This is a genomic window from Bradyrhizobium sp. BRP23, assembly GCF_020194135.1.
GTDB classification, from domain to species: domain Bacteria; phylum Pseudomonadota; class Alphaproteobacteria; order Rhizobiales; family Xanthobacteraceae; genus Bradyrhizobium; species Bradyrhizobium yuanmingense.
The window spans coordinates 627,010-683,112 of sequence record NZ_JADYVW010000001.1 but is presented as its reverse complement, the minus strand read 5'-3'; the positions used below and the strand labels follow the sequence as shown (position 1 = coordinate 683,112).

Below are 56,103 nucleotides of genomic sequence, written 5' to 3'. Positions count from 1 at the left end.
GAGGCCTTGGCCGATCCGCAGCTTGCGCACCGCCAGGCACTCTCCGAGGTGCGGGACGAGGGCGGCTCGTTCCAGGTGCTCAACCTGCCGTTTCGGATGTCGGGGGCTGACACGGCGCCGGCCAAGACCGTGTCCGTGCTCGGGGAGCACACCGACGCGTTGCGCCAGGAGATCGGCCTTGCGGACGGTACGGCAATTCCGCCAGGCAAAACGGCCGCGACATCCTGAGTCTCATCGCCGCCACATGCGGCGTTCGAACTCTCGTTCGTTCCTCTTGCCGAGGCGGGCATTTGTCGCCAAGCTCGCCTCCGAGTCATTCACGATCCGAAACATCGGACGAGGGATCCCGGGAGGAACCATGACGAACGCGGCGGCCTTGGCACGCAGGCGCGTGCCTATTTTCCTCGTTGCGGCATTTGCACTGGCTACGCCAGCGCAGGCGCAGAAATCGGGCGGCAGCATCACCGTCGGTCAGGAGCTGGAGATCGCAGGCTTCGATCCGCTCAAGGTCGGCGTCTACGACACCTCGACCTTCACCGCTGCCGCCGCGATCTTCGACACGCTGACGACGCTGAATGACAAGGGCGAGGCCGCGCCGAAGCTCGCGGTGTCCTGGAGCCATTCCGAGGACTACAAGACCTGGACCTTCAAGCTCCGCGAAGGCGTCAAATTCCACGACGGCACGCCGTTCAATGCGCAGGCCTTCAAGGAGAATTTCGACCGGCAGAAGGACCCCGCCAACAAGTGCCGCTGCGCCTTCTACATCACCAACGTCAAGGAGGTGCTGGCGCCGGACGAATACACAATCGTCTATAATCTCACCGATCCTTCCGTGAACCTGCCGGCGACGATCACCATCCAGAGCCAGAACAACGTCATCCATTCGCCGACCGCCTGGAAGACCAAGGGCGACGATTACAACCGCAATCCCGTCGGCACCGGCCCGTACATCCTGAAATCATGGACCGCCGGCGACCGCATGGTGCTGGAGAAGAACCCGAACTACTGGGACAAGGGTCGCCCGTATCTCGACCGCATCGTCCTGAAGCCGCTGCCCGACGCGCAGTCGCGCTTTGCCTCGCTGCAATCGGGCGAGGCCGACATCATCTGGGATGACGAGAACGACGCCGACAACATCATGAGGGCGCAGAAGGACCCCAAGCTCACCGTGCACACCTACAAGGGCTCGGGCGCGCAGGTCTACGCCTTCAACACCAAGGTGGCGCCGTTCGATGACGTGAGGGTGCGGCAGGCCCTGGTGATGGCGATCGACCGTCCCAAGATGTCGCAAGCGATCAGCAACGGCCTGAGCCGGCCCGCGAGCAATCCTTACGGCGACGGCTCCTGGGTCAAGTGCAAGGACGACGGGGCGCTGCCGTTCGACGTTGAGAAGGCCAAGGCGCTGATCAAGGAGTACGGCAAGCCGGTCGAGTTCAAGATGCTGGTGACGGCGACGCCGCGCGGCCGCATGGTCGGCCAAGTGCTGCAGCAATTCTGGAAGCGCGTCGGCGCCAACATGGAGATCGAGCAGGTCGACCAGGCCACGATTCCGACGCGCGCCTTCACCCGGCAGTTCCAGCTGACGCCGTGGCGCATCGTCGATCTCGCCGATCCCGATCCGCAGATGTACGCGAATTTCCGCAGCGGCAGCCCGCTGGCGCTCGCCGGATACGCGAACCCCGAGCTCGACAAGCTTCTGGACCATGCGCGCGTCACCGCCGACATCGGCCAGCGCACCGAGGATTATTGCGCCATCAGCCGTCTGATCAACAAGGAGGCGATCTGGTTCTGGACCTTCCAGAATACCTATTACGCGCTGTCCAGCGCCAAGCTGAAGGGCTTTCCGAAGATCTACAACGGCGTGATCGACGTCTCGACCACCTGGCTGGAATGACCGCGCGATGCTGAACTTCGTCGCGCGGCGGCTGCTTGCCATGCTGCCGGTCCTGCTCGCCGTCTCGTTGCTGACGTTCCTGATCGCCTCGCTGCTGCCGGGCGATCTCGCGCTCGTCATCCTGGGCGATCAGGCAACGCCGGAGAACGTCGCGGCGCTGCGCCGCGACATGGGACTCGACCAGCCGCTGTGGTGGCGTTACCTGAGCTGGCTCGGCCACGTGGTGCAGGGCGATCTCGGCCGCTCGTTTCGCACCGGGCAGACGGTGCTGCAGGCGGTGGCCGAGCGCATCCCGGTCTCGCTGCAGCTGATGCTGATGGCCGAGTTCATCGGGCTCCTGATCGGTGTTCCCGTTGCGATCGCCTGTGCCGCGCGCGCCGGCGGTGCGTTCGACCGCTTCATGACCGGCAGCGCTTTCGCGATGCTGTCGATGCCGTCGTTCCTGACTGCGATCCTGCTGATCTATCTGTTCGCGGTCGAGCTGCGCTGGCTGCCGGCGACCGGCTATGTGCCGTTCACCGAGGCGCCGCTGGCCAATTTGCGCTTCTTCGTGCTGCCGGCGCTGACGCTGGCGCTGGCGGAATGGCCGGGCATCATGCGGGTGCTGCGCTCCGACATGATCGCGACGTTGCAGGAGGACTATATCGCGCTGGCGAAAGCAAAGGGTCTCAAGCCATCGCGCATCCTGTTGGTGCATGCGCTAAAGCCTTCTTCGCTGACCCTGGTGACGGTGACGGGCATCAATATCGGTCGCCTGCTCGGCGGCACGCTGATCGTGGAAACGATCTTCGCGCTGCCCGGCATCGGCCGGCTGCTGGTCGGGGCGATCTACACCCGGGACCTCGTCATTCTCCAGGGCGTGGTGCTGCTGGTCGCCTGCGGCTTCGTCATCGTCAACTTCATCGTCGACATGCTCTATGCCGTGCTCGACCCCAGGATCCGCCATGGCCACGCTTGAGCTGTCGATCCAGGACGAGGAGGTAGCTGCGCCGGTCGGCCGCAAGCCCAAGCTCGGCCTGTTGTTCTGGATCGCAAGCGCCTGGGTTGCGATCATCCTTTCGCTAGCGATCCTGGCGCCGGTGCTGCCGCTGCAGAACCCGACCGATATGGACATGCTGGAACGGCGCGCCGCCTTCTCCGGGGAACATTGGCTCGGCACCGACGGGCTCGGCCGCGACGAGCTCGCCCGGCTGATCTTTGGTGCGCGGGTGTCGCTAACGGTCGGGCTGATCGCGCCCATGATCGGCCTCGTCATCGGCGGCGCGCTCGGCCTGCTGGCCGGCTATTTCCGCGGCCGGTTCGAGACGCTGGTGGTCGGCAGCATGGATGTGTTGCTCGCCTTTCCGCCGCTGATCTTCGCGCTCGCGGTGGTCGCCTATCTCGGGCAGTCGGTCCCCAACCTCACTATTGTCCTCGGCGTGCTCGGCATTCCCGCTTTCATGCGCGTGGCGCGCGCGGCGACGCTGACGCTGGCGCGGCGCGAGTTCGTGATCGCTGCCGAGGCGTTAGGGGCTAGCCATGCGCGCATCCTGCTGCGCGAGCTGCTGCCGAACGTCATCCTGCCGCTGCTCGCCTTCTTCCTGCTCGGCGTCGCGGTCACCATCGTGGTCGAGGGCGCGCTGTCCTTCCTCGGCCTCGGCGTGCCGCCGCCGATGCCGAGCTGGGGCAGCATGATCGGGGAGGGACGTGACAGTCTGGACGTCGCGCCGCGCCTCGCCTTTCTGCCGGCGGCAGCACTGTTTGCGACGGTGCTGGCGTTCAACCTCGTCGGCGACACCTTGCGGGCTCTCACCGACCCACGTCAGGGGGCACTGTGACCGCGCCGCTCCTGGCCATCGAGGATGTCGCGGTCGAGCTGCCGACCCCGCGCGGAAACCTGCGCGCGGTCGATCACGTCGACCTTTCGCTGCAGGCCGGCCGCACGCTCGGAATCGTCGGTGAATCCGGTTGCGGCAAGACCATGCTCTCGCGCGCCGTGCTGCAGCTGCTGCCGAAGAAGGCGAAGCTGACGGGCCGGGTGATGTTCGACGGCGAGGATCTGGTGCGGCTCGAGCCTGAAAGCCTGCGGCGGCTGCGCGGGCGCGACCTCGCGGTCGTATTCCAGGACCCCATGACCTCGCTCAACCCTGTGCTCACCATCGGCACGCAGCTGATGGAGACGATCCAGGAGCACCTCGAGCTTGACGCTCCCGCCGCGAAGGCCCGCAGCATCGAGCTGCTCGCCGCCGTCGGCATTCCCGCCCCGGAGCAGCGGCTCGCGCAATATCCGCATCAATGCTCCGGCGGCATGCGCCAGCGCATCGCGATTGCGATCGCACTGTCCTGCGAGCCGAAGCTCCTGATCGCGGACGAGCCGACCACCGCGCTCGACGTCACCATCCAGGCGCAGATCCTCGATCTGCTCGCGCGCGAGCAGCGCCGCCGCCACATGGCGATGATCATCATCACCCACGATCTCGGCGTCGTCGCCGGCCGGGCCGACGAGGTCGCGGTGATGTATGCCGGCCGGGTGGTGGAGCGCGCGCCGACGCAAGCCTTGTTCAAGCGCATGCACATGCCCTACACCGAGGCACTGCTGGCGGCGATCCCGAAGCTCGATACCGCGCCGCATACGCCGCTGCCGGCGATCTCGGGCCGTCCACCCGATCCGACGCGCCCGCTGAAGGGCTGCTCCTTCGCGCCGCGCTGCAGTTATGCCGGCGGGCGCTGTCAGGAGGCCAAACCGGTCCTGACCAGCGCAGAGGTGTCGGGACATCTCTATGCCTGCTTCCATCCGATCCGGATGACGGAGGGGATCGAGGCATGATGCAGCTTGCCGCGCGCCCCGCGCCGCTTCTCAACGTCGACAATCTCGTGGTCGAATACGGCCTCGGCAACAAGATTGTTCATGCCGTTTCCGGTGTCAGCCTCCAGGTCGCGCGCGGCGAGACGCTTGGGCTGGTCGGCGAATCCGGCTGCGGCAAGTCGACGCTCGGGCGCGCGGTGCTGCAACTGCGCCGCGCCAAGTCCGGCCGCGTGATGTTCGACGGCGAGGACCTCACCGCGATGGAGGGCGAGGCGCTGCGCCGGATGCGCCGCCGCGTGCAGCTGATCTTCCAGGATCCGATTGCTTCGCTCAATCCGCGCCGGCGCATCGGCGACATCGTCGCCGAGCCGCTGATCATCGCCGGGATCAAGGATGCCGCCGAGCGCAAACGGCGCGTTCACGAGGTGCTCTCCGCGGTCGGGCTCGACCCCGATCTCGTGGCGACCCGCCTGCCGCACGAATTCTCCGGCGGCCAGTGCCAGCGCATCTGTATCGCGCGCTCGCTGGTGCTCAACCCGGAGTTCATCGTCTGCGACGAGCCGGTGTCGGCCCTCGACGTCTCCATTCGCGCGCAGATCCTCAACCTGCTGGAGGAGATGAAGGCGCGCTTCGGTCTGACGCTGCTGTTCATCGCGCACGACCTCGCGGTGGTCAAAGCGGTCAGCGACCGCGTCGCGGTGATGTATCTCGGCCGGCTCTGCGAGGTCGCCCCCTCCGAGCAATTGTTCGCGCGGCCTGCGCATCCCTACACCGCGCTGCTGTTGCAGGCGATCCCGGTGCCGGATCCGGACGTGCGACCCGCCGAAAGTGTGGCGGCCGGCGAGCCGCCATCGCCGATTGCGCCGCCGTCCGGTTGCCGCTTCCGCACCCGCTGCCCGCGCGCGGATCAGCGTTGCAGCGCGGAGATACCGGAGTTGCGCCAGGTCGCACCCGGCCAGTTCGCGGCTTGCCATCATCCGCTGGCCTGAACTAAGACCGGTTTGTCTGGTCGCGCCGACCATGGCATGGTGGCGCGACAACAAGAAGCATGCGGGAGGACGCCGATGAAGAGTTTCAAGGTTGCCGATTTCAAGGCGCCGCTGCAGGAGGTCGACGAGGCGACGCCGCAGCCCTCGGGCACGCAGGTGCTGATCAAGGTGAAGGCCGCCGGCGTCTGCCACAGCGACCTCCACATCTGGGAAGGCGGCTACGATCTCGGCCATGGCCGCAAGCCGCTCTCGTTGAAGGACCGCGGCATCAACCTGCCGCTGACCATGGGCCACGAGACGGTCGGCGAAGTCCTCGCCTTCGGCCCCGACGTGAAGCCGACCGACCAGGGCGACCTGAAGGTCGGCGATGTCGGGCTGGTCTATCCCTGGATCGGCTGCGGCAAATGTGCAACGTGCCTCGCCGGTGACGAGAACATGTGCCTGACGCCGCGCTCGCTCGGGGTCTATTGCGACGGCGGCTATTCCGATCACATGCTGGTGCCGCATCCGCGCTACCTGCTCAATCTGAAGGGCCTCGATCCCGCGACGACCGCGCCCTATGCCTGCTCGGGCGTCACCACCTACAGCGCGCTGAAGAAGGTCGAGCAGCATTTCGACACGCCGATCGTGATGTTCGGCGCCGGCGGCCTCGGCCTGATGGCGTTGTCGCTGCTCAAGGCGATGGGCGGCAAGGGCGCGATCATGGTCGATATCGACGCGAGGAAGCGCGAGGCGGCGGAGAAGGCCGGTGCGCTTGCGACCGTCGATCCCAAGGCCCCTGACGCGCTGGAGCAGCTTGCCAAGAAGGCGGGCGGCCCTATCCGCGCCGTGATCGACCTCGTCGGCAACGCTGCTACGACGCAGCTCGGCTTCGACTGCCTGACCAAGGGCGGTAAGCTCGTCCTTGTCGGCCTGTTCGGCGGCGGCGCGACCTGGGCGTTGCCGCTGATTCCGATCAAGGCGGTGACGATCCAGGGCAGCTATGTCGGAAACTTGCGCGAGACGCAGGAGCTGCTCGACCTGGTGCGGTCGAAGAAGGTGCCGCCGATCCCGGTGACGCCGCAACCGCTCGCCAAGGCCAACGACGCGCTGCTGCAATTGCAGCAGGGCGCGGTGGTCGGGCGTACGGTGCTGACGCCGTAACGAATGCTCTCTCCCTCGTCATTGCGAGGAGCGAAGCGACGAAGCAATCCAGAATGTCTCCGTGGATGCAGTTCTGGATTGCTTCGCTTCGCTCGCAATGACGACCTGGTTGACACCTCCCTTGAGGCCTTAAATGTCCGCAAACAACGCCTTCCACATTGCCGTGCTCGCCGGTGACGGCATCGGCCCTGAAGTCATGGCGCCGGCGCTGGAGGTGCTGCGCAAGGTCGGCGAGAAGTCCGGCCTCGGCTTCCGCTTCACCGAGGCGCCGGCCGGCGCCAACCATTATCTCGCGACCGGCAAGTCGATGCCGGATAGCACCATCAAGCTCTGCGAGGAGGCGGACGCGATCCTGCTCGGAGCCTGCGGCCTGCCGTCGGTGCGCTACCCCGACAACACCGAGATCGCGCCGCAGATCGAGCTGCGCTTCATCTTCGATCTCTATGCCGGCGTGCGCCCGGCGCGCCTCATTCCGGGCGTGCCGAGCCCGATCGTCGGCGCGGACCAGCGCGGCATCGATCTCGTCGTGATCCGCGAGTCCACCGAAGGCCTGTTCGCCTCGATGGGCAAGGGCATCGTCACCCACGAGGACGCGCGCGAGACCATGGTGATCACGCGCAAAACCTCCGAGCGTTTGTTCGAGTTCTCGTTTCGCCTTGCCGAGCGGCGCAAGGCGCGCGGCAAGCCGGGCGCGCTCACCTGCGTCGATAAGGCGAACGTATTCAAGGCGTTCGCGTTCTTCCGCGGCATCTTCGACGAGATCGAGAAGAAGCATCCTGACGTGAAGACCGACCGGCTCTATGTCGATGCCTGCTCGGCGATGCTGGTCAAGCGTCCCTGGGATTTCGACGTGATGGTGATGGAGAACATGTTCGGCGACATCGTCTCCGACATCACCGCGAGCCTGATCGGCGGCCTCGGCATGGCGCCGTCCGCCGACATCGGTGACAAATACGCGGTGTTCCAGCCGTGCCACGGCACGGCGCCTGACATCATGGGGCAGGGCAAGGCCAACCCCACCGGCATGATCCTGTCCGCCGCGATGATGCTGGATTGGCTCGCCGACAAGCACGGCATCGAGAGCGCTGCGGAAGCCGGCGAGACGATCGAGCGTGCGGTGGACCAGGTCTATGCCGGCGGCATCAAGCCGATGGAATTCGGCGGCGGCAATGGCACGGCTGACATCACGAAAGCGGTGCTGGGAGCGCTGTAGGGGCTGTGCTCCTGGCCTCTCTCCACGACGAAATTACTTCCCCCTAAACTGCGGCTTCCGCTTTTCCATGAAGGCCTGCCGGCCCTCGCGGAAATCCACGCTGTCCATGCAGGCATTGCCGATCACCTTGATCGCCTCCATGTCGCGCCGGCTCTCGTCCTTCAGCACCTGCGCGATTGTGATCTTGGCCGCCTTGATCGCGAGCGGGGCGTTCTGCGCGATCGTCTCGGCCATCGCCATGGTCTCGCCCCAGAGCTCGCCTTGCGGAAACACGCGCTCGACGAGGCCGATGCGCAGCGCCTCGGCGGAATCGATGCGCATGCCCGTATACATCAGCAGCCGCGCCCAGGACGGCCCGACCAGCGACACCAGATGCCGCAGGCCGTCATAGCCATAGGCGATGCCGAGCTTGGCGGCGGGAATGCCGAACTGGCTTTCATGCGAGGCGAGGCGGATGTCGGCGAGCATGGCGACCTGCATGCCGCCGCCGAGGCAATAGCCGTCGATGCAGGCGATGGTCGGCTTGGGATAATCGGCGAGCAGCGCGCGCTGGGCGGCGCTGCGCTTGGCGTATTGCTCGGATGCCGCCGCATTGTGCCTCACCTTCTCGAACTGGCTGATGTCGGCACCCGAGACGAACGCCTTGCCGCCGGCGCCGCGCAGGATCACGACGCGCACCGTGTCGTCGTCGCGCAAGGCCGTCAACGCCTCGCCAAATCCCTCCCACATCTCCAGCGACATCGCGTTGCGCTTGTCGGGATTGTTGAAGGTGATCACGCCGACGCCATCGGCCGTGTGCGTCAGAATCTTGCCGTCGGCGTAAGGTGTTCCGGTCGTGCTGATAACGTCTGGCATCGCGCGCTCGCTGCTCGGTGGCGAGGCGCAATGTGCGGCGCAGGCGCCGCCGCGGTCAACCGGCGCGGGAGAGCAGAGCCTGCATCCGCCTGTGCTGCGATTGCATGGCGCGCGGCGTTCGACGGAGGCGGAAAGGTCGGGGGAAGACCGCCAACAAAAAGGGGCGGCCATGCCGCCCCGAGACCGGCCGCGCGCGGTTGCGCGCAGACATCTTTCGGCCGATCTCGTGCAATCCGGCCGCGCCCCCGTGACGCGGCGGATTGAACGTCGGCCGTGAAGGCCGGACCGTCGACCGGCCTCAGCTCTCGTTCGCCGCGATCGATTCCATCAGCGAGACGAGCTGACGCTGCACCGTCTGATCCTTGATCTTGCTGTAGGCGCGCAGCAGGCGGAGGCTGAAGGCCGAATCGAGAAAGAGCAGGCTCTCGACTTCGCGGGCCTTGTTGTCGCCGTCGTAGAAGAAGGTCACGGGCACATCGAGGGCGGAGGCGATCTGCTGAAGCCGGGCCGCGCCGACGCGATTGACGCCCTTCTCGTATTTCTGCACCTGCTGGAAGCTGACGCCGAGCTTCTCGCCGAGCTCGGCCTGCGAGATCTTCATCTCGACGCGCCGCAGACGGATCCGCTTGCCAAGCTCGATGTCCGGCTTGCCCGCGCTGCGCTGCTTCATTCTTTTGGCCGCTGCTTTCATCTCTGTTTTCACCTTTGTTCTTCGGTTGAAAATCCCCCGAAGAGCTGGGTCAGGGGTTCGCCCATATACGAGTCCTTGAATTCATGCGGGTGCACGAACTCTTCCTTAAACCACGGGAAGCGGGCCGGATTGAAAGCCTCGATCAGCCAGTCAATCATGTGCCGCACGCGCGGGATACGGCCGCTACCAGGGTGGTAGGACAGCCAGATATCCAGCGGTCGGTTCAGCTCGACCTCCAGTGGAATTAATTTCCCGCCGAGCGCAATGGCGTAGCTCGGGAAGACGCCGATGCCGGCGCCATTCGCGACCGCCCAATAGTTGGCGCTCGAGACGTTGGTCTTCATGACCAGAAGGTCACGTTCGGACACGCCCGGGAAGAAGCTTTCGAAGGATTCCTTGGCGGCGAGCTGGTCGGCGAATTGCAGCACCAGACGATGCTTGATCAATTCCGCCGCCGAGCGCGGCGCGCCATGCTTTGCGATGTATTTCTCCGAGGCCCAGAACATCAGATGCATGCGGCCGAGCCGCACCAGCTTGATGTCCAGCGCCGAGGGACGGGACAGATGAATGGCGACGTCGGCCTCGTGGCGCGAGACGTCGGCCGAGCGCATCGCGCAATGCAGGTCCACCAGGATCTTCGGATAGGCCTGCTGGAATTCGACCAGGCGGGGGGCAAGCCAGAATGTGCCGAGCCCCTCGGTGACGGCGACGCGGACCTCGCCCGACAGCGCGTTGGCCATCGAATCGCTGGCGCGCAGCACGTCGAAGGTGGCTGCCTCCATGCGCTCGACGGCGGAGACCACCAGGGCGCCCTCATCGGTCAGATGGGTGCCGTGGACGTCGCGCGTGAATAACGTGGTGCCGGTCTGGCGTTCGAAATCGTCGATGCGGCGCCGCACGGCGTTGATCGACAGAGACAGGCGCTCGGCCGCCGAGCGAAAGCTTCCGCATCGGACGACTTCCAAGAATATGCGGGCGGCGTCCCAGTCGGAGAGGCCGCTGATATTTGTCTTTGGGCGTTCCTCCAGAGGAACGCCCCTTTCCGCCAAGGAGTGCATACAATTCCCTTTGGAACGCTAAACTGGCAGAATCTGGCGCAAACCACAACCACGACGGGTTGGGGAACGACGAGTTTTGAACGTCATCCTTACTACCTTAGGGCGGTATTTGGATGCTCCCATGGGCTGGGAATTCGGGCGAGGCTAATCGGCTCGAGTGAGGGGTATGACGTGAGTTCCGTTGCGAGCCGCGAGATGGCTGCGGGAGTGCCGGCGCTGACTGCAATGAACGGTCTTGCGCAGGAGTCGGTGCTCTTCGCCGTTGCTGGATCAATCGCACCGCGTCAGGCGTTCGCTCCCGGAGCATTGCTGCGGTCGCCAAAGGCGCCGCATGGCGATGCGAGCGGGAACCCGGTTCCACAGCAGAAACACACTGAAATCAGGTTCGAAGGCGCAGTCGCCTCGTGCTATCTATCGTCTTCCATGGGGGCCGAAGGGGGCGTGACAGATACGTCTCGCAGGCCGAATTAACGGAAAGAACGCCGGTGTCGCATTCAGACGAACAGTTGCAGTCGGTGCTGGAAACGCTCGAGGAGTGCCGCAGGGTTCTCAATGCCTGCAACAGCCGCGAGTCGGCCGAGATGCTGTCCATCGTCATCCTCGACGTCAGGATGAAACTGAAAGGAATCGACAGTGCCGATCTCAAGGCGCTGTGCGACGAAATGCTGCGGAGCGCTGCCAGCGAGCCGCCGCCCCCTTCCAAGCAGACGCAGGACCAGCCCCGGCGTCCGCTGCTCCGCGTGGTGAAGTAGCCGCGCCGCCCAATCTCGCTTTCCGGCGAGGTTTGTGCGCGTCCCGATGCCGCATCTGTGATCACGGAGGGCATCGGGCGGAGCCCTGGCTTTGTGCGCCTCTGTTGCGCATTCTCCGGCATGGGCTACACCAGAGCCGGTTCGGCTCCGGGCCGGGCGCGTTCCCTGCGCGCCCTGACGGGGCCTGAGATGGCTCCGATTGCATCATGCAAAATGTTTCGATTCCGGCCGCACTGATTGCCGGCCTCGTCAGCTTCCTCTCGCCTTGCGTCCTGCCTCTGGTTCCGCCCTATCTGGTTTACCTCACGGGCGCCACGATCGAGCATGTCGAGAGCGACGAGCCGGTCGCGGCCTCCAAGCGCGCGATCATGATGTCGGCGCTCCTGTTCGTGCTCGGCTTCTCCACCATCTTCGTGGCGCTCGGCGCCAGCGCTTCGCTGATCGGCGGGCTGATCCGTGCCTGGTCGGCGGAGCTGTCGATCCTCGCCGGCATCGTCATCATCATCATGGGCCTGCACTTTCTCGGCCTGACGCGGATCGGCTTTCTGATGCGGGAAGGACGCCTGCCGATCCCCAAACCGGTCGGCCTGTGGGGCGCCTATATCATGGGCCTCGCATTCGCGTTCGGCTGGACACCCTGCATCGGCCCGATCCTCGCCGCGATCCTCTCGGTCGCCGCGGCGGAAGCCACGGTGACGAGGGGCGCCGGCCTGCTCGCGGTCTATTCCGCGGGCCTCGGCATCCCATTCCTGATCGCCGCGCTGATGATCGAACAGTTCTCCGCACTGTTCGCGCGCATGAAGGGCCACCTCGTCAACGTCGAGCGCGCCATGGGCGTCCTGATGGTGCTCACCGGCATCGGCTTTCTCACCGGCGCGGTCTCGAATGTGAGCATCTGGCTGCTGGAGACGTTTCCGGTGCTGCAGACGATCGGTTAGGGCGCGCGGGGACCGGGTTTTCACGGACGAAAAAGTAGAGGAACCGTTGAAAACGGTCAGGCATGCTGCCACGGAACGACGATTCCAAACCTTTCCGGTCCCGAGGCGTTGCATCGGGGGACAATTCGCATGGTGGAGATCACGTGACCAAGACACTGCGCTTAGAACCCCTGTCGGACAACGCGGCGTTGGTTGCCTGGCAATTTTTGGGGCAGCCGTTGCAGGAGTGGCCGAGCTGGGTTCAGTCGAATTGCTCGCTGCAGAAGGATGCCGACGGAAAATTCGAGCTTCGGCACGAGCGGCGCAGCGGCACCCAGATCGTCTATCTCGGCGAGTGGCTGGTGAGAGATCTCGATGGCGGCGTGGACTTCTACACGGACGCTGAGATCTGGTCGCGGTTCGCTGCCAAGCGCTGACGCGCTGAGAGATTCAGCCGACGCGTCGATCGCGCCTTAGTCTTTCCTGCTCGAGCTTCGGACGATCAAAAGCCTGTGTGGCTGGTGGGGCAAAAAGCCTCGCGGTAGGAGCCGCCCAGAGAATGCAATCTGTAGTAATATTTCATCGTACTACACCCTGAGGGGCAATTCTTCTGAACGTATACTGAAACGAGAATTTTGGAAGCGACATCTTCGGCGCCCCTCTCCCCTAAAGCATTTGAGCAGGAGCAAGCGATGGGAACCGACGTGAATGTTCATCCCGGTCACGGCAAGGCCGGACGTCAACCGACGCGACAATTTCTGGATACGCTTTCCGGACACGACGATCCGGGCATGTTTGGCCGGATGTTTCCAACCCTGGAGCCGCTGGCTGTCGACGACGGTCCGCTGCGCGAGCTCGCCGACGCGATGAAGGATCCCGCCCCCGGCGACGCCGCGGGCAACAACCTCAACGTCCCGGCGGGTTTCACCTATCTCGGCCAATTCGTGGATCACGACATCACGCTCGATCTGACCTCCTTCGGCGAGAAGGAAGCCGATCCGACGGCGGTCACGAATTTCCGCACGCCCGCACTCGATCTCGACAGCGTCTATGGTCTCGGCCCCGACGGCAGCCGTCATCTCTACGCGCGCAATTCGGCCAGCGACAGCGGCAAGACACCGGGCCCCAAGCTGCTGATCGGCAAGACCGTCAACGTCGATGACATCACCGGCGATCATCGCAACGACCTGCCGCGCAATCCCGAGGGGTTTGCCCTGATCGGCGATCACCGCAACGACGAGAACCTGGTCGTCGCGCAAACCCACCTTGCGATGCTGAAGTTTCACAACAAGGTCTGCGATCAGCTCGCGGCGTCCGGCAAGCCGGCGGGCGAGATCTTCGAGGAAGCGCGCCGGATCGTGACCTGGCACTACCAATGGATGGTCCTGCACGATTTCGTGGAGCGGATCACCGAGAAGGGGCTCGTCGCCAAGATCCTCGAGCAGGGGCGGCGCTTCTACCGCTTCAAGAAGATCCCCTACATGCCCGTCGAGTTTTCGGGCGCCGTCTATCGTCTCGGCCACAGCATGGTGCGCCAGGTCTATAGCCACAACCGGATCTTCACGCCCGGCCCGGGCGGGATTCCTGCAACTCTCGATTTGCTGTTCAGGTTCACGGGACTTTCGGGAGGAATCATCGGAGATCTCGCGCCCAATCCGATTCAGCCGCCGCTCCCGCTTCCGGTGCTTTCGAGCAACTGGATCATCGACTGGCGGCGCTACTTTCAGGTGCTGCCGAGCAACCCTGCGGGCGTGACGCTCAATCCCTCCCGCAAGATCGACCCGTTCATCGTGCCGCAACTCCATACCCTGCCTGGTGACGGCGGCAGCCTGCCGTTCCGCAACCTCAAGCGCGGCGTGTTGCTCGGATTGCCGTCCGGGCAGGACGTCGCCAAGGCCATGAAGATCAAGAATCCGCTGACGCCGGAAGAAATCTCGAAGGGGAGCGACGGCGCCGTGGCGAAGAAGCATGGCCTGCACCAAAACACCCCGCTCTGGTACTACATCCTCAAGGAGGCGGAGCAGCGGGGCAGCGGCGAAAGGCTCGGCCCGGTCGGCGCGACCCTGCTTGCCGAGGTCTTCGTCGGCCTCGTCCATGGCGACCACCAGTCGTATCTCTGGCTCAAGGGCAAGACCTGGAAGCCGACGCTGCCGTCGCAAGTGCCGGGCGAATTCACGATGGCCGACCTGCTGCGTTTCGTCGGGGATATCAGCCCGATCGACGGCATCTCGACCGTCTAGACCAGACGCCCGCCAGCGTTGCAGACGATGGGCCGGACCGGCGCGCATGGCGCGCCGGTCTGGACGTTTGCAACAATGCTCAGGGCTTGAACACGTAGCCCGGCGTGATCGCCGCCGTCTCCGGGATCGGCGGCAGGTCGGCGAACAGCTGAGGCCGGTCTTTCATGACCTTGAGAATGTGCTTCGGCTCAATATGCGCATTGACGTCGAAGGTCGATTTGAGGATGCCGAGCCGGGTGAGCCGGTCCTGGGCGCTCCACAGCGCGCGGTAGTTGTTCGCCGACAGCCGGCGGTCCGCCTGCTGGATGTTGAACTGCATCGCGGCCTCCGCGACCTCCTGCTTCAGGCCTGGAATCCAGCGCGTCGCGACTTGTGCCGCCAGCTTCGGGTTCTTGCGCATCCATTGGTCGGCCTCAGAGACGGCGGCGAGGAATTTCTCGATCGTCTCGCCGTTGGCCTGCACCCATGGGCGCAGCGCGACGTTGAAGCCGATATAGGAGATCACGTCGCCGCCCCGAATGATCTCGACGGCGCCCGGCACGTCCTTGCCCGCGACGATCGGCCAGGGGTCCCAGCCCGAGAACGCGTCGATGCCCTTGGCGAGCAGGGCGACGGTCATGTCCGGGGGCGGGGTGTTGACCAATGTTACGTCGTCGGGTTTCAGTCCGGCCTTCTCCAGCGTCGCCAGGATGTAGAGATGGTTGATCGTGCCGAACGACGCCGCGATCTTCTTGCCCTTCAACGTCGACAGGTCGCCCTTGACGATGCCCGAGCCTTCGCGCGCGATGATCGCCATCGTGGCATCGGAGCCGGCCTTGGTGGCGTTGCCGCTGTAATTGCCCAGCGCGACGAGGTCCATGCCGCGCAGCACCGCGCCGATCATGGGTACGCCGACCTGCACGATCTCGCTCTCGCCGGCCTGCAACGCGTTCAGCGCGTCGACACCGGTGGCGTAGGGGCGTGCGATCGTGACGTCGAGCCCGTACTTCTCGAAGAAGCCGCGCTCGAGCGCGATGGGCAGGCCAATCTGGTCGATGCCAGTGACCATGCCGGCCTTGAGTTTCGTCAGGGTTTGGGCGCTTGCCGGCACCATGCCGGCGAGAAGCGCCAATCCAAGCAGCAAGAGTCGTTTCATAGTCTCAGCCTCCCTCTTTTATCGGCCCCACCGCCGTCACCCAATAGGGCCGGGCCACGGCATTGAGGTCCGTTCTTTTGACACCGCGCAGCTCGATCGAATGCTCGTCCGTGCCCGAGACGCGTCCGTATTGCTGGAAGGCGAGCACGTGGAAACGCTCCGGCGTGAACGGCAGCTCGATCTGCACGTTCACCTTTTCCGACGTGCCCGTGAGCTGCGGCGAGATCTTTCCGGGCGCTGTGATCGTCAGCCAGAGCTGAAACAGTGCCCATGCGGCCACCGCGCCGAGAACGACACGGCTCTTGGGCGAGCGAAGAACGTCGGCGGCGATGCTCATGCTGCGCGCACCATCTGCAGCACGCGCGCCGAAAGCTGCTTGAACTGGTCGTCCCGGACGAGATCGTCCCAGATGCGGGGGCGCGGAAGGTCGACCGCGACCTGGTCGAGCACGCGTCCCTTCGACAGCACGACGACGCGGTTGGCGAGAAATACCGCTTCCGCCACGTCATGGGTGATGAAGATCACCGTCGGCTTGCGCTCCTGCCAGATGCGGGTCAGTTCCTCCTGGAGCGTCATGCGCGTCTGCGCGTCGACGCTGGCGAACGGCTCGTCCATCAAGAGGACGTCGGGGTTGTTGGCGAGTGCGCGCACCACGCCGACGCGCTGCTGCATGCCCCCGGAGAGCTCGTTGGGATAGCGGTGCGCCGCATGCGAGAGCCCGGCAAGCGCGAGATATTCATGCGCGATGCGGTCGCGCTCGGCCTTCGGCACGCCGCGCATCTTCGGCCCGAAGCCGACATTGTCGAGCACGGTCTTCCAGGGAAACAGCGCGAACGACTGGAACACGACGCCGCGCTCGGGGCCGGGCCCGTGCACCGGCTTGCCGTCGAGCAGGATGTCCCCCTTCGAATAGGGAATGAAGCCGGCGATCATGTTCAGGATCGTCGTCTTGCCGCAGCCGGAGGGGCCGACCACCGAGATGAACTCGCCGGGCTCGACGTCGAGTGAGACGTCGTGGACGGCGGTGACATGCGCGCCTGCATAAGGGTCGAAATAGGTCTTGCCGAGATTGCGCAGCGAGAGCGTCTTCATGATGTCACCAGTCCCCAACGCTGGCCGGTCGCACGCTCGAGCGGGGCGAGAATCCAAGCGTCCACGATGTACCAGAGCAGTCCGAGAATGATCATGCCGAGGATGATCTCGACGGTCGACCCGGCGCGGCGCGCATCAAACATCATGAAGCCGATGCCCGACGTGCCGACGATCATCTCGACCGCGATCAGCGCGCGCCAGCCGTAGCCGAGTCCGTTGCGAAGGCCGGTGATGATGTTGGGCAGGGCGCCCGGCAGCGTCACCTCCCAGAGCACGCGCGCCCGCGAAGCCCCGAGGCTCAAGGCGGCGCGTGACAGATCGCGCGGTACCGATTCGACGCCGAGCACGGTGTTGAGCACGACGGGGAACAGCACGGTGTAGACGATGACGAAGGTCATCGTCGTCAGACCGAAGCCGAACCAGATCAGAAGGATCGGCAGCCAGGCGATGTCGCCGATGGCCTGGAAGAACAGCAGCACCGGCCAGCAGATGCGATGCGCCCAGCGGCTGGTGCCGATCAGGATGCCCAAGGGTATGCCGAGCGCCATGCCGACCGCGGCGCCGGTCGCGAGCCGGATCAGGCTGTCCTGGAGATAGTCCGGCAGGATGCCCTTGTAGGTCAGCGTGAAGAATGCGCGGATGACGTCGGCCGGGCCGGGGAAGAACGCGCGTGGAAACAGCCCGGCCTCGCTGACCGCGGTCCACAGCGCCAGCACCGGGATGAAGGGAATGATCGCGGCGATGCCCGGCCAGCGCCGGGTCAGGCGGGCATAGCCGGCCCAGATTTGCAGCAGGACGTTCATGCGCGCCTCACCATGCCCCAGCGCTCGATGGTCGCGCGTTCCAGCGGGACCAGCAGCAAACGGTCGATCAGAAGCCAGAGCACGCCGATCACGATCATGCCGAACACGATCACCTCGGTGCGGTAGAAATCGCGCGCGACGAACAGCATGTAGCCGAGCCCGACATTGGTCGCGATCATCTCCGCGGCGATCAGGCCGCGCCAGGCAAAGCCCAGGCCGGTGCGAATGCCGGTAACGATATTGGGCAGCGCGCCCGGCAGCAGTACTTCGGTCAGCAGCGCCCAGCGGCCGGCGCCGAGCGAGGCGGCAGCGTTGCGCAGCGTGTGCGGGATGGTCCTGACGCCGAGAAGCGTGTTGTAGGCGACGACGAAGAATACGGCGTTGAAGATCACGAAGACGATCGCGCCGAAACCGTAACCGAACCACAGCGTCGCGATCGGGATCCAGGCAATGCCGGCGAGCACCGAGAAGAACCGGAACAGCGGCGTGAGAAAGGCCGCGACCGTCGGGCTGACGCCCATGGCGATGCCGAGCGGCACCGCCGTGGCGATGCCGATCAGTGTCCCCAGGCCGACGCGCAAAAGGCTGGCGCCGACATGCGCGAACAACGTGCCGTCCCGGATCGAGTCAAGCGCGGCGGTGCCGACCGCGCCGACCGAGGGAAACACGCGGGGATTGACGTTGAACAGCGGGACCACGGCGGCCCAGACCGCGACCAGCGCAAGCAGCGGCGCGACGAACATTGCAGCGCCGGCCAGAGAGTTGACGCTGCGCATCAGCCGCGACGATCGGCCTTTCAGACTGCCCGTCAGCTGCATTCGACCTCCCTGACGCTCAGCTATGCCTGTACCGGCATTTCCCACTGATCATTGCTGGTATCGTAGCCGCGTCTCGCGCAATCGCATATCTGTATCGGTTGCGACCCTCCTCGCGATCCGCGCGGAGCGGGGATCCGGGCCGAGCCCCCTCATGTCACGGTGCATGGCGCTTTCTCTTGCGGTTGAGGCTCGGCTTCCTGACGGCGCGCAGGGTCGATCCATCCGCCTTGCGAGCCGCCGCGGCGATAATGGTCTTTCGGTTCGACAGCTTCGATCGGGTGTAGCCCAGCAGCCGTTCCATCGCGGCGCGCGCCTTCTCCGGGTTGCCGCTCTCGATGGCCCGCGCCGCTATGACGTGGTTCGGCAGATTGTCCTTGAACCAGCCGCCGGGGCCGCCGACGGCAACGGTGAAGACGGTGCCCAGAATGGTATCGATCGCCCCGCGAAAGCCCTGGAGGACCGGATTGTGGGTCGCGTCCAGGATGGCGAGATGGAAAGCCTTGTCGGCAGCGAGGGCGCTGGCCTGGTCCTTTGCAGTCTGCATCGCCGCCAGGGCCGTGTCGATCCGCCAGCGGTCGTTCTTTGTTGCACGCTCGGCCGCAAGCGCTGCGGCAGCGGGCTCGATGATCGAGCGCACCTCCTGGATTGCCAGCAGAAGGTCCCGATCCGGCTCGTCCTGACCGACCAGCCAGCTTAGCACGTCGCGGTCGAGCAGGCTCCATTCGTGGCGCGGCAGCACGTGCGTGCCGTGGCGCGGCCGCACGCTGACCAGACCTTTAGCGGCGAGCGTCTTGATGGCTTCGCGCACCACGCCGCGCCCGACTCCGAAGCGGGCTTCGAGCTCAGGTTCCGGCGGCAGGGCTGTCCCGACCGGAATGAGATCCTGCGCGATCTCCCGGCCGAGCGTCGTCAGCACGGCGCGAATGCGGCCGGGCTTGATCGGCTTGTCGACGGGGCTCGGGCGCGCTCTTGCCACTCGTACGTTTCTCCCGTCCGGCCTGTCGCGGCTGGTTCGTTTGTATTTGGCTGCCACGCCCCGGCAGCTGCAATCATCGGATGTTTAACATCGGATGAATGGATGAGCGCAAGCGCAATTGTCGCAGCACACCCCGTGTTGCGTTGCGATATGCGCGTGGACGGCGGATCAAAGCGTCTCCTCCAGCGTGCAGGTCACAGTGCAGACGACGCCGCGCGGCAGGGGCAAGCCCCCGTGATCCGCTGCACCTCGGCATCGAGCACCATGCGCATGCTACGCACCGTTCCCAGCAAACGGCGCGCAGCCTCGCTGCGATCCTGATGGTAGTTGTAATAGGCAAGGCCCACCGCGAAAACGATCAGCGGTAGCGTCGTTCCGGCGACAAGGAGGCGAGCCGAACGGGCAGGGTAAGCTTTGGCGAACGCAGGCGTCCCGGTTCCAGCGCGGCAGCACCGGACAATGATTTTGAAGAGACCATAGGCGCAGGAATTGTGCTGCGCCACGAATTTTCGCCGTCCGTCCAGCGCGCTCCTGATCGCCGGAGACCTCGCGCCTCCGCCGCATACCGAAGCGGCGAGTTGCAGTGCAGCAGGCGTTTACGTGCAGTCCTGCGACGAAGGGGTAGCTCCAGCCCACGCGAAATGACTTCCGTCCCGCCGAGGTTTTTCATACGCTTGCCTCTCGCAAGCCGCATAACGGCTGCGCTCACGGCCCGGCGACAGGGCCGGAGCATCAAAGGGAGGGGAGACGATGAAGCGAAGGTCATTTCTCGCTGGGATCGGTGCAACCACTGCGGCAGCTGCCATCGGCATGCCGTCGATCCTGAGGGCGCAAGCCCCGATCACACTGAACGGTGCCGTGCAGTTCAATGACGACCATGCCTTCAATCGGGCCCTGCTGCGGTTCGAGGAGCTGGTGAAGAAATATTACGGCAAGCCCGTCAACTTCACCCTGCACAGGAACTCCTCGCTCGGCCTCGAGAAGCAGTATTTCGAGTACATGTCGCAAGGCAAGGCAGTCGATTACGGCATCGTCTCGCCGGCTCACATGTCGACCTTCGCCAAGGCCGCCCCGTTCATCGATGCGCCCTTCGTGTTCAAGGGCATCGAGCACATGAACAAGGTGGTCGAAGCCAATATCCTGGCGCCAGTCGCCGACGAGGTCGCGGCCAAGGCGGACGTGGTTCTGATCGGTTATGCCGGCGGCGGCATCCGCAACATCTTCGCCAACAAGCCGCTCAAGAACCTCGCCGACCTCAAGGGCCTCAAGGTGCGCGTGCAGGGCGCGCCGATCTGGTCGAAGACCTTTGCGGCCGTTGGCATGAGCCCCACGGTGATCGCCTATAACGAAGTCTACAACGCGATCCAGAACGGGGTGATATCAGCCGGCGAGAACGAAGCGGCCGGCGTCGAGGCGATGAAGTTCTATGAAGTGGCGCCGCATCTCAACCTGACCCAGCACGCCGTGTCGATCCGGCCGATCTGCTTTTCCGTCAAGACGCTGAAGACCCTGCCGAAGGATCTGCAGGACGCGATCATGAAAGCGGGCAAGGAGGCCGGCGATTACGGCCGCCAGCTCGAGTCGAGCGAGGAGGTCGTCAAGCTCGACACGCTGGAGAAGGCCGGCAAGCTCAAGCGCGTTCCGTTCGAGGAGCGGGACGCCATGAAGAAGCTCGCCGACCCCGTGATGGCCACCTACGCCAAGGAGATCGGCGCGGAGGGCATTTTCGAGAAGATCAACGTCGTCTGAGGCCGCCCTGTCCGCCGACAGCATTCCGGGCAGGCCCCGCTTCCTGCCCGGACATGGCGGATGAGCGCCGTACGGAGCTCCAATGTCCGAAATGCACGTCCCGTCCACACCGTCGCTGTGGCGTCGCGTCACCGCGGCCTATGCGAAATTGTTGGAATTCCTGCTTGCCGCCTGCGTCGGCATCCTGGTCATCCCCGTCACATTGCAGATCGTCTCGCGCTACACGCCGTTCATTCCCTCCTACATCTGGACCGAGGAGATGGCGCGATTCCTGTTCATCTGGACGATCATGATCGGCGCCATGGTCGGCATCCGCGAGGCTCAGCATTTCGAGGTCGACGTGTGGCCCGATTTGTCGCGGCGGTCGGAGGCCGCAGTGCGGATCATCGCGCGGCTCGGCGTGCTGGCACTTGCCCTCGTGTTCGTGTCGGCCGGCATCGAATTCACACGCTTCGCCTGGAACAGGACGTCGGAGCTGGCCGATCTGCCGCTCTGGCTGATCCACGTTGCCTGGCCGGTGGCCGGCGTGACCTGGATCGTGTTTGCGGGCGAACAGATGCTCGATGAACTGCGCGTTCTGGTCGGGGCACAGCAATGAACGGCACTGTACTTTCTGCCGGACAGGCCGCCATGGTGCTGTTCGGGGTCTTCGTCGGCCTGCTGATCGTGCGCGTGCCGGTCGCCTTCGCGCTGGGCCTTGCCTGCGTGCCGATCCTTCTGATCGAGCCGCGCCTGTCGCTGATGACGCTCGCGCAGGAGACTTTCAACGCGTACAACTCGTTCATCCTGCTCGCGGTGCCGTTCTTTCTGTTGACGGCGAACCTGATGAGTATCGGCGGTATCACGGATCGCCTGGTGGCGCTGTCGCGCTCGATGGTCGGGCACTGGCCGGGGTCGCTGGCGCAGATCAACGTCGTGCTGTCGGTGTTCTTTGCCGGCATCTCCGGCTCCTCCACTGCGGATGCGGCGAGCCAATCGAAGATCTTCATCGATGCGCAGACCAAGGAGGGCTACGATCTCTCGTTCTCCATTGCCATCACGGCGGCCTCCGCGGTTCTTGCGGTCGTCATTCCGCCCTCGATCCTGATGATCGTGTGGGGCGGTCTGATCTCGACCTCGATAGCGGCGATGTATCTGGCCGGTATCGTGCCCGGGCTGCTGATCGCGGGCGCGCAGATGGCGACGGTGCACGTCTATGCGGTGCGCCGCGGCTACCCGACCTATCCGAAGTCGACCTGGGTCGACATGCGATGCGCCATCTGGCGGTCGATACCCGCGTTAATAACGCCGTTCATCATCGTCGGCGGCATTCTGCTCGGCTGGTTCACCGCGACCGAGTCCGCCTGCGTTGCCGTGCTCTATTCCGTCGTGCTCTCGGCGTTCTTCTACCGCGAGACGGGAATCCGTGAATTGTACAGAGCCTTGCTCGACACTGGGCGTCTCGCCGGCGTAGCGCTGTTCTGCGTCGGCACCGCCAGTGCGTTCGGCTGGCTGCTGGCCTATTACAAGATCCCGCAAGAACTGCTGGCGAACGTTTCGACATGGGGCATGGGTCCCGTCGCGGCCGGCTTCTTCATCGCCTTCTGCTTTCTGGTGGTGGGCTGCTTTCTCGACGCCATCCCCGCGATCATCATCGTCGGCACCGTGCTGGAGCCGCTCGCCAGGTCCGTCGATCTGCATCCGGTCCAGTTCGCGATCATCTCCATCGTCTCGCTGGCCTTCGGATTGGTGACGCCGCCCTACGGCCTCTGTCTGATGATCGCCTGTTCGATCGCGGGCGTGCGGCTGCGCTATGCCCTGAAGGACACGGTCATCATGCTGATCCCGATGCTACTCGTGCTGGCGGCGGTGATCATTTGGCCCAGCGTGTCGCTGTTCCTGCCGCGCCTGATCGTGCCGGAGATGCTCAAGTGACCGCCTGATAGGAGGACCCCGCAGCCGGGCAGGGCTATCGCATCTGAGGGATTTTCCCCGTGGCCATCCTTCGAGACGCCCGCTTTAGGCGGGCTCCTCAGGATGAGGACGGAGTGTGCGGCAGCAGTCGAAACGGGCACTGACGCCGATTAGCCTCATCCTGAGGAGGCGCGTAAGCGCCGTCTCGAAGGACGAGGCGTGCTCGCAGGCCGCCGCAGCGAGTCATATGCGATCGTGCTGCCGCGGCCGACGGCCGCGGGGTCGTCGCGGTGGGCTACAGATTGCTTTCAGTGATTGCGGCGTAGACCATGCTGCGCAGCTCGCGGCGGATCGGATAGGCGCTCGACGGCAGCACTTGCGTCATGAAGATCGCGATCAGGTCCTCGGCCGGATCGATCCAGAACGAGGTCGTGGCGGCGCCGCCCCAATTGTATTCGCCGGGGCTGCCGGCGATCAATGTCTCGGCCGGGCGCATGGTCACGGCGAAGCCGAGACCGAAGCCGATGCCGTTATAGGTCGCTTCCGAGAACAGCGAGCGCGAGACGTCCGGCAGCGCACGGCCGCCCGGAATGTGGTTGGTGGTCATCAGCGCCAGCGTCTTCGGCCCGATCAGCCTGACGCCGCCGAGCTCGCCGCCATTGAGCAGCGCACGGCAGAAGGTCAGATAGTCGGCAACGGTCGAGCACAGCCCGCCGCCGCCGGAGATGAACGAGGGCGGCGACAGGAACGAGCTCGTTGCCGGGTCGTCCTGGAGCGTCAACCCCTCGCGGCGCTGGCCCGCATGGAAGGTCATGCCGCCGCCGGGATCGGCGGAATAGCAGGCGGCGAAGCGATGCGCCTTCGAGGCCGGGACGTGGAAGTCGGTGTCGGTCATGCCGAGCGGGTCGAGGATGCGCTGTTTCAGGAACTGCTCGAACGGCATGCCGGAGATCTTGCCGACGAGATAGCCGATCACGTCGGTCGCAACGGAGTAATTCCAGGACTCGCCCGGCGAAAACTCCAGCGGGATCTTGGCCAGGCCCTCGACCATGGTCTGGAGTGTGCCTGATTTTTCGACCTCGCCGATCTTTTCACTGCGGTAGGCGGCATCGACGTTGGAGCGTTGCTGGAAGCCATAGGTTAGGCCGGAGGTGTGGCGCAAGAGGTCGACGATCAGCATCGGCCGCGACGGCGGCCGGGTCAGGAACGCCGGATAGGTGCCGGCGACGAACACGCCGAGGTCCTTCCACTCCGGAATATATTTCGCGACGGGCTCGTCGATGGCGACGAGGCCTTCCTCGACCAGCATCATGAAGGCGACGCTGGTGAGCGGCTTGGTCATGGAATAGATGCGATAGATCGTATCGTCCTTCACCGGCACCTTGCGCTCGACATCGGCAAAGCCCTGCACCGAGCTGTGCGCGACCTTGCCGCGGCGGTAGACCAGGAGATGCGTGCCCGGGAAACGCCCGGCATCGATGTACCGGCGCTTGAGATGCGCATCGACGCGGTCGAGCGCGGCCTTGGACATGCCGACGGATTCGGGCGAAGCGGGGGTGGGGGCGAGCATCAGTTCCTCCGGGGCGTTTTGTCGGAAAGTTGATACCGAAATGACGGCCGCATTCCAAGCCGGTTGCGCTTAACGAGGCCGGGCCGGCTGGTGTAGACTCGGGCTCGGAACGCAAGGAGCCCGCCGGGGCCAACGAGAAGAACGCGAGGGCAAACGCACCATGACTCAGTTCACCGAGACCGAACTCACCGAAGCCGTCGTCAGGAGCTTCGACCACACGCCCGACACGCGCGCGAAATTTCTGCTGCAGGAATTGGTGAGGTCGCTGCACGATTACGTGAGCAAGACCGGTCTCACCTTCGCGGAATGGGAATATGCCATCGATTTCCTGACCCGGACCGGGCAGAAATGCACCGACACCCGCCAGGAATTCATCCTCTTGTCCGACGTGCTCGGCGTCTCCATGTTGGTCGACGCCGTCAATCACAGGGATCGCGACGGTGCCACGGAGACCACAGTGCTCGGCCCGTTCTATGTCGGCGAGCACAAGGTGACTGCGCACGGCACCGACATCTCGCCGAACAACCAGACCGGCGAGCGGATGTTCGTGCAGAGCCGCGTCACCGACCTCGAGGGCAAGCCGCTCGCCGGCGTTCCCGTCGACGTCTGGCACGCCGATGACGACGGCTTCTACGATTCCCAGAAGCCGAACTACGATGAGGTCGGCGCCTCGGCGCGGGCGCGCTTCATCACCGATGACGATGGCCGCTTCTTCTTCCGCACCATCCTGCCGTGCAGCTATCCGATCCCGACCGATGGTCCGGTCGGCGAGATGATCGTGCAGACCGGCCGCCACCCGATGCGCCCGGCGCATGTGCACTTCCTGGTCAATGCCAGAGGCTATGAGCCGCTGATCACGCACGTCTTCATGGACGGTGACAAATATCTCGACTCCGACGTGGTGTTCGGCGTGAAGGACGACCTCGTCGCCAAGGTCGAGCCGCGCAACGACCTTGAGATGCCCGACGGCACCACGGCGAACGGGCGGTGGCATTTGATGACTTACGAATTCCACCTCAAGCCGGGCGGCGGCATGGCGCCGAAGCCGCTCGGGATGAAGGCGACCGAGCCGGCGTGAGGATGCGAAATCTCAGTCATCCCCCGATATAGGCTGCCAACTCGTCGGGCGTACCCTTTGGAAAGGCGTCTTTCAGATGATCGAGGAAAGCGGAGACGCGCGCACTGAGCAATCGCCGCGAGGGATAGAGCGTCCATAGGGCGATGTCGGCTCCCTCGACGTCGCCCCATCGAACGAGCGTGCCGGCGGCAAGATCGTGGCTGACGAGCGACAGCGGCAGCCTCGCGGCGCCGATACCGGCTCTCACGGCATCGCGAACCATCATCAGGGATGACAGTCGAAGCACGGGATCGATCGCGATGCGCGATGGGCCGCTTGGCCGTCTGATGTCCCAAACCGCAGCTTTGTCATCGCCGCGCACGATGGCCGGAACGGCGAGGTTTCCTCTCGGGTGCTTCAGAGCGGGGCTGGCGACGACCAGCATTCGGTCGCGCAAGAAGATGCGGCCGACCAGGCTTTCATCCGGATCGGGATTGACCCGGATCACGAGATCAAAGCCTTCCTCGATCATGTCGACGTAGCGGTCATCGGTCGTAACTTCGAGCCGGACTTGCGGATGTCGAAGGGCGAAGCCGGCCGCGAGACGGCCCATCGCGGTTTGCGAGAAGAGCAGGGGTGCGCTGATCCGCAGCCTGCCCTTTGGCTTGTCTCCGCCCGAGGCGATCGCGGCCGCGGTTTCGTCGAGCTCGGTGAGAAGTGCGCCCGTCCGTTCATAGAGCGCGCGCCCTTCCTGGGTGAGCTTGAGCGTGCGCCCGCCGCGCTCGAACAGACGCAGATCAAGACTGCTCTCCAGTTCGGACACACGTCGAGACAAGGTCGCTTTCGGACGTCCCGCTGCCCGCGCGGCCTTTCCGAACCCTCCGTGACGGGCGACGAGATTGAAATCGGCAAGCGCAAGCAAATCCATCTGTTCCACCAGTGAGACGGTCTGTCCAAATATAGAGTCTATCGGCTCGCGTGTGGATCATTAGTTTCCGGGTGTCTTCCAAAACCCAACCGGAGTGATCCCATGACCATCCTCGTTACCGGCGCCACCGGCACCATCGGCCGCAACGTCGTCGAGCAACTCGTCAAGCGCGGCGCCGATGTGCGCGCACTCGTCCGAAATCCCGAGAAGGCCAACCTTCCGGCAGGTGTTGCCGTCGCCCAGGGCGACTTGCTGGACGTCGATTCCGTGCGCACTGCGTTTTCGGGCGTCTCGACGTTGTTCCTGCTCAACGCCGTGGTGCCGGACGAATTCACTCAGGCGCTGACTGCGCTCAACCTTGCCCGCGAAGCCGGCATCGAGCGGTTCGTCTATCTTTCGGTCATTCACAGCGACCTCTACGTGAATGTGCCGCACTTCGCCGGCAAGTTCGGGGTCGAGCGCATGATCGAGCAGATGGGCTTCAAGGCGACCATCCTGCGGCCCGCCTATTTCATGAACAACGAACTCATGATCAAGGATGCCGTGACCGGATATGGCGTCTACCCGATGCCGATCGGCAGCAAGGGCCTTGCGATGATCGACGCGCGCGACATCGGCGAGATTGCTGCGATCGAACTGATCCGCCGCGAGACATCCGCAGCGCCGCTTCCGCTCGAACGCATCAATCTTGTTGGCCCTGAGACACTCACTGGCGCGAAGGCCGCCGCGATCTGGTCGGAGGTGCTCGGCCGCGCGATCGCCTACGGCGGAGACGACACCGCGGGGTTCGAGAAGAACCTCAGGCAGTTCATGCCGCCCTGGATGGCTTTCGACATGCGGGTGATGGGCGAGCGTTTCCTCACCGAGGGAATGATCCCTGAGCCCGGCGACGTCGAGCGTCTGACCGGCATGCTGGGCCGTCCCTTGCGCTCCTATCGCGACTTCGTCGCCGAGATCGCGGCCCCCGTTTGAGGCTTGCCAGAGCAGAAGCGCAGGCGGGCTGGCTGCGCCGCTCGCTATTAATCATGTGGCGAGCGGCAATCTCGATCAGCGCGCATGCAGCAAGGCCAGCAGCACGACGACGGCGCAGGCGAGCGCCGCCGTTGTCAGCTTCCAGAACATCAGCGGGCTGCGCTCCAGGAGCGGTGTGATGCGCGTGTCGAGATAGGCCGGGTTGGGCGTGCGAAGCTCGAAGATGAATTCCGAGAGATCCTCGTGCCGCTTGTAGGGATCGGGATGGAGCGCGCGCCGGAGCGCGCCGTCGACCCAGGCGGGAACGTTGCGGTCACCGTCGGGGGCGCGATATTTAAGCTTTCGCACATCCGCCTTGCGCCGGATTTTGGCGATTTGGGTGCCGTAGGGCAGCTTTCCCGTCAGCATCTGGTAGCAGATCACGGCCAGAGAAAACATGTCGGAGCGCGGCGAGCCCCCTTGCCCCAGGAAATATTCCGGCGCCGTGTACTGGACGGTGCCCAGGATTTCGTCGGCCTCCCCTGGCGGCGCCGCCTCGGCCACGCCGGCGACCCTGACCGATCCGAAGTCGATGATCTTGGCGGTGCCGGTCTTGTCGATCAGGATGTTGTCGGGCCTGAGGTCTTGATGCAGCATCTCCATGCGATGGAAGGCGCGCAGGCCTGCGGCGATCTGCTCGATGAGGCCGCGCACGGTTTCGAGATCGGGCCGCGGATTGTCGGTCATCCACTGCTTCAAGGTCTGCCCCTCGACGAACTCGGTCGCGACGTAGAGATAGCCGCGTCGCCGCGACTGCGACAGCGGCTTGAGCACATGCGGGCTGTCGATCCGGCGTGCGATCCATTCTTCCATCAAGAAGCGCTTGAGATAGGCGGCGTTGTCGCGTAGGTCGACCGACGGCAGCTTGAGCGCGACCGGCTGCTCGGTCTCGGTGTCGACGGCGAGGTAGATATGGCTGCGGCTGCTGCCGTGGATCTCGCGGACGATCCGGTAGCCGTCGAAGATCGCCCGCGGCTCCGGCAGCGTCGGCAGCGGCAATTCGGAGCTCTGATTGAAGATGCCGGCCGGATCGCGCTGCGGCACCGCATCGATCCGCAGGATCTGCACGGTGATGTTGTCGTCGCTGCCGCGCCGATAGGCTTCCTCCACGATCGCCTTCGCCGCCCCGTCCAGCTCGGCTGCGTGCTCGTCGATTGCACTCGTGACGAAACGCGCATCGACGAACTCGTACGCACCGTCGGTTGCCAGCAGGAAGGTGTCGCCGGCCTCGATTTCGATCGCCTGATAGTCGATCTCGAGCTGCGGATTGATGCCGAGCGCGCGGCCGAGATAGGTCTGCTCAGACGAGACGATGATGCGGTGATCGTCGGTCAGTTGCTCCAGCGCCTTGCCGGCGACGCGATAGACGCGGCAATCGCCGACATGGAAGATGTGCGCGGTGGTTGCCTTGATGACCATGGCGCTGAGCGTGCAGACATAGCCCTTGTCGCGGTCATAGGCATATTGGCTCTTGCGCGTCTGCGCATGCAGCCAGGAATTGGTCGCCTCCAGCACACGGCGGGCGGAGGTCTTCACCGTCCACGACTCCGATGTGCAGTAATAGTCCATCAGGAAGCTCTTGACCGCCGACTCGCTGGCGATCTGGCTTACCGTGCTCGAGGAAATTCCGTCGGCGAGAACGGCCGCGATGCCCTTCAGGCTGAGCAGCGGCTCTTCCGGAATCAGGACGCCGTGAAAGTCCTGGTTGATGGGCTTGCGACCCTTGTCGGAATGCTGGCCGACCGAAATCTGGAGTCCGCGGGGCATCGTCATCACCGGGAGAGGGGAGCCTCACCGTGCTTGGGCGAGGCTCCCCTGTCGATACCTATTCGATCAGGCCGCGACGCGGGGCCTTGCAGCCTTCTCCGCCTGGCGCTTCGGCAGGGTCATGACGTGGGTGGCATAGAGGGTCATGCCGGTGAAGGCGAGGCCGCCGACGAGGTTGCCGAGCACGGTCGGGATCTCGTTCCAGATCAGATAATCCATGATCGAGAACTTCGCGCCGAGCAGCAGGCCCGACGGGAACAGGAACATGTTCACGACGGAATGCTCGAACACCATGTAGAAGAACACCAGGATCGGCATCCACATCGCGATGACCTTGCCGGGGACGGAAGTCGAGATCATGGCGCCGACGACGCCGGTCGAGACCATCCAGTTGCAGAGCATGCCGCGCAGGAACAGCGTCGCCATGCCGGCCGCGCCGTGCGCGGCATAGCCAAGGGTTCGGCCCTCGCCAATATTGCCGATGGCGGCGCCGACCTTGTCGGGCGCCTGCGTGAAGCCGAAGGTCGTGACGAAGGCCATCATGAAGGCGACGGTGAAGGCGCCGGCGAAATTGCCGACGAAGACGAGACCCCAATTGCGCAGCACGCCGTTGAGCGTAACGCCCGGGCGCTTGTCGATCAGCGCGAGCGGCGAGAGCACGAACACGCCGGTCAGGAGGTCGAAGCCCAGGAGATAGAGCATGACGAAGCCGACCGGGAACAAGAGCGCGCCGACCAGCGGCTGGCCGGTGTTCACGGTGATCGTGACGGCAAACCAGGCTGCGAGGGCCAGGATCGCGCCGGCCATGTAGGCGCGGATGATGGTATCCCGGGTGGACATGAAGATCTTGGACTCGCCCGCATCCACCATCTTGGTGACGAATTCCGAAGGCGCGAGATACGACATCAATGGTTCCTTTTGCTTGGTAAGTGAGATCGACACGCCCCCGACGAGCGCGCGGCTGAACGTCATCGGCCGTGCGGGCAGCCTGCCGCGCACGAGGGCTATGGAAAGTCTGGAAGCCTTGGGAATCGCGTCACGAGGACTCTGAAGCCGGAGACCGCGAAGCAGGTGAGCTTCCGGGATGCAGCCGCCAGAGGCTGCATCAATGCGGCCAAGCCGCAGTCGTCGTTGACGCAACCTTAGAAGCAATTTGTGTGCCGTGGTGCGTCGATCGAAAAAGCGAGCAAATTCAGCTGGATGTCAGCTGCAGGGGGATGATTGGCAGAACTGCGCCGCCTCTTGCTTGAGCGACTGCACAACGTTTGTGCGGCGCACAAGGATTGAGCAGATCGCAAACTTCGCGTGCGGAACAGGGCTGCGTTAGTCAGACGCGGAATTACCAAGCATCTGATTATCCATCATTTTTGGCGGTGGCAGGCTTGGCATGAAGCTTGAATAGTTCCAGGCCGACGCCATTGAAGCCGTCCCGCGAGACTTCTCATCCGAATTGCTGACGCACCCAAACGGGGTCTCCCCGTCGCGCGTTCGCATGCGCCTTTTTCTGGCGTCACGGACGGACGGGCTGCTCGTGCGCACTGACGCAATCATTCCGCAACGACGCAAAAGGACGACACGACCTATGACCAAGCGCATTCGCCGGCCCTCCGAGACTGGCCTCAGCCGCCGTCAATTGTTGAAAGCCACCGGCTCGACCGCCGCACTGCTCGCCGCCGCCAAGCTGAATTTCCCCGCCGGCGCCTTCGCGCAGGACGCAGGCCCCGAGGTCAAGGGAGCCAAGCTCGGTTTCATTGCGCTCTCCGATGCCGGCCCGCTGTTCGTCGCCAAGGACAAGGGCCTGTTCGCCAAGCACGGCGTGCCCGACACCGACGTGCAGAAGCAGGCGTCCTGGGGCACCACGCGCGACAACCTCGTGCTCGGCTCCGAAGGCAACGGCATCGACGGCGCGCACATCCTCACCCCGATGCCGTACCTGATCTCGGCCGGCAAGGTGACGCAGAACAACCAGCCGACGCCGATGTACATCCTGGCGCGACTCAATCTCGATGCGCAGTGCATCTCGGTCGCCAAGGAATATGCCGACCTCAAGCTCGGCACCGATGCGGCGCCGTTCAAGGCGGCGCTTGAGAAGAAGAAGGCGTCCGGCAAGGCCGTGAAGGCTGCGATGACCTTCCCCGGCGGTACCCACGATCTGTGGATCCGCTACTGGCTCGCCGCCGGCGGCATCGATCCCGACAAGGACATCGAGACCATCGTGGTGCCGCCGCCGCAGATGGTGGCGAACATGAAGGTCGGCACCATGGACTGCTTCTGCGTCGGCGAGCCCTGGAATCTCCAGCTCATCCACCAGGGCATCGGCTACACCGCCGTCAACACCGGCGAGATCTGGAATAAGCATCCGGAGAAGTCCTTCGGCATGCGCGCGGCCTTCGTCGACAAATACCCGAAGGCCAGCAAGGCGATCCTAATGGCCGTGCTGGAAGCCCAGCAATGGGCCGACAAGGCGGAAAACAAGCAGGAGCTGGCCGCCATCATGGCCAAGCGGCAGTGGATCAACTGCCCGGTCGAGGACGTCTACGATCGCACCGCCGGCAAGTTCGACTATGGCATCCCCGGCAAGGTGGTCGAGAACTCGCCGCACGTCATGAAGTACTGGCGCGATCATGCCTCCTATCCGTTCCAGAGCCACGATCTCTGGTTCCTCACCGAGGACATCCGCTGGGGCAAGTATGAGCCGAACTTCGATACCAAGGCGCTGATTGCCAAGGTCAACCGCGAGGACATGTGGCGCGATGCGGCCAAGACCCTCGGCGTCGCCGCCGCCGACATTCCGGCCTCCGCCTCGCGCGGCAAGGAGACCTTCTTCGACGGCAAGGTGTTCGATCCTGAAAATCCGGCCGCCTATCTGAAGTCGCTCGCGATCAAGCGCGTCGAAGTCTGATGGAGCCCTGCGGCCGCCTTTAGGGGCGGCCGCATCGTCCCTGCCACGCCGGAGAGAGATAGCGATGAACATGACTGCCACGAAGATCGAGGTTGAGACCGCGACGCCTGCTGCAACGATTGCGCCGGTCGTCACGCTGACGCCGAAGCGTCCCCCGCGTACTGAGGCTTACGCACGCATGGCACGCGAGACCGCCGTGCGCGTGATCCCGCCGCTGGTCGTGATCGCTCTGCTGACGCTGGTGTGGGAGCTGGTCTGCCGCAGAGCCGGCTCGGCGCTGCCGCCGCCCTCAAAAGTGTTTGCGGATACCAAGGAGCTGATCTTCGATCCGTTCTTCGACCGTGGCGGCATCGACAAGGGCCTGTTCTGGCATCTGTCCGCCAGTCTCCAGCGCGTCGCCTTCGGCTATTCGCTCTCGGCCATCGCCGGCATCGCGCTCGGCGTGCTGGTCGGGCAGTCGGTCTGGGCGATGCGCGGGCTCGATCCGCTGTTCCAGGTGCTGCGCACGATTCCGCCGCTGGCTTGGCTGCCGCTCTCGCTCGCGGCCTTCCGCGACGGCCAGCCTAGCGCGATCTTCGTCATCTTCATCACCTCGATCTGGCCGATCATCATCAACACCGCGGTCGGCATCCGCAACATCCCGCAGGACTATCGCAACGTCGCCGCGGTGGTGCAGCTCAATCCGCTGGAATTCTTCGCCAAGATCATGATCCCGGCGGCGGCGCCCTACATCTTCACGGGCCTGCGCATCGGCATCGGCCTGTCGTGGCTCGCGATCGTCGCCGCCGAAATGCTGATCGGCGGCGTCGGCATCGGCTTCTTCATCTGGGACGCCTGGAACTCCTCGCATATCAGCGAGATCATCCTGGCGCTGTTCTATGTCGGCATCATCGGCTTCGTGCTTGACCGCCTGATCGCGGGGCTCGGCAAGGTCGTCACCCGCGGCACCGCGCAGAACTGAGGAGAGGGGACATGACCGCCTACCTGAAACTCGACCACATCGACAAGGTCTTCACCCGCGGCACCGCCACCACGGAGGTGCTCAAGGACATCAATCTGACGATCGAGAAGGGCGAATACGTCTCGATCATCGGCCATTCCGGCTGCGGCAAGTCGACCCTGCTCAACATCATCGCAGGGCTGACCGGCGCCACGATGGGGGGCGTGCTGCTGGAAAACCGCGAGGTGAACTCGCCAGGGCCCGATCGTGCCGTGGTGTTCCAGAACCACAGCCTGCTGCCGTGGCTGACCGTCTACGAAAACGTCAGGCTTGGCGTCGACAAGGTCTTCGCCAAGACCAAGTCCCGTGCCGAGCGCGACGCCTGGGTGATGCACAATCTCAACCTCGTGCAGATGGCCCATGCCAGGGACAAGCGTCCATCGGAGATCTCCGGCGGCATGAAGCAGCGCGTCGGCATCGCGCGGGCGCTGGCCATGGAGCCGAAGGTGCTGCTGCTGGACGAGCCGTTCGGCGCGCTCGACGCGCTGACCCGCGCCCACTTGCAGGATTCGGTGATGGCGCTGCATCAGAAGCTCGACAACACCATCCTGATGATCACCCACGACGTCGACGAGGCCGTGCTGTTGTCCGACCGCATCGTGATGATGACCAACGGACCGAGCGCGCGCATCGGCGAGGTGCTGGAAGTGCCGCTGGCGCGGCCGCGCAAGCGGCTCGACCTCGCGACCAACGCCACATATCTGAAGTGTCGCCAGCGCGTGCTCGAATTCCTCTACGAGCGTCATCGCTTCGTCGAAGCCGCGTAAGTCACGCGTTCACGCGAGATCTGCCCGCGCCCAATTAATCGACATCAAGCTCAATCCTTGTGCGTCGCACAGGGATTGAGCGAAACGCAAATTTTGCGTGCGGAAAAGCCCTGCAAACAATTCGGGCAATACGAATAACATCCTGAAATCCCTGTGTTTCCCGTATGCGCGCAACTGGCACGGAAATTGAAACGTCTTTGCGCGACGCCAACGACGACGTCCCTCAACATCATCAATCAGCATCGTGATCTCGCCACCGGGGTGAAGCCTCGGAGCGCGCCTCCGTGACCGGAGGCAGAGCCTGCAACGACGCAGCGGTGAGCCTGGAAGGGATACGCAATGACGAAGAATCCGACCCTGAACTCCAGCTGGATTTCAGACTGGCGCCCCGAGGATGAGGCGTTCTGGAACAATACCGGCAAGTCGATCGCGCGGCGCAATCTGATCTGGTCCATCGTCGCCGAACATATCGGCTTCTCGGTCTGGCTGATCTGGAGCATCGTCACCACCAAGCTGCCGCAGGCCGGCTTCCACTACACCACCGACCAGCTGTTCCAGCTCGTCGCCGTGCCGGGCCTGATCGGCGCCTTCATGCGCTTTCCCTATACTTTCGCGGTGACGACGTTCGGCGGCCGCAACTGGACCATCTTCAGCGCGGCGATCCTGTTCATCCCGACCTTGTCGCTCGCCTATTTCGTCAGCCAGCCCGACACGCCGTTCTGGCTCATGCTGCTGGTCGCCTCGACCGCGGGTCTCGGCGGCGGCAATTTCGCCTCCAGCATGACCAACATCTCCTTCTTCTTTCCCGACCGGATGAAGGGATGGGCGCTCGGCCTCAACGCGGCCGGCGGCAATATCGGTGTCTCCAGCGTGCAGCTCCTGACCCCGATCCTGATGACGCTCGCCGTCTTCAACCTGTATCAGGCGACGCCCGTCGACGGCATCTTCCTGCAGAATGCCGGCCTGATGTGGGTGCTGCCGATCGCAATCGCGGTGTTCGGCGCGGTGTTCTTCATGAACAATCTCACCACGGCGAAATCGTCGGTGAAGAACCAGCTCGCGATCGTCAAGCGCAAGCACACCTGGATCATGGCGTATCTCTATATCGGCACGTTCGGGTCCTTCATCGGCTATTCGGCGGCGTTTCCGCTGCTGCTGAAGACGCAATTCCCCACCGTGACGATCTCGATCGCCTTCCTCGGCCCGCTGGTCGGCTCGCTGTCGCGTCCGCTCGGCGGCTGGCTCGCAGACCGGGTCGGCGGCTCCATCATCACCTTCTGGAACTTCATTGTGATGGCGGGCGCCACGGTCGGCGCGCTCTACTTCGTGGGGCACAAGGATTTCATCGGCTTCCTGTCGATGTTCCTGATCCTGTTCGTGACGACGGGCATCGGCAACGGCTCGACCTACCGCATGATCCCCTCGATCTTCCGCGAGGAGAACCTGTTCAAGGTGCGCGGCAAGGGCGATGCGGCACGCAGCGCTGCCCTGAAGACCGCGAGCATCGAGAGCGGCGCGGCGGTCGGCTTCATCGGCGCGGTCGGTGCCGTCGGCGGCTATCTGATCCCGAGCGGATTCGGCAAGTCGATCGCCATGACCGGCGGGCCGCAGCTCGCGCTCGTGGTCTATCTCGCCTTCTACGCCTCCTGCCTCGCTCTGACCTGGTGGTTCTACCTGCGTCGCAGCCCGCAGGGCGAAGGCGCGCCAAGCCTCGCCGAGGCGCGTGTGTGAGCACGACAAACTGGCACGAATGTCGCTTCTCCCCGTACGCGGGGAGAAGTCTCTCTGATGACGTTTGATCCATGAACTTTGTCCGCAATGGCGCGGACGAAGGCAGACCGAAACAGACAGGAGAACATCATGACGCCCGAGCAGATTACTCTCATTCAGCAGAGCTTCGCCAAGGTCGCCCCGATTTCGGAAGCCGCCGCGGTGCTGTTCTACGACCGACTGTTCGAGGTGGCGCCGTCCGTGCGCGCGATGTTTCCCGAGGACATGACCGAGCAGCGCAAGAAGCTGATGGGCATGCTCGCCGCCGTGGTCGGCGGCTTGTCGAACCTGGAATCGATTCTTCCCGCGGCCTCCGCGCTCGCCAAGCGTCACGTCGATTATGGCGCCAAGGCCGAGCACTACCCCGTGGTCGGCGCCACCTTGCTGTGGACTCTCGAGAAGGGCCTTGGCGAAGCCTGGACGCCTGAACTCGCCGCAGCCTGGACCGACGCCTATGGCGTGCTGTCCGGCTACATGATGTCCGAGGCCTACGGCGCGCAAGCGCAGGCCGCCGAATAGGAGATGCGTTGTGAGTGAACCGCTGGTCATCGTCGGCAACGGTATGGCGGCCGCGCGTCTGGTCGACGAGCTCGCCAAGACCGCGCTCGGCCGCTATGCGGTCGCCGTGATCGGCGAAGAGCCGCGGCTCGCTTACAATCGCGTGCTCCTCTCCTCCGTGCTGGCGGGCGAGACCGGCTCGCACGAGATCGAGCTGCGGCCGGCCGGTTGGTGGCGAGACCGCGGCGTCACGGTGCGCTACGGCTATCGCGTCAGCGAGATCGATGTCGGCCGCCGTGAGCTCAAGATCGCGGGCGAGGAGAGCATGGAATATTCCAAGCTCGTGCTCGCCACGGGATCGACGCCGCTGCGGCTCAACGTGCCAGGCGCCGATCTTGCCGGCGTGCACACGTTTCGCGACACCCGCGACGTCGACCTGCTGCTGACACTGGCCGCGGCCAGGAAGCGCGTCGTCGTGGTCGGCGGCGGCCTGCTCGGGTTAGAGGCGGCCTACGGCCTCGCCAAGGCCGGCGCGCCGGTGACGCTGCTGCATCTGATGGATCGACTGATGGAGCGTCAGCTCGACGCGCCCGCGGCCGACCTGCTCAAGACGCTGGTCGAGCGCAAGGGTATCCGCGTCATGCTCAATGCCGCGACGGCCCGCATCCACGGCGAGGGCCAAGTCCAGGCCGTCGAGCTCGCCGATGGCAGCCGCATCGAGGCCGATGCGGTGATCTTCGCCGCCGGCATCAAGCCGAACGTCGCGCTGGCGAAAGAGGCGGGGATCGCGGTCAACCGCGGCGTCGTCGTCAACGACGTGATGCAGACCTCCGCGTCCGACATCTTTGCGCTTGGCGAATGCGCCGAGCATCGCGGCACCTGCTATGGCTTGGTCGAGCCCGCCTACGAGCAGGCGCGCGTGCTGGCGCGGCATCTGGCCGGCCGGCCCGCCGCCTATCAGGGCAGCGTGGTCTCGACCAATCTGAAGGTCTCCGGCGTCAGCGTGTTCTCCGCCGGCGACTTCATGGGCGGGGAGGGCAGCGAGAGCCTCGTGCTGTCGGATCGCAGGCGCGGCACTTACAAGAAGCTCGTCATCGCCGACGGTCGGCTCACCGGGGCGGTGCTGATCGGCGATACGATCGATGCGCTCTGGTACCTCGAGCTGATCCGCAATCGCGACAAGGTCGCTTCGATCCGCACCGACATGATGTTCGGCCGCGCGCTGGCGCAGCCTTCGAAAGCGGCGTGATATGACGGCGATCGATCCAAATCTCCGCACCACCAAGACCACCTGTCCCTATTGCGGCGTCGGCTGCGGCGTACTCGCAACGCCCGACGGCAAGGGTGGTGCAGCAATCGCGGGCGACCCCGATCATCCCGCCAATTTTGGCCGGCTGTGCTCGAAGGGCTCGGCGCTGGGCGAGACCGTCGGCCTGGAAGGGCGGCTGCTCTATCCCATGATCCGCTGCAAGGGCGTGCTGGAGCGCGTTGCCTGGAGCGATGCGCTGGACCACGTCGCCCACCGCATGCAGCACATCGTGGCGCGCGATGGTGCCGACGCGGTCGCGTTCTATCTCTCCGGCCAGCTCCTCACCGAAGACTATTACGTCGCCAACAAGCTGATGAAGGGGTTTGTCGGCACCGCCAATGTCGACACCAATTCGCGGCTCTGCATGTCGTCCTCGGTTGCAGGCCATCGCCGCGCTTTCGGCGCCGACACGGTGCCCGGCTGCTATAAGGATCTCGACCAGGCCGATCTGCTCGTCTTCGTCGGCTCGAACGCGGCCTGGTGCCATCCGGTGCTGTTCCAGCGCATGCTGAAGAATAGGCAGGAGCGCGGCGCCCGCATGATCGTGATCGATCCGCGCCGCACCGATACCGCCAGCGATGTCGACCTTTTCCTCGGCCTCAAGCCCGGCACCGACACCGCGCTGTTCTCCGGCCTGTTCGTGCATCTCGCCGACAATGGCGTGCTGGACCAGGATTACATCGCGCAGAACACGTCTGGCTTCGATGATGCGCTGGCGCGCGCGCGCAACATTGCCGGCAGCGTCACTGCGACCGCGCTCGCCACGGGCCTCTCCGAGCAGGACGTCGCCGCCTTCTTCAGGATGTTCCGCGACACCGAGAAGGTCGTCACGCTCTATTCGCAAGGGGTCAACCAGTCGGCGCAGGGCACCGACAAGGTCAACGCCATCCTGAACTGCCATCTCGCCACGGGGCGCATCGGCAAGCCGGGCGCCTCGCCGTTCTCGCTGACCGGCCAGCCCAACGCGATGGGCGGCCGCGAGGTCGGCGGCCTCGCCAACATGCTCGCCGCCCATATGGGCTTCACGCCGCCCGACATCGACCGCGTCAGACGGTTCTGGAAGGCGCCGCGCATCGCCACCCATGAGGGGCTGAAAGCGGTGCAGCTGTTCGAGGCGATCAACCGCGGCGAGGTCAAGGCGCTCTGGGTGATGGGCACCAACCCCGCGGTGTCGCTGCCAGATGCCGACATGGTGCGCGATGCCCTGAAGAAGCTCGAGCTGTTCGTGGTGTCCGAGAACGTGCTCGCCAACGACACCGTCGCGGCCGGCCCGCACGTGCTGCTGCCGGCGCTGGCCTGGGGCGAGAAGTCGGGCACGGTGACCAATTCCGAGCGGCGCATCTCGCGCCAGCGCGCGTTCCTGCCGGCGCCGGGGGAAGCGCGTCCCGACTGGTGGATCCTGAGCGAGACCGCAAAGCGCCTCGGCTTCGGCGACAGCTTCAATTACAAATCGGCCGCCGATATCTTCCGCGAGCATGCCGCGCTCTCGGCGTTCGAGAACAATGGCAGCCGCGATTTCGACATCGGCGCGCTGACCTCGCTGTCGGACGATGCCTTCGATGGTTTGAAGCCGGTGCAATGGCCGGTGCGCGAGGGCGGGACGCCCGGCGAGCGCTTCTTCGCTGCTGGCGGCTTCTTCACCAATGACGGCAAAGGCCGCTTCGTTGCGCCGGAGGTGCCGGCGCTGCGCGGCGAGACCGGTCCGTCGCGCCCCTTAAGGCTCAACACCGGGCGCATCCGCGACCAGTGGCACACCATGACGCGCACCGGCCTGAGCCAGCGCCTGGGCGCGCATCTGCCTGAGCCTTTCGTCGAGATCCATCCCGACGACGCCGGCAAATACGGCATCGTCCATGACGGCTATGCCCGCATCACCACCGATTACGGCCAGTGCATCCTGAAAGTCGTCGTCAGCGAGTGGCAGCAGCGCGGCACCCTGTTCGTGCCGATCCACTGGAGCGCGATGAACGCCTCGCACGGCCGCGTCGGGGCGATGGTCGCACCGTTCACCGATCCGTTCTCGGGGCAGCCGGAAGCCAAGGCGACGCCGGCCGCGATCGCGCCTTACGAATTTGTCTTCCGCGGCTTTGCATTGTCGCGCAACCCGCTCGATCTGCCGCAGAACCTGTTGTGGACGCGCGTCCCCGTCAGCGGCGGCTTCGGCTATCTCTTCGCCGACAACGCGGATCTCGCCCGCTGGCCCGCCTGGCTCGAGAGCGTCGCCGGCGAGGACGTTGCCGAATATCGCGATTTCGGCGGCGGGGTTTTTCGCGCAGCTTCGTTCGTAGGCGATCGCATCGAGACCTGCCTGTTCGTCGGCCCCGCGCATGATGCCGGCGACTGGGAGGTGGTGAAGAGCCTGTTCGTGGCCGATCAGGTCACGGACGAACAGCGCCGCATGCTGCTGTCGGGCAAATCCTGTGAAGGCGCGGCCTCGACCGGCCCGATCGTCTGCGCCTGCTTCGGCGTCGGCCGCGGCACCATCTGCGACAGCATCGCTGGCGGCGCGCGCACGACCGCCGACATCGGCGCCAAGCTCAAGGCCGGCACCAATTGCGGCTCCTGCATTCCCGAGCTGAAACGCTTGATTGCGATGACGGAAGTGCCTGCACAGCAGGCGGAGGTCGCGAGCGCGGCGGGATAGGTCTCGTAGGGTGGGTTAGCGCAGCGTAACCCACCACTCTTCGTCAATGCGGAAGCGAAAGAGGTGGGTTACGCCAAGGGACTGCGCTTCGCGCAGCCCCCGGGGCTAACCCACCCTACGCAGCGCCCGCACCATTGCAATGTGGACCACCCCAATCGACGCGCCGGCTAATGTGCCGTATGGTGCCGCGCTCCTTTCAACATCCACAACAACCATGATGTACCTGGAAACGCCGCCGCGCCTGATCGAGACCAGGCTGTTCACCGCCATGCCCGACAAGTTTCGCCGCAAGGGCGTGCGAACCGATTGGGCCGACGCCAACCGGCCGAACATACCGACCGAGAGCTTCATCGAGGGGCCGTCATTCGACAAGGACGGTAATCTCTATATCGTCGACATTCCGTTCGGCCGCATCTTCCGGATTGCGCCCGACGGCGAACGGTCGCTCGTGATCGAATATGAGGGCTGGCCGAACGGGCTGAAGATCGCAGCCGACGGACGCATCCTGGTCGCCGACTACAGGCATGGCATCATGGAGCTCGATGCCGCAGCCGGCCGCGTCAAGCCGGTCCTGACCGGGCGCAATTCGGAATCGTTCCGCGGCTGCAACGATCTGCATCTCGCCTCCAACGGCGATATCTACTTCACCGATCAGGGCCAGACCGGGCTGCATGATCCGAGCGGGCGGGTTTATCGGCTGGCATCGAACGGCCGGCTCGACTGCCTGCTCGACACCGGCATCAGTCCGAACGGCCTGGTGCTCGACCCAACCGAAACCGTGCTGTTCGTTGCGATGACGCGCGACAACGCGGTGTGGCGGCTGCCGTTCATGAAGGACGGCAGCGTGTCCAAGGTCGGCCGCTTCTGCTCGCTGTTCGGCACCAGCGGCCCCGACGGCTTGACCATGGATGCCAAGGGCCGCCTGTTCGTCGGCCACCCCTCGCTCGGCCACGCCTTCGTGTTCGCGCCGAACGGGGAACTGATCGCGCGCATCAAATCGTGCGCGGGACCGAACTGCACCAATGTCGCGATCGGTGGCGAAAACAAGGATCGGCTCTATATCACGGAGTCCGCGACCGGCAGCGTGCTGGTGGCGGATATCGGGGGATTGTAGCGCGGACTCTTCGCCTCTCCCCGCTTGCGGGGAGAGGCCGACGCGCAAAGCGCGGCGGGTGAGGGGGGCCTCCGCGAGTCTCTTTGTTATCGAGTTTGCGGAAGCAGCCCCTCACCCCGACCCTCTCCCCGTAAGAACGGGGAGAGGGAAAAATAACAGCGGAGATCGGAGCGACCATGAACAAGAAACCCTTCGGCAAGATCGGCGCCAGCGTCTCCGTCATCGGGCAGGGCACCTGGTATCTCGACCACGGCGACCGCAAGCGCGCGATCGCGGCGCTGCAGCGCGGGCTCGATCTTGGCATGACCCACATCGACACCGCCGAGATGTACGGCGATGCCGAGCTCGTCATTGCGGATGCGATCGCAGGCCGGCGCGATGAAGTGTTCCTCGTTTCGAAAGTGCTGCCCAGCAACGCCTCGCGCCGCGGCACCATCACCGCCTGCGAGCGCTCGCTGAAGCGGCTGAAGACCGACCGGCTCGACTGTTATCTGTTGCACTGGCGCGGCTCCTATCCGCTGGAGGACACCGTCGCTGCGTTCGAGGAACTGGTGCAATCAGGCAAGATCAAGTCCTGGGGCGTCTCCAATTTCGATGCCGACGATCTCGACGAGATTCTCGACGTCTCCGGCGAGGGGCGGATCGCCTGCAACCAGGTGCTCTACCATCTGAAAGAACGCGCGATCGAGCATGCGGTGATCCCGTGGTGCGAACGGCACAATGTTGCCGTCGTCGCCTACTCGCCGTTCGGCCACGACGATTTCCCCGCAAGCAGCAGCAAGGGCGGTGCCGTGCTGGCGCGCATCGCAGAAGCGCATCGTGCGACGCCGCGTCAGGTCGCGCTGAGCTTCCTCACCCGTGCGACTACGGTGTTCGCCATTCCGAAGGCCTCGTCTGCGGAACATGCCGGCGAGAATGCGGCGGCAGGCGACCTCGTGCTGACGAAGGACGAGATTGCCTCGCTCGACGCGGCGTTTCCGCGCGGGCCGAAGCCGCGCGGCCTGCCCATGCTGTAGTGCACAACGGGCAAGATTAACGGAGCATTGACGCGCGCGGCGGCTCGCGCATATCGGCATCCTGTTTTCGGAAGTTGTGAATGCGGAGCAGATGTCGTTTTTTACGGCTGTTCTCGATTCGCATTTTGCCCGGGTTCCAGCCGTGACACCGCCGCCCGCCGCAGCCGCAAGGCTCGACAGTATTCCCATGCCCGTTCCGGAGAAGAAGCAGCAGGCTCGCCGCGCGCCTGCGCGCGTCGATCATCCCTTCAAGGGCATTGCGCTGGTGTTGCTCTCGACGATCTTCCTCGGCTGCTCCGACGTCACCGCGAAATATCTGTCGACCAGCCTGCCTTCGATCGAGATCACCTGGATCCGCTTCGTCACGTTCGCGCTGCTATTCACGCCCGTGATGCTGCCGGGCTCGCCACTGCATGCGATGCGCACCGAGCGGCTCGGTCTGCAATTGATGCGCGGCGCCGCACTGCTCGGCTCGTCGCTGTTCTTCATCACCGGCCTTGCATTTCTGCCCATCGCCGAAGCCTCCGCCACCGGCTTCGTCTCGCCGCTATTCGTCACCGCACTGTCGATCATCTTCCTGAGCGAGAAGGTCGGCATGCGGCGCTGGATCGCGACCGCGATCGGCTTGACGGGCGTTCTGATCATCCTGAGGCCCGGCACGAGCGCGTTCCATGCCGCCGCATTCTTCCCGATCATCTCGGCGTTCTGCTGGGCCGCCGCGCTGATCCTGACGCGGATGATGAGCGGTCGCGAAGCGGTGCTCACCACCATGGCCTATTCCGCGCTGACCGGCGTTGCGATCCTCAGCGTCATGGTGCCGTTCGTCTGGGTCACGCCGAGCTGGACCGCGATCGGGCTGGGCATCGTGATCGGCGTCGCCTCGACCGTGGGCCAGTGGATCATCGTGCTGGCCTATCGCTACGGCGATGCCTCGGTGCTGGCGCCGTTCTCCTATACGCAGTTGCTCTGGGTCAGCATTCTGGGCTTCTTCATCTTCGGCGAGGTCCCGGATATCTGGACGGTCGTCGGCGCCGCCTTCATCGTCGCCAGCGGTCTTTATATCGCCCATCGCGAGCGGGTGCGCCGCGCCCAGCTGCTGGTGCTGGAAGAGCGGTCCCCGAACCCCTGACGCAAGTTTGCACGTCCTGCTTCGTGCTATCACTCGCTCCAAAGGGGAGGGGTCGGATGCGCGCGGCGATTTTCAGGAACGGTGAGATTGTCGTAGGTCGGATGGCCGAGCCGACGCCGGGCCCCGGCCAGGTTCTGGTCAAGACGCTCGCCTGCGGCATCTGCGGCTCCGACCTGCACGCGCGCCAGCACGCCCATCGCATGGTGGAGATGGCGCGGAAGACCGGGCGCAAGCCGATGGACCTCAGCCGCGACGTCGTGTTCGGCCACGAATTCTGCTGTGAGATCGTCGATTACGGCCCCGGCACATCGCGCAAGCTGAAGCCGGGAACCCAGGTCTGCTCGCTTCCCGCGCTGGTGACGCCGCAGGGCATCGAAGGGATCGGCTACTCCAACGACAATGTCGGCGGCTATGCCGAGGCGATGCTGCTGAGCGAAGCGCTGCTGCTCGAAGTACCCAATGGCCTCGCGCCGGAGCATGCCGCGCTCACCGAGCCGCTCGCCGTCGGGGTTCATGCGGTCGCCAAAGCCAATATCCGTGGCGGCGAGGTGCCGCTCGTGATCGGCTGCGGCCCGGTCGGACTCGCGGTGATCGCCGCGCTGAAGCTCAAACGGCTGCATCCGATCGTCGCGGCGGACTATTCGCCGGCGCGGCGTGCGCTCGCCGCAAAACTCGGTGCCGACATCGTCGTCGATCCCCGCACGTCGCAGCCTTACGCGACCTGGGCCGAGCACGCGCAGATGTCGGAGGCCGAGAAGGCGGCGCGGCCGCCGTTCCAGGCCATGCTGCCCGCGCTAAAGCCCGCGATCATCTTCGAATGCGTCGGCGTGCCCGGCCTGTTGCAACAGGTGTTCGAGGGTGCCCCGCGCGATGCGCGCATCGTCGTGGTCGGCGTCTGCATGGAGAGCGACAGAAGCGAGCCCATGCTCGGCATCATGAAGGAGCTCAACGTCCAATACGTGCTCGGCTACACCCCGGAGGAGTTTGCTGCGTCGCTGCGCCTGATCGCCGAAGGGCAGGTGGATGCGGCCGCGATGGTCACCGCCGAAGTCGGCCTCGACGGCGTCGCCAAGGCCTTCGCCGATCTCGCCAACCCCGAAGCCCACACCAAGATCATCGTGCAGCCGTGGCGGTAGGAGTGTCAATATTTCGCCGGCACGTACATCTCTGGCGGGACCGGGCCTCGCTGATAGTCGGGATGTCGCACGCGCGGCGGCAGCGTCACCGGAGCCCGCACGACCTCCTGGTACGGGATCTGAGTCAATAGGTGTGCGATGCAGTTGAGCCGGGCGCGCTTCTTGTCCACGGCATCGACGATCCACCACGGGCTATCCGGCAGATGCGTGTGCTCCAGCATCGTCTCTTTGGCCTTGGTGTACGCCTCCCAGCGACTGCGGGACTCGACGTCCATCGGGCTCAGCTTCCACTGCTTCAGGGGATCCTTGATGCGCATGGTGAATCGGAATTGCTGCTCGTCGTCGGTAATCGAAAACCAGTACTTGACGAGGATGATGCCGGATCGGATCAGCATGCGCTCGAATTCCGGCACGGTCTTGAAGAACTCCTGGTACTCCGCCTCCGAGCAGAAGCCCATCACGCGCTCGACGCCGGCGCGGTTGTACCAGCTTCGGTCGAATAGCACGATCTCGCCGCCGGCCGGCAGGTGCGCGACGTAGCGCTGGAAATACCATTGCGTACGCTCGCGCTCGTTCGGCGCGGGGAGCGCCGCGACGCGGCAGATACGCGGATTGAGCCGTTGCGTGATGCGCTTGATCACGCCGCCCTTGCCGGCGGCGTCGCGGCCCTCGAACAGCACCACGACCTTCTTCCTCTCGCTCTGCACCCAGTCCTGGAGCTTGATCAACTCGCCCTGGAGGCGGAGCAGTTCCCGGAAATAGAGCCTGCGATCGACCATCGGCCTCAGGGTTCCGGTCTCGTCGAGGAGCTCGTCGAGACGGGTATCATCCATCTCCATCTCGAGTTCCTCGTCGAGATCGTCGGCCATTTCCTGGATGATGCGCTCGCGCTTGGAGATCTCGGATTTGCGATCGGCTGCGGTCATGGGCTCTTCTCTCGGCTCGGATACCAGCACAACGACCATCGGCGGGGTTTGTTGCGCCCATGTGACAACATGCAATCCGGCGGACGCTTGGTTACACCGGCAGCGCGATCGAATATTTCACTTGGCTCAGCGCAAAGCTCGATTCGATCGAGGCAATGCCGTCAAGCCGGGTCAGCTTGGTCTTCAGGAACGTCTCGTAGGAGGCGAGGTCGGCCGCGACGACGCGGAGCAGATAATCGCGGTTCCCAGTCATCAGATAGCATTCCAGCACCTCGTCCCATTTCGAGATGGCGCGGGCAAAGCGGTTGAGATCCTCCTCCTTCTGCCGTGCCAGCTTGATCGAGATGAACACGCTGACATGCAGTCCCAGCGCCTTCTGGTCGACGGTCGCGACATAGCGCGAGATGACGCCGCGCTCCTCCAGGAGCTTGACCCGGCGATGGCAGGGCGAGACCGAGAGGCCGACCTTGTCGGCGAGCTCCTGCATGGTCAGGCGGCTGTCGTTCTGAAGGTGGCTGAGGATCTTGCGGTCGATGGCGTCGAGCTCGGGCATTGGGATGAAACCTGCATTTTGTCCGCTGCGTTGGTAAAGTATCCCAATATCGGCGGGGATGGCGCGAAAAATTGAGAAGTTTGACGCACCGCGCAGGCGTATGATCGGTGCATATTTCCCGGAGCATCGCCATGCCCGTTGACCCCGCCCGTCTCGACATCCTGACCGCCCTCAGCCGCAAGGCGCTCTGGCTGTCGTCCTGGACCATCCACCACGCCAACCACATCCGCTCCAATGCGGATGGCCTCAAGGTCGGCGGCCACCAGGCCTCGTCCGCCTCGCTCGCCACCATCATGTCCGCGCTGTACTTCCACGTGCTGCGCCCTGAGGATCGCGTCGCGGTGAAGCCGCATGCGAGCCCGGTGTTCCACGCCATCCAATATCTGTTCGGCCGGCAGAGCCGCGAGAAGCTGGAGAATTTTCGCGGCTTCAAGGGCGCGCAGTCCTATCCCTCGCGCACCAAGGACGTCGACGACGTCGATTTCTCCACCGGCTCGGTCGGCCTCGGCGTCGCGCAGACGCTGTTCTCATCGCTGGTGCAGGACTACGTCAAGGCGCATGGCTGGATGAAGGACCGCCGCGAGGGGCGGATGATCGCCCTCGTCGGCGATGCCGAGATGGACGAGGGCAACATCTTCGAGGCACTCGCGGAGGGCTGGAAGCACGGCCTGCGCAACACCTGGTGGGTGGTCGACTATAACAGGCAGTCGCTCGATGCCGTCGTGCGCGAAGGTCTCTGGGAAAAGTTCGAGACCATGTTCCGCAATTTCGGCTGGGACGTCGTCATCGTGAAATACGGCCGCCTGATGCGCGAGGCCTTCGCCGAGCCCGGCGGCGAGGCGCTGAAGACGTGGATCGACAATTGCCCGAATGCGCTCTACGCGGCGCTGTGCTTCCAGGGCGGCGCGGCCTTCCGAAAACATCTGCATGACGAGATCGGCGACCAGGGCCCGATCACAAAACTGATCGACAAGCGCAGCGACGAGGAGCTGCTTGCGCTGATGTCGAATCTCGGCGGCCACGACATGGCGAGCGTGCTGGAGGCGTTCGATTCCATCGACCACGACCGCCCCGTCTGCTTCATCGCCTACACGATCAAGGGCGTCGGCTTGCCGTTCCAGGGCCACAAGGACAACCACGCCGGCCTGATGACGGTTGCGCAGATGGAGAAATATCGCGACAGCCAGAACATCCGGCCGGGCCACGAATGGGACAAGTTCGAAGGGCTGTCGCAGGATGCTGCCGAGCTCGAGGCCTTCCTCGCGCGGGTGCCGTTCAATCAGGATGGCCGCCGGCTCACGGCGCCCGTCGTCGAGGTGCCGCAACAGCTCGCCTTCAAGCCGTCGCCGCAGATGTCGACCCAGCAAGGCTTTGGCCTCGTGCTGAACGAGATCGCGCGCAGCGACAGCGAGCTCGCCAGGCGCATCGTCACGACCTCGCCGGACGTCACCGTCTCCACCAATCTCGGCCCCTGGGTCAACCGCCGCGGCCTGTTCGCGCGGGCCGAGAAGGCGGACTTGTTCCGCAGCGAGAAAATTCCCTCGACCTACAATTGGGACGCTTCGCCAAAGGGCCAGCATCTGGAGCTCGGCATCGCCGAGATGAACCTGTTCATCATGCTCTCGGCGCTCGGCCTGTCGCACCAGATCAACGGCGAGCGGCTCTTGCCGGTCGGCACGCTCTACGATCCCTTCATCGAGCGCGGCCTCGATGCGCTGAACTACGCCTGCTACCAGGACGCGCGCTTCATGGTGGCGGCGACGCCGTCCGGCATCACGCTCGCGCCCGAAGGCGGCGCGCATCAGTCGATCGCAACGCCCTTGATCGGCATGGCGCAGGACGGCCTGGCCTCGTTCGAGCCGGCCTTCGTCGACGAGCTCGCCGTGATCATGGCTTTCGGCTTCGAGCACATGCAGCGCGAACCGGGCGAGGGCGGTTCGGTCTATTTGCGCCTCTCCACACGCGCCATCGAGCAGGCGCAGCGGATCATGACACCGGAGCTGCGACAGGGCATCACCGACGGCGCCTATTGGCTGCGCAAGCCGGGCCCGAATGCCGAGGTCGTGATCGCCTATACCGGCGCGGTCGCGCCCGAAGCGATCGAGGCGACCGGCTTCATCGGCGAGAGCCGCCGTGACGTCGGCCTGCTCGCGATCACTTCGGCCGACCGTCTGCATTCGGGGTGGACCGCCGTGCGGAAATTGCGGCGCGACCGCCGCGGCGTGCAGCATCTCAGCCACATCGAAAAGCTGCTCGCGCCGCTGCCGCGCGACTGCGGCATCGTGACCGTGATTGACGGCCATCCGTCTGCGCTCGGCTGGCTCGGCAGCGTCCGTGGCCATCGCGCCGAGGCGCTCGGTGTCGAGCAGTTCGGCCAGACCGGCAGCATCGCGGACCTTTATCGGCACTATGGCATCGACGCCAACGCCATCATCGATGCGGCCGAAAGCCTCACCACCGGCGCGCCGGTGCTGCATCGGAAGATGGCGGTGTAGCGGAGGTAACTGCCTCGTCATTCCGGGGCGACGCGGAGCGTCGAGCCCGGAATCCATAACCACGATCGGGAGTATGGATTCCGGGCTCGCGGCTTTGCCGCGCCCCGGAATGACAGCGGGGCCACCTTGCCACGTTCCCGCCATCGGCTCATATAACCTCCGCTCGCCGCAACGCTGGCCCCGCATATGGCGGGTTCAATTGCCGGCGCTTTCGTGCAAGGATGCCTGCCGAAACGCCCCCTCCAAGCCCCCAAGAAGAGGTTAACGATGGTCAATCGCATGCAATTCTACATCGACGGCGCCTGGGTCGATCCCGCCGTCAAGAAGTCCACCGCCGTGATCAATCCGGCGACGGAAGAGGCGATGTACGAGGTTGCGCTCGGCTCCAAGGCCGATGTCGACAAGGCGGTCGCCGCCGCCAAGCGCGCCTTCGAAACCTTCTCCCAGACCAGCCGCGAGGAGCGCGTCGCGCTGCTGTCGAAGGTCATCGAGGTCTACAAGGGCCGCCTCAAGGAGATCGGCGCCGCCGTCTCCGACGAGATGGGCGCACCGCTGCCGATGGCGGAGAAGCTGCAGGCCGGCGCCGGCCTCGGCCATCTCATGACCACGCTGGATGTGCTCAAGAACTATCATTTCGAGGAGCCGGTCGGCACCGCCATGGTGCTGCGCGAGCCGATCGGCGTGGTCGGCATGATCACGCCCTGGAACTGGCCGCTGAACCAGATCGCCTGCAAGGTCGCGCCCGCGCTCGCCGCCGGTTGCACCATGATCCTGAAGCCCAGCGAGTTCACGCCGACCTCGGCGCTGATCTTCGCGGAGATCCTCCATGAAGCCGGCGTGCCCAAGGGCGTGTTCAACCTCGTCAACGGCCTCGGGCCCGAGGTCGGCGCCGCCATGAGCGAGCACCCTGATATCGACATGATCTCCTTCACCGGCTCGACCCGCGCCGGCATCGACGTTGCGAAGCGCGCAGCGCCCACCGTGAAGCGCGTCAGCCAGGAGCTCGGCGGCAAGTCGCCGAACGTCATCCTCGAAGGCGCCGACCTCACGAAGGCGGTGACCGGCGGCGTGATGCACATGTTCAACAATTCCGGCCAGTCCTGCAACGCACCCTCGCGCATGATCGTGCCGCTGTCCAAGATGAAAGAGGTCGCCGCGATCGCGAAGGCGGTCGCCGACAAGACCAAGGCCGGTGATCCCCGCGCCGAAGGCACCACCATCGGTCCCGTGGTCAATCGCGGCCAGTGGGACAAGATCCAGGGCCTGATCAAGAAGGGCATCGACGAGGGCGCAACGCTCGTTGCCGGCGGTCCTGGCCTGCCCGAAGGCGTCAACAAGGGCTTCTATGTCCGCCCGACCATCTTCGCCGACGTCACGCCTGACATGACGATCGCGCGCGAAGAGATATTCGGGCCGGTGCTGACCATCATCGGCGCCAAGGACGAGGCCGACGCGGTCAAGATCGCCAATGATACGCCCTATGGCCTCGCCGGTTACGTCACCGGCCCGACGGTCGAGGACGCCAAGCGCGTCGGCCGCCAGATCCGCGCCGGCAACGTCAACCTGCAGGGCGTACCCAACGACCGCACCGCGCCGTTCGGCGGCTACAAGCAGTCCGGTAACGGCCGCGAATGGGGCAAGTTCGGCCTCGAGGACTTCCTCGAAGTGAAGGCGGTCGCGGGCTTCAACGCGGCGTAGTTGATACGGCGCTTGCGCCGCGAGGGGATGCCGGCTTCCAGGGAAGCCGGCATCTTTGCTGTGAGACCAGCCGCTTTACGGCGACAACAGCCCGTCAAATCAAGAAAAGCAAAGGGACGGAACGTGAGAAAACTGATCATCGCATTCGTTGCGCTGCTGGCGCTGTCAGGCGCTGCGCAGGCCCAGACGGTGAAGGATCTGCTCAACACGCTCAGGGCGAAATGGAACGAACCGACCGAGCCGTTCAAGATCATCGACAACGTCTACTATGTCGGCACCAACGGCCTCGCGTCTTACCTGATCACATCGCCACAGGGACATATTCTGGTCGATACCGTGATGCCGGAATCGACGTCGCAGATCAGGACGAGCATCGAGAAGCTCGGCTTCAAGATCAGCGACATCAAGTATCTCATCAACACCCACGCCCATATCGACCACACCGGCGGCGTCGCCGAGTTGAAGCGGGCGAGCGGCGCGCAGATGGTCGCGGGCGAGGCCGACAAGCCGTTGCTCGAAGGCGGCTATTATCCGGGTGCGCAGGAGGAGAAGGCGCTCGACTTTCCGCCGGTGAAAGTCGACCGCACGGTGCGTGAGGGCGAGACCGTCGCGGTCGGCAGCGTCACGCTAACGGCGCGCGAGACGCCCGGCCATTCGCCGGGCTGCACCAGCTGGGCATTCTCGGTGAAGGATGGCGATGCAACACGCTCGGTGTTGATCTTCTGCAGCGGCACCGTCGCGCTGAACCGGCTTGTCGGCAGGCCGACCTATGCCGGCATCGTTGACGACTATCGCAAGACCTTTGCGCGTGCCAAGGACATGAAGGTCGACATCCTGCTGGCTCCTCATCCCGAGATGTACAAGATGGCCGAGAAGCGCGCCAAGCTCGCCGGCGGCGGACCCAATCCGTTCGTCGACCCGGGCGAGTTCAAGGTCTATGCGGCATCGCTGGAAAAGGCGTTCGAAGAGGCGCTCGTCAAGCAGACCGCGGCGGTACAGGAGAAGAAGGGGTAGAGGCGGTCGGTGGTTGGGCGCGCTGTATGTAAAACCTATCCCCCCACAGCACCTTGCGTGTTCACATACAGCGCGTAGATCGACTGGCTCGCGGCCATGAACAGGCGGTTGCGCTTGACGCCGCCGAAGCAGACGTTGGCGCAGCGCTCGGGCAGGGCGATGCGGCCGATCATGACGCCGTCGGGCGCGAACACCACGACGCCATCGAGCTCGGGATCGCCCATGCCCCAGCCGCACCAGAGATTGCCGTCGATGTCGCAGCGCATGCCGTCGGGCGTGCCCGGCCCGGCATCGATATGGATACGCTTGTTCGAGATCGTGGTGCCCTCGGGCGAGACGTCATAGGCGAGGATCTTTCGGTTCGGAACGCCCCGCGATTCCACGACATAGAGGATCTTCTCGTCCGGAGAGAAGCACAGCCCGTTCGGTCCGAGCACACCCTCGGCAACGATCGTCGCCTTGCCGGTCGATGGATCGAGCCGATAGACGTTGGGCTCGATCTCGGGCTCGGCCTTGTAGCCCTCGTAATTGCCGAGCAGGCCGAAGGTCGGGTCGGTGAACCAGATCGAGCCGTCCGATTTGACAACGACATCGTTCGGCGAGTTCAACCGCTTGCCGTTGAATTGATCCATCAGCACGGTGATGCTGCCGTCATACTCGGTGCGCACCACGCGCCGGCCGCCGTGCTCGCAGGTGACGAGCCGGCCCTGCCGGTCTCGCGTGTTGCCGTTGGCAAAATTCGAGGGCTTGCGGAACACGCTGACCGCACCGGTCTCTTCCTCCCACTTGAGGATGCGCTGGTTCGGGATGTCGCTGCACAGGAGATAACGCCCATCGCCGAACCACACCGGCCCCTCGGCCCAGCGCAGGCCGGTCGCCAGCCGCTCCACCGCCGAAAGCTTCAGCCAGTATTTTTCGAAGCGGGGATCGAGGGCCTTGATCGAAGGATCGGGGTAATAGGTCGCCGGCCGCCAACCAGGCCGTTCCTCCGTGTGGGACGATGCCTCATTCATGCCGGTTCTCTCGTTTCGTTCCCTCTGGACAATCCTGCTATCATTAGAGACACGTGATCGCAAATTCGGTCACCAACGGCGAGGGACGACATGCCGCGTATTCTGATGACGGGAGCTTCGGGCGGGATCGGCACCAGCCTGCGGAAGCTGTTGCCGCCGATCTACCCGGATCTCCTACTGTCCGATATCAAGCCACCGGCTGATCTCGGCCCCGATGAAAAATTCAAGGCCGCGGACCTCGCCGACCTCGCGCAATGCGAGGCGATCTGCGAGGGCGTCGACGGCATCCTGCATTTCGGCGGTTATTCGGTCGAAGGCACCTGGGATCAGATCCTCCAGGCCAACATCATCGGCGGCTACAACCTGTTCGAGGCGGCCTACCGCAAGGGCGTCAAGCGCGTGGTGTTCGCCTCGTCGAACCACGCCGTCGGCTTCTATCCGCGCCATCACAAGATCGGTACCGACGTTACCCCGCGCCCCGACGGCCGCTATGGCGTCAGCAAGGTGTTCGGCGAGGCCGTCGGCGCGCTCTACGCCGACAAGCACGGGATGAAGGTGACGTGCCTGCGCATCGGCAATTTCGGCGACATGCCGCTGGACAAGCGCCGGCTCTCGATCTGGCTCAAGCCGGACGATCTCGTGCAGCTCTGCCGCATCGGGCTCGAGCATCCCGACATCCATTTCGAGATCTTCTACGGCGCCTCTTTCAACGAGCGCGCCTGGTGGGACAACCACCGCGCCTACCAATTCGGCTATCGCCCCACCGGCCGCGCCGAAGATTTCCGTGAGCACGCCATGGCCGAGCAGGCCAAGCTGAAGCCGGACCCGGTCGGCGACTATTTCCAGGGCGGCACGTTCTGCAGCATGGAGTTCGACGCTGATCCGGATCGTGTGATCGACTGGAATAAGCGGTAGAGATCGTTCACCGGCCGAGCGTCAACAGCGGCTTGCCGGTCTCGACAATGTAGGTCGCAAGCTCCGCGGCGTTGCCGCTGCCGACATTCTTCACGGCGTGATGCACTCCGTGAGGAATGAGCAGCACGTCCCCGGCTTTCAGGATGACGGGCGGCCTGCCGTCGAGCAGATATTCCAGCTCGCCTTCGATCAGATAGACGAGCTCTTCGCCCGGGTGACTGTGCCTGACGGCAACGACGCCCGGAGGAAAGTCGACGCGAACCTGGATGACCTCGCGCCCGGGCGCACTCAGCGCTTCCTTCATGAGATGTGTGCGCTTGATGTCGCCCAGTCGTGGCTCTTCGGATCGTGCCGAGAGTGAAGCCAGGCTGATTGCGGCGATCAGCGCCGCCGCAACCACGATTCCACGTTTCGTCATGTGAATGTCCTTTCGGATTGTGCAGGATGTTGTCGGTGAGCGCATCAACCGGCGGCAGCCGCCGGCGTTGCGCGAAAGCTGATGGCCATGCGGTTGTAGGCGTTCATCAGGCTGATCGCGATCGTGAGGTCCACGAGCTCACGTTCTTCGAACACGGCCCTTGCGGCCTGGTATGCCTCGTCGGGCACGCCGGTCTCGGCAACCCGTGTCACCGTCTCCGCCCAGGCAAGGGCGGCTCGTTCGCGTTCGTCGAACAGATTGCCGGCCTCGCGCCATGCCTGCAGCAGCGCAATCTTCTCGACCTTTTCTCCCTTCTTGAGCAGGTCGCGGGTGTGCATGTCCAGGCAGTAGGCGCAATTGTTGATCTGAGAGATCCGCAGATAAACCAGCTCGATCAGCGTGGCGGAAAGCCGGCTCTGCAGGACGTAGCCGTAGACGCCGCCGAGCGCCTTGATCCCTGCCGGGGCGATCTGGTTATAGTCGAGACGCTTACTCATGTTTCTCTCCTTGGCGGTGATTCTGCTGGATGGCGGTGGTCGGATCCTTCTCGCTGCTATCGATGGCGAACACCGCGAGCAGCGTGAGCCCCGCCGAGGTTGAATCGTATTTTCATGGCGGGGCTCCTGTTCGAGTTCGGCTATTGCGCTGTGGCTGAGCTCTCACCTGCGGATGACGGCCTTCAGCGAGTCCGTGAACACCCAGAAGGAAGCGGCGAGCAGGCCGACGTCCTTCAGCAGGAACTGACCCGGAGCGACCGTGATCGCGGGGACCCCGAGCTCCGGCACGACGACGCCGGGCGTCGAGATCATGAAGCTCAGCGTGGTGACGAACAGCCCGGCCGACAACAGGCCGCCGGCCGCGGAGTAGATCGGGCTGGACAGGCGGAGCGCGATCAGGAGCCCGATGCTGAGTTCGACGAAGCCGAGAAAGGTCGAGAAGCCGCGCACCGAGAACAGCGTGTAGAACCATCGCAGCAGCGGACTGTTCTCGACCAGGGGTACGAGTCCCTGTGCTTCGTAGTCGGTGAATTTCATCCCGCCGAACCAGGCGTAGATGATTGCGAGCGAGGCGTAGAGACCGATCCGGCTGATCGGTTCGGCGTAAGCGAGCAGGCGTTCAGACTGTTCGCGCCAACTGATCGTGCGACGCAGGGCGATGGATAAGGTGGACGATTGGCTGATGATGCGTGACATGGTGATCTCCGTTTGATGCCGGTTGTTCGCTCACGCATTCACGTGCGTGTGCAGGTTGTAGCGAGGGGCGGGAATAGTGCTCGAGAGCTTGTTCGTCATGGCAAGCCGCGCGCTCTCGTGGCGATCCCACTCCGACTTGTCGGCCAGCGCCGGGATCGTCACGACTTCGCCGAGGTCGAGACCGGCGAGGGCGGCGTCGACCAGGTCGTCGGCCGACATGACGATCTCTGCCGGAAGCTGGTGAACCGGCGTGCCCGCGATGTCCCAAAACTCCGTCGCAGTGGCGCCCGGCAGCACGGCCTGAATGCGGATGCCCTTCCCGGCGAGCTCGTGAACGAGTGACTGGGTGAATGCGAGCACGAAAGCTTTCGAGCCGCCGTAGACGCCGTTGAGCAGCTCCGGCGCGATCGCGACGATGGAAGCGATGTTGATGATCGTGCCGTGGCCGCGGGCGATGAATCCGGGCACCGCTGCGTAGGTCAGGCGCGTCAGTGCACCGACGTTGAGACGGATCATGTCTTCCATCTTGTCGATGTCGGAATCGATCAGCGGGGCCGAGGCGCCGACGCCGGCGTTGTTGACCAGCACCGAAATGTCGCCGTTGGTTCTGATGAGTTGCTCGACGCGGCGGAGATCGGCAGGGGATGTGAGATCGGCTTCCACCGTTTCCACTTTGCGGCCAGTTTCGTTGCCGAGCCTGCGCGCGAGCGATGCGAGCCGCTGCCTGTTGCGCGCAACGAGGATGAGGTCGTGGCCGCGCTTCGCCAGGCGATCGGCGTAGATCGCGCCGATTCCGGTCGAAGCTCCGGTGATGAGGGCAGTGCCTGTTCTGGTCTGGGTCATTTTCGTCTCTCCTTCGGTTTGGGTGCGGAGAGGAATAGGCACTTCCGGAAATGGTGGGTATCTGGCAAAATCGGGATCTTTCCTTCCAGAATATGGAAGTGTCCCATGGATCGTCTCGAAAGCATGTCGGTGGTCCTGGCGGTGGCGGAGGCGGGCAGCCTGTCCGCCGCCGCGCGCCGTCAGAAAATGCCGTTGGCAACGGTGAGCCGGAAGGTTTCGGAGCTCGAGGAGCACCTCCAGACCAAGCTGTTTCATCGCTCGAGCCGCGCGCTCGTCCCAACGGACGCCGGTCGCTCCTACATCGCCGCGGCCAAGCGAATTCTCGCCGACCTCACCGAAGCCGAGCGCGTTGCCTCTGGCGAATACACCACGCCGCGTGGCGATCTCAGCATCACGACGCTGGTCGCGCTCGGT

The 56,103-nt window shown here is 64.6% G+C and carries 54 protein-coding genes and 1 pseudogene (2 of these 55 cut by a window edge); 33 read left to right on the top strand and 22 right to left on the bottom strand.

Annotation, left to right across the window (positions count from 1 at the left end; all coding sequences use genetic code 11):
• The 8 genes from I6F24_RS03105 to I6F24_RS03070 form a co-directional block, all read left to right on the top strand.
• Nucleotides 1-228, top strand: the final stretch of a protein-coding gene (locus I6F24_RS03105; protein ID WP_036025930.1) for a CoA transferase. Its footprint begins 969 nt before the window's first position; the window shows 228 of its 1,197 coding nt (coding positions 970-1,197); its start codon lies beyond the left edge, outside the window; the stop codon is at nt 226-228.
• 130 nt (nt 229-358) lie between these two features.
• Nucleotides 359-1,894 carry an ABC transporter substrate-binding protein gene (locus I6F24_RS03100; RefSeq protein ID WP_109144553.1) on the top strand — a complete coding sequence of 512 codons (1,536 nt, stop codon included), beginning with the start codon at nt 359-361 and terminating at the stop codon, nt 1,892-1,894.
• Nucleotides 1,895-1,901: 7 nt separating this feature from the next.
• Nucleotides 1,902-2,852, top strand: coding sequence for an ABC transporter permease (locus I6F24_RS03095; protein WP_036025925.1), 951 nt, complete (start codon nt 1,902-1,904; stop codon nt 2,850-2,852).
• On the top strand, nt 2,839-3,711 hold the full coding sequence (locus I6F24_RS03090) for an ABC transporter permease (RefSeq protein ID WP_036004454.1): 873 nt from the start codon (nt 2,839-2,841) through the stop codon (nt 3,709-3,711). Before I6F24_RS03095 ends, I6F24_RS03090 begins: the two co-directional genes overlap by 14 nt.
• Entirely contained in the window at nt 3,708-4,700 is a 993-nt protein-coding gene (locus I6F24_RS03085; RefSeq protein ID WP_036025921.1) for an ABC transporter ATP-binding protein, read from the top strand. The genes I6F24_RS03090 and I6F24_RS03085 overlap by 4 nt, the downstream gene beginning before the upstream one ends.
• A complete protein-coding gene (locus tag I6F24_RS03080; protein WP_074447511.1) occupies nt 4,697-5,668 on the top strand; it encodes an oligopeptide/dipeptide ABC transporter ATP-binding protein in 972 nt (323 codons plus the stop codon). The genes I6F24_RS03085 and I6F24_RS03080 overlap by 4 nt, the downstream gene beginning before the upstream one ends.
• A 75-nt stretch (nt 5,669-5,743) precedes the next feature.
• Nucleotides 5,744-6,811 (top strand): alcohol dehydrogenase, encoded by a 1,068-nt coding sequence (locus I6F24_RS03075; protein ID WP_036025902.1) that lies wholly within the window; start codon nt 5,744-5,746, stop codon nt 6,809-6,811.
• A gap of 133 nt (nt 6,812-6,944) precedes the next feature.
• Nucleotides 6,945-8,024: an isocitrate/isopropylmalate dehydrogenase family protein gene (locus tag I6F24_RS03070; RefSeq protein WP_036025901.1), complete on the top strand. Its 1,080-nt coding sequence runs from the start codon at nt 6,945-6,947 to the stop codon at nt 8,022-8,024.
• Nucleotides 8,025-8,057: 33 nt separating this feature from the next.
• On the opposite strand, the gene I6F24_RS03065 is transcribed toward I6F24_RS03070, so the two are convergent.
• The 3 genes from I6F24_RS03065 to I6F24_RS03055 all read right to left on the bottom strand — a co-directional run bounded on the left by I6F24_RS03065 (nt 8,058) and on the right by I6F24_RS03055 (nt 10,628).
• Complete coding sequence (locus tag I6F24_RS03065; protein WP_036025898.1) at nt 8,058-8,879, bottom strand: enoyl-CoA hydratase; 822 nt, start codon at nt 8,877-8,879, stop codon at nt 8,058-8,060.
• 298 nt (nt 8,880-9,177) lie between these two features.
• Entirely contained in the window at nt 9,178-9,549 is a 372-nt protein-coding gene (locus I6F24_RS03060; protein WP_020608151.1) for a helix-turn-helix transcriptional regulator, read from the bottom strand.
• Nucleotides 9,550-9,578: 29 nt separating this feature from the next.
• A complete protein-coding gene (locus tag I6F24_RS03055; RefSeq protein ID WP_036025896.1) occupies nt 9,579-10,628 on the bottom strand; it encodes a LysR family transcriptional regulator in 1,050 nt (349 codons plus the stop codon).
• A 515-nt stretch (nt 10,629-11,143) separates the two neighbouring features.
• On the opposite strand from I6F24_RS03055, the gene I6F24_RS03050 reads away from it, so the two are divergent.
• The 4 genes from I6F24_RS03050 (at nt 11,144) to I6F24_RS03035 (ending at nt 14,537) form a co-directional block, all read left to right on the top strand.
• The gene (locus tag I6F24_RS03050) at nt 11,144-11,380 is read left to right on the top strand and encodes a hypothetical protein (protein ID WP_225112735.1); all 237 of its coding nucleotides are present in this window, start codon (nt 11,144-11,146) and stop codon (nt 11,378-11,380) included.
• A 206-nt stretch (nt 11,381-11,586) separates the two neighbouring features.
• Nucleotides 11,587-12,318: a cytochrome c biogenesis protein CcdA gene (locus I6F24_RS03045; protein WP_036004503.1), complete on the top strand. Its 732-nt coding sequence runs from the start codon at nt 11,587-11,589 to the stop codon at nt 12,316-12,318.
• A gap of 143 nt (nt 12,319-12,461) precedes the next feature.
• Nucleotides 12,462-12,734 carry a hypothetical protein gene (locus tag I6F24_RS03040; RefSeq protein WP_036025895.1) on the top strand — a complete coding sequence of 91 codons (273 nt, stop codon included), beginning with the start codon at nt 12,462-12,464 and terminating at the stop codon, nt 12,732-12,734.
• Between the two features lie 255 nt (nt 12,735-12,989).
• Nucleotides 12,990-14,537: a heme peroxidase family protein gene (locus I6F24_RS03035; protein WP_036025893.1), complete on the top strand. Its 1,548-nt coding sequence runs from the start codon at nt 12,990-12,992 to the stop codon at nt 14,535-14,537.
• Nucleotides 14,538-14,616: 79 nt separating this feature from the next.
• Here I6F24_RS03035 and I6F24_RS03030 read toward each other — a convergent pair whose 3' ends face one another.
• The 7 genes and pseudogenes from I6F24_RS03030 to I6F24_RS03000 form a co-directional block, all read right to left on the bottom strand.
• Nucleotides 14,617-15,672, bottom strand: coding sequence for an ABC transporter substrate-binding protein (locus I6F24_RS03030; protein ID WP_036004511.1), 1,056 nt, complete (start codon nt 15,670-15,672; stop codon nt 14,617-14,619).
• A gap of 4 nt (nt 15,673-15,676) precedes the next feature.
• Nucleotides 15,677-16,009: a hypothetical protein gene (locus tag I6F24_RS03025; protein WP_225123699.1), complete on the bottom strand. Its 333-nt coding sequence runs from the start codon at nt 16,007-16,009 to the stop codon at nt 15,677-15,679.
• Nucleotides 16,006-16,764: an ABC transporter ATP-binding protein gene (locus tag I6F24_RS03020; protein ID WP_225123698.1), complete on the bottom strand. Its 759-nt coding sequence runs from the start codon at nt 16,762-16,764 to the stop codon at nt 16,006-16,008. The genes I6F24_RS03025 and I6F24_RS03020 overlap by 4 nt, the downstream gene beginning before the upstream one ends.
• Nucleotides 16,761-17,567, bottom strand: coding sequence for an ABC transporter permease (locus tag I6F24_RS03015; RefSeq protein ID WP_036004520.1), 807 nt, complete (start codon nt 17,565-17,567; stop codon nt 16,761-16,763). The genes I6F24_RS03020 and I6F24_RS03015 overlap by 4 nt, the downstream gene beginning before the upstream one ends.
• Nucleotides 17,564-18,385 carry an ABC transporter permease gene (locus I6F24_RS03010; protein ID WP_225149946.1) on the bottom strand — a complete coding sequence of 274 codons (822 nt, stop codon included), beginning with the start codon at nt 18,383-18,385 and terminating at the stop codon, nt 17,564-17,566. The genes I6F24_RS03015 and I6F24_RS03010 overlap by 4 nt, the downstream gene beginning before the upstream one ends.
• A 154-nt stretch (nt 18,386-18,539) precedes the next feature.
• The gene (locus tag I6F24_RS03005; RefSeq protein WP_036025887.1) at nt 18,540-19,361 is read right to left on the bottom strand and encodes a FadR/GntR family transcriptional regulator; all 822 of its coding nucleotides are present in this window, start codon (nt 19,359-19,361) and stop codon (nt 18,540-18,542) included.
• Nucleotides 19,362-19,591: 230 nt separating this feature from the next.
• Nucleotides 19,592-19,839, bottom strand: a pseudogene (locus I6F24_RS03000) (hypothetical protein); the annotation flags it as partial.
• Between the two features lie 272 nt (nt 19,840-20,111).
• On the opposite strand from I6F24_RS03000, the gene I6F24_RS02995 reads away from it, so the two are divergent.
• The 3 genes from I6F24_RS02995 to I6F24_RS02985 all read left to right on the top strand — a co-directional run bounded on the left by I6F24_RS02995 (nt 20,112) and on the right by I6F24_RS02985 (nt 23,024).
• Complete coding sequence (locus tag I6F24_RS02995; RefSeq protein ID WP_036004529.1) at nt 20,112-21,110, top strand: TRAP transporter substrate-binding protein; 999 nt, start codon at nt 20,112-20,114, stop codon at nt 21,108-21,110.
• A gap of 82 nt (nt 21,111-21,192) precedes the next feature.
• Nucleotides 21,193-21,708, top strand: coding sequence for a TRAP transporter small permease (locus I6F24_RS02990; RefSeq protein ID WP_036004532.1), 516 nt, complete (start codon nt 21,193-21,195; stop codon nt 21,706-21,708).
• Nucleotides 21,705-23,024: a TRAP transporter large permease gene (locus I6F24_RS02985; protein WP_036025880.1), complete on the top strand. Its 1,320-nt coding sequence runs from the start codon at nt 21,705-21,707 to the stop codon at nt 23,022-23,024. Before I6F24_RS02990 ends, I6F24_RS02985 begins: the two co-directional genes overlap by 4 nt.
• Before the next feature lie 274 nt (nt 23,025-23,298).
• Here the strand turns inward: I6F24_RS02985 and I6F24_RS02980 are convergent, their stop codons facing one another.
• Entirely contained in the window at nt 23,299-24,573 is a 1,275-nt protein-coding gene (locus I6F24_RS02980; protein WP_225139622.1) for a serine hydrolase domain-containing protein, read from the bottom strand.
• Nucleotides 24,574-24,733: 160 nt separating this feature from the next.
• On the opposite strand from I6F24_RS02980, the gene I6F24_RS02975 reads away from it, so the two are divergent.
• The gene (locus tag I6F24_RS02975) at nt 24,734-25,651 is read left to right on the top strand and encodes a dioxygenase (protein WP_225127421.1); all 918 of its coding nucleotides are present in this window, start codon (nt 24,734-24,736) and stop codon (nt 25,649-25,651) included.
• 16 nt (nt 25,652-25,667) lie between these two features.
• Here I6F24_RS02975 and I6F24_RS02970 read toward each other — a convergent pair whose 3' ends face one another.
• Nucleotides 25,668-26,558 carry a LysR family transcriptional regulator gene (locus tag I6F24_RS02970; RefSeq protein WP_036025875.1) on the bottom strand — a complete coding sequence of 297 codons (891 nt, stop codon included), beginning with the start codon at nt 26,556-26,558 and terminating at the stop codon, nt 25,668-25,670.
• 102 nt (nt 26,559-26,660) lie between these two features.
• On the opposite strand from I6F24_RS02970, the gene I6F24_RS02965 reads away from it, so the two are divergent.
• On the top strand, nt 26,661-27,530 hold the full coding sequence (locus I6F24_RS02965; protein WP_057026771.1) for an NmrA/HSCARG family protein: 870 nt from the start codon (nt 26,661-26,663) through the stop codon (nt 27,528-27,530).
• A 75-nt stretch (nt 27,531-27,605) separates the two neighbouring features.
• On the opposite strand, the gene I6F24_RS02960 is transcribed toward I6F24_RS02965, so the two are convergent.
• Together I6F24_RS02960 and I6F24_RS02955 are read right to left on the bottom strand one after the other, a co-directional pair.
• The gene (locus tag I6F24_RS02960) at nt 27,606-29,342 is read right to left on the bottom strand and encodes a bifunctional protein-serine/threonine kinase/phosphatase (protein WP_036025873.1); all 1,737 of its coding nucleotides are present in this window, start codon (nt 29,340-29,342) and stop codon (nt 27,606-27,608) included.
• A 60-nt stretch (nt 29,343-29,402) separates the two neighbouring features.
• Complete coding sequence (locus I6F24_RS02955) at nt 29,403-30,242, bottom strand: formate/nitrite transporter family protein (protein ID WP_036025912.1); 840 nt, start codon at nt 30,240-30,242, stop codon at nt 29,403-29,405.
• A 676-nt stretch (nt 30,243-30,918) separates the two neighbouring features.
• Here I6F24_RS02955 and I6F24_RS02950 point away from each other — a divergent pair.
• The 3 genes from I6F24_RS02950 to I6F24_RS02940 all read left to right on the top strand — a co-directional run bounded on the left by I6F24_RS02950 (nt 30,919) and on the right by I6F24_RS02940 (nt 34,005).
• On the top strand, nt 30,919-32,238 hold the full coding sequence (locus tag I6F24_RS02950; RefSeq protein ID WP_036025871.1) for a CmpA/NrtA family ABC transporter substrate-binding protein: 1,320 nt from the start codon (nt 30,919-30,921) through the stop codon (nt 32,236-32,238).
• A gap of 64 nt (nt 32,239-32,302) precedes the next feature.
• A complete protein-coding gene (gene ntrB / locus I6F24_RS02945; RefSeq protein WP_074447510.1) occupies nt 32,303-33,199 on the top strand; it encodes a nitrate ABC transporter permease in 897 nt (298 codons plus the stop codon).
• Between the two features lie 11 nt (nt 33,200-33,210).
• A complete protein-coding gene (locus I6F24_RS02940; RefSeq protein WP_225149945.1) occupies nt 33,211-34,005 on the top strand; it encodes an ABC transporter ATP-binding protein in 795 nt (264 codons plus the stop codon).
• 9 nt (nt 34,006-34,014) lie between these two features.
• Here the strand turns inward: I6F24_RS02940 and I6F24_RS02935 are convergent, their stop codons facing one another.
• A complete protein-coding gene (locus I6F24_RS02935) occupies nt 34,015-34,248 on the bottom strand; it encodes a hypothetical protein (RefSeq protein ID WP_141697547.1) in 234 nt (77 codons plus the stop codon).
• 96 nt (nt 34,249-34,344) lie between these two features.
• Between I6F24_RS02935 and I6F24_RS02930 the strand changes: the two genes are divergently transcribed.
• The 8 genes from I6F24_RS02930 to I6F24_RS02895 all read left to right on the top strand — a co-directional run bounded on the left by I6F24_RS02930 (nt 34,345) and on the right by I6F24_RS02895 (nt 44,621).
• Nucleotides 34,345-35,736, top strand: coding sequence for an MFS transporter (locus tag I6F24_RS02930; protein ID WP_036025866.1), 1,392 nt, complete (start codon nt 34,345-34,347; stop codon nt 35,734-35,736).
• Nucleotides 35,737-35,865: 129 nt separating this feature from the next.
• Nucleotides 35,866-36,294: a globin family protein gene (locus I6F24_RS02925; protein ID WP_036004577.1), complete on the top strand. Its 429-nt coding sequence runs from the start codon at nt 35,866-35,868 to the stop codon at nt 36,292-36,294.
• A 10-nt stretch (nt 36,295-36,304) separates the two neighbouring features.
• Entirely contained in the window at nt 36,305-37,522 is a 1,218-nt protein-coding gene (locus I6F24_RS02920) for an FAD-dependent oxidoreductase (protein WP_225112658.1), read from the top strand.
• Nucleotide 37,523: 1 nt separating this feature from the next.
• A complete protein-coding gene (locus I6F24_RS02915; protein WP_225149944.1) occupies nt 37,524-40,226 on the top strand; it encodes a nitrate reductase in 2,703 nt (900 codons plus the stop codon).
• A gap of 217 nt (nt 40,227-40,443) precedes the next feature.
• On the top strand, nt 40,444-41,340 hold the full coding sequence (locus tag I6F24_RS02910) for an SMP-30/gluconolactonase/LRE family protein (protein WP_225150103.1): 897 nt from the start codon (nt 40,444-40,446) through the stop codon (nt 41,338-41,340).
• Nucleotides 41,341-41,516: 176 nt separating this feature from the next.
• Nucleotides 41,517-42,356, top strand: a complete 840-nt coding sequence (locus tag I6F24_RS02905; protein WP_225149943.1) for an aldo/keto reductase — start codon at nt 41,517-41,519, stop codon at nt 42,354-42,356.
• 187 nt (nt 42,357-42,543) lie between these two features.
• The gene (locus I6F24_RS02900; protein WP_057027221.1) at nt 42,544-43,485 is read left to right on the top strand and encodes a DMT family transporter; all 942 of its coding nucleotides are present in this window, start codon (nt 42,544-42,546) and stop codon (nt 43,483-43,485) included.
• Between the two features lie 56 nt (nt 43,486-43,541).
• Nucleotides 43,542-44,621, top strand: a complete 1,080-nt coding sequence (locus I6F24_RS02895) for a zinc-binding dehydrogenase (RefSeq protein ID WP_036025860.1) — start codon at nt 43,542-43,544, stop codon at nt 44,619-44,621.
• A 5-nt stretch (nt 44,622-44,626) separates the two neighbouring features.
• On the opposite strand, the gene ppk2 is transcribed toward I6F24_RS02895, so the two are convergent.
• Both ppk2 and I6F24_RS02885 read right to left on the bottom strand, forming a co-directional pair.
• Complete coding sequence (gene ppk2 / locus I6F24_RS02890; protein ID WP_036025906.1) at nt 44,627-45,547, bottom strand: polyphosphate kinase 2; 921 nt, start codon at nt 45,545-45,547, stop codon at nt 44,627-44,629.
• Between the two features lie 91 nt (nt 45,548-45,638).
• Entirely contained in the window at nt 45,639-46,100 is a 462-nt protein-coding gene (locus I6F24_RS02885; protein ID WP_027571162.1) for an Lrp/AsnC family transcriptional regulator, read from the bottom strand.
• A 131-nt stretch (nt 46,101-46,231) separates the two neighbouring features.
• Between I6F24_RS02885 and I6F24_RS02880 the strand changes: the two genes are divergently transcribed.
• The 3 genes from I6F24_RS02880 (at nt 46,232) to bla (ending at nt 51,307) form a co-directional block, all read left to right on the top strand.
• Nucleotides 46,232-48,595, top strand: coding sequence for a transketolase (locus I6F24_RS02880; protein WP_225149942.1), 2,364 nt, complete (start codon nt 46,232-46,234; stop codon nt 48,593-48,595).
• A 267-nt stretch (nt 48,596-48,862) separates the two neighbouring features.
• Complete coding sequence (locus tag I6F24_RS02875) at nt 48,863-50,293, top strand: aldehyde dehydrogenase family protein (protein WP_128263508.1); 1,431 nt, start codon at nt 48,863-48,865, stop codon at nt 50,291-50,293.
• A 123-nt stretch (nt 50,294-50,416) separates the two neighbouring features.
• Complete coding sequence (gene bla, locus I6F24_RS02870; RefSeq protein ID WP_225149941.1) at nt 50,417-51,307, top strand: subclass B3 metallo-beta-lactamase; 891 nt, start codon at nt 50,417-50,419, stop codon at nt 51,305-51,307.
• A gap of 35 nt (nt 51,308-51,342) precedes the next feature.
• Here the strand turns inward: bla and I6F24_RS02865 are convergent, their stop codons facing one another.
• Nucleotides 51,343-52,320 carry an SMP-30/gluconolactonase/LRE family protein gene (locus I6F24_RS02865; RefSeq protein ID WP_225149940.1) on the bottom strand — a complete coding sequence of 326 codons (978 nt, stop codon included), beginning with the start codon at nt 52,318-52,320 and terminating at the stop codon, nt 51,343-51,345.
• A 90-nt stretch (nt 52,321-52,410) separates the two neighbouring features.
• Between I6F24_RS02865 and I6F24_RS02860 the strand changes: the two genes are divergently transcribed.
• Nucleotides 52,411-53,235 carry an NAD(P)-dependent oxidoreductase gene (locus I6F24_RS02860; protein ID WP_225149939.1) on the top strand — a complete coding sequence of 275 codons (825 nt, stop codon included), beginning with the start codon at nt 52,411-52,413 and terminating at the stop codon, nt 53,233-53,235.
• 7 nt (nt 53,236-53,242) lie between these two features.
• Here I6F24_RS02860 and I6F24_RS02855 read toward each other — a convergent pair whose 3' ends face one another.
• The 4 genes from I6F24_RS02855 to I6F24_RS02840 form a co-directional block, all read right to left on the bottom strand.
• On the bottom strand, nt 53,243-53,653 hold the full coding sequence (locus tag I6F24_RS02855) for a cupin domain-containing protein (protein WP_225149938.1): 411 nt from the start codon (nt 53,651-53,653) through the stop codon (nt 53,243-53,245).
• A gap of 44 nt (nt 53,654-53,697) precedes the next feature.
• Nucleotides 53,698-54,150: a carboxymuconolactone decarboxylase family protein gene (locus tag I6F24_RS02850; protein WP_225149937.1), complete on the bottom strand. Its 453-nt coding sequence runs from the start codon at nt 54,148-54,150 to the stop codon at nt 53,698-53,700.
• Between the two features lie 162 nt (nt 54,151-54,312).
• Nucleotides 54,313-54,846, bottom strand: a complete 534-nt coding sequence (locus I6F24_RS02845) for a DUF417 family protein (RefSeq protein WP_082641336.1) — start codon at nt 54,844-54,846, stop codon at nt 54,313-54,315.
• 30 nt (nt 54,847-54,876) lie between these two features.
• Nucleotides 54,877-55,689 carry an SDR family oxidoreductase gene (locus I6F24_RS02840; RefSeq protein WP_036004628.1) on the bottom strand — a complete coding sequence of 271 codons (813 nt, stop codon included), beginning with the start codon at nt 55,687-55,689 and terminating at the stop codon, nt 54,877-54,879.
• Between the two features lie 105 nt (nt 55,690-55,794).
• Between I6F24_RS02840 and I6F24_RS02835 the strand changes: the two genes are divergently transcribed.
• A protein-coding gene (locus I6F24_RS02835) for a LysR family transcriptional regulator (protein WP_109144533.1) crosses the window boundary here: on the top strand, nt 55,795-56,103 show its beginning. It continues 624 nt past the right edge of the window; the window shows 309 of its 933 coding nt (coding positions 1-309); the start codon lies at nt 55,795-55,797; the stop codon falls past the right edge of the window.

Bases quoted from the DNA above. Each gene is read 5' to 3' on its own strand.
- I6F24_RS02860 (WP_225149939.1), top strand. From the start codon at position 52,411: ATGCCGCGTATTCTGATGACGGGAGCTTCGGGCGGGATCGGCACCAGC.
- ppk2 (WP_036025906.1), bottom strand. From the start codon at position 45,547: ATGACCGCAGCCGATCGCAAATCCGAGATCTCCAAGCGCGAGCGCATC.
- I6F24_RS02880 (WP_225149942.1), top strand. From the start codon at position 46,232: ATGCCCGTTGACCCCGCCCGTCTCGACATCCTGACCGCCCTCAGCCGC.
- I6F24_RS03030 (WP_036004511.1), bottom strand. From the start codon at position 15,672: ATGAAACGACTCTTGCTGCTTGGATTGGCGCTTCTCGCCGGCATGGTG.
- I6F24_RS02840 (WP_036004628.1), bottom strand. From the start codon at position 55,689: ATGACCCAGACCAGAACAGGCACTGCCCTCATCACCGGAGCTTCGACC.
- I6F24_RS03060 (WP_020608151.1), bottom strand. From the start codon at position 9,549: ATGAAGCAGCGCAGCGCGGGCAAGCCGGACATCGAGCTTGGCAAGCGG.
- I6F24_RS03025 (WP_225123699.1), bottom strand. From the start codon at position 16,009: ATGAGCATCGCCGCCGACGTTCTTCGCTCGCCCAAGAGCCGTGTCGTT.
- I6F24_RS03045 (WP_036004503.1), top strand. From the start codon at position 11,587: ATGCAAAATGTTTCGATTCCGGCCGCACTGATTGCCGGCCTCGTCAGC.
- I6F24_RS02960 (WP_036025873.1), bottom strand. From the start codon at position 29,342: ATGACGATGCCCCGCGGACTCCAGATTTCGGTCGGCCAGCATTCCGAC.
- I6F24_RS02955 (WP_036025912.1), bottom strand. From the start codon at position 30,242: ATGTCGTATCTCGCGCCTTCGGAATTCGTCACCAAGATGGTGGATGCG.
- I6F24_RS03070 (WP_036025901.1), top strand. From the start codon at position 6,945: ATGTCCGCAAACAACGCCTTCCACATTGCCGTGCTCGCCGGTGACGGC.
- I6F24_RS02935 (WP_141697547.1), bottom strand. From the start codon at position 34,248: ATGCTGATTGATGATGTTGAGGGACGTCGTCGTTGGCGTCGCGCAAAG.
- I6F24_RS03010 (WP_225149946.1), bottom strand. From the start codon at position 18,385: ATGCAGCTGACGGGCAGTCTGAAAGGCCGATCGTCGCGGCTGATGCGC.
- I6F24_RS03080 (WP_074447511.1), top strand. From the start codon at position 4,697: ATGATGCAGCTTGCCGCGCGCCCCGCGCCGCTTCTCAACGTCGACAAT.
- I6F24_RS02885 (WP_027571162.1), bottom strand. From the start codon at position 46,100: ATGCCCGAGCTCGACGCCATCGACCGCAAGATCCTCAGCCACCTTCAG.
- I6F24_RS02900 (WP_057027221.1), top strand. From the start codon at position 42,544: ATGCCCGTTCCGGAGAAGAAGCAGCAGGCTCGCCGCGCGCCTGCGCGC.
- I6F24_RS02875 (WP_128263508.1), top strand. From the start codon at position 48,863: ATGGTCAATCGCATGCAATTCTACATCGACGGCGCCTGGGTCGATCCC.
- I6F24_RS02850 (WP_225149937.1), bottom strand. From the start codon at position 54,150: ATGAGTAAGCGTCTCGACTATAACCAGATCGCCCCGGCAGGGATCAAG.
- I6F24_RS02845 (WP_082641336.1), bottom strand. From the start codon at position 54,846: ATGTCACGCATCATCAGCCAATCGTCCACCTTATCCATCGCCCTGCGT.
- I6F24_RS02995 (WP_036004529.1), top strand. From the start codon at position 20,112: ATGAAGCGAAGGTCATTTCTCGCTGGGATCGGTGCAACCACTGCGGCA.
- I6F24_RS02990 (WP_036004532.1), top strand. From the start codon at position 21,193: ATGTCCGAAATGCACGTCCCGTCCACACCGTCGCTGTGGCGTCGCGTC.
- I6F24_RS02965 (WP_057026771.1), top strand. From the start codon at position 26,661: ATGACCATCCTCGTTACCGGCGCCACCGGCACCATCGGCCGCAACGTC.
- I6F24_RS03015 (WP_036004520.1), bottom strand. From the start codon at position 17,567: ATGAACGTCCTGCTGCAAATCTGGGCCGGCTATGCCCGCCTGACCCGG.
- I6F24_RS02930 (WP_036025866.1), top strand. From the start codon at position 34,345: ATGACGAAGAATCCGACCCTGAACTCCAGCTGGATTTCAGACTGGCGC.
- I6F24_RS03075 (WP_036025902.1), top strand. From the start codon at position 5,744: ATGAAGAGTTTCAAGGTTGCCGATTTCAAGGCGCCGCTGCAGGAGGTC.
- I6F24_RS02975 (WP_225127421.1), top strand. From the start codon at position 24,734: ATGACTCAGTTCACCGAGACCGAACTCACCGAAGCCGTCGTCAGGAGC.
- I6F24_RS03035 (WP_036025893.1), top strand. From the start codon at position 12,990: ATGGGAACCGACGTGAATGTTCATCCCGGTCACGGCAAGGCCGGACGT.
- I6F24_RS02915 (WP_225149944.1), top strand. From the start codon at position 37,524: ATGACGGCGATCGATCCAAATCTCCGCACCACCAAGACCACCTGTCCC.
- I6F24_RS02855 (WP_225149938.1), bottom strand. From the start codon at position 53,653: ATGACGAAACGTGGAATCGTGGTTGCGGCGGCGCTGATCGCCGCAATC.
- I6F24_RS03090 (WP_036004454.1), top strand. From the start codon at position 2,839: ATGGCCACGCTTGAGCTGTCGATCCAGGACGAGGAGGTAGCTGCGCCG.
- I6F24_RS02910 (WP_225150103.1), top strand. From the start codon at position 40,444: ATGTACCTGGAAACGCCGCCGCGCCTGATCGAGACCAGGCTGTTCACC.
- I6F24_RS03095 (WP_036025925.1), top strand. From the start codon at position 1,902: ATGCTGAACTTCGTCGCGCGGCGGCTGCTTGCCATGCTGCCGGTCCTG.
- I6F24_RS02925 (WP_036004577.1), top strand. From the start codon at position 35,866: ATGACGCCCGAGCAGATTACTCTCATTCAGCAGAGCTTCGCCAAGGTC.
- I6F24_RS02905 (WP_225149943.1), top strand. From the start codon at position 41,517: ATGAACAAGAAACCCTTCGGCAAGATCGGCGCCAGCGTCTCCGTCATC.
- I6F24_RS02985 (WP_036025880.1), top strand. From the start codon at position 21,705: ATGAACGGCACTGTACTTTCTGCCGGACAGGCCGCCATGGTGCTGTTC.
- I6F24_RS02940 (WP_225149945.1), top strand. From the start codon at position 33,211: ATGACCGCCTACCTGAAACTCGACCACATCGACAAGGTCTTCACCCGC.
- I6F24_RS02895 (WP_036025860.1), top strand. From the start codon at position 43,542: ATGCGCGCGGCGATTTTCAGGAACGGTGAGATTGTCGTAGGTCGGATG.
- I6F24_RS02950 (WP_036025871.1), top strand. From the start codon at position 30,919: ATGACCAAGCGCATTCGCCGGCCCTCCGAGACTGGCCTCAGCCGCCGT.
- I6F24_RS03055 (WP_036025896.1), bottom strand. From the start codon at position 10,628: ATGCACTCCTTGGCGGAAAGGGGCGTTCCTCTGGAGGAACGCCCAAAG.
- I6F24_RS03100 (WP_109144553.1), top strand. From the start codon at position 359: ATGACGAACGCGGCGGCCTTGGCACGCAGGCGCGTGCCTATTTTCCTC.
- I6F24_RS02970 (WP_036025875.1), bottom strand. From the start codon at position 26,558: ATGGATTTGCTTGCGCTTGCCGATTTCAATCTCGTCGCCCGTCACGGA.
- I6F24_RS02865 (WP_225149940.1), bottom strand. From the start codon at position 52,320: ATGAATGAGGCATCGTCCCACACGGAGGAACGGCCTGGTTGGCGGCCG.
- I6F24_RS03065 (WP_036025898.1), bottom strand. From the start codon at position 8,879: ATGCCAGACGTTATCAGCACGACCGGAACACCTTACGCCGACGGCAAG.
- ntrB (WP_074447510.1), top strand. From the start codon at position 32,303: ATGAACATGACTGCCACGAAGATCGAGGTTGAGACCGCGACGCCTGCT.
- I6F24_RS02980 (WP_225139622.1), bottom strand. From the start codon at position 24,573: ATGCTCGCCCCCACCCCCGCTTCGCCCGAATCCGTCGGCATGTCCAAG.
- I6F24_RS03020 (WP_225123698.1), bottom strand. From the start codon at position 16,764: ATGAAGACGCTCTCGCTGCGCAATCTCGGCAAGACCTATTTCGACCCT.